The organism is Geodermatophilus sp. SYSU D00965, assembly GCF_054050075.1.
Genome location: NZ_JBJGYQ010000015.1, coordinates 56,511 through 113,914 on the forward strand (window position 1 = coordinate 56,511; position 57,404 = coordinate 113,914).

The following is a 57,404-nucleotide window of genomic DNA, read 5'->3' on the forward strand; positions in this document are numbered from 1 at the left end:
CCCCTGGACGGCGCCACCGGGTGGCTGAACTCGCCGCCGCTGACCACCGAGGGCCTGCGCGGCCGCGTGGTGGCCGTCGACTTCTGGACCTACACCTGCATCAACTGGCTGCGCACCGCGCCGTACGTGCGCGCCTGGGCCGAGGCCTACCGGGACGCCGGCCTGGTGGTGCTCGGGGTCCACACCCCCGAGTTCGGGTTCGAGCACGACGAGGGCAACGTCCGCCGGGCGGTGCGGGACCGGGGCATCACCTACCCGGTCGCGATCGACGACGACTACGCGGTCTGGACGGCGTTCGCCAACATGTACTGGCCCGCGCTCTACGTCGTCGACGCGCAGGGGCGCATCCGCTTCACCCACTTCGGCGAGGGCGCCTACGAGGAGTCGGAGGAAGCCATCCGGCAGCTGCTGGGCGAGGCCGGCGCCGGCGACCGGCTCCCCGCACCGGTCACCGTCGAGGCGGCCGGGGGCATCGAGGCCGCCGCCGACTGGGCCGACCTGGGCTCGGCGGAGAACTACCTCGGTGCCGAGCGCACCGAGGGCTTCGCCTCCCCGGAGCCCGCGGTGGCCGGCGTCCCCCGTCGGTACACCGCCCCCGCGCGGCTGGCCACCGGTTCCTGGGCCCTGGCCGGCGGGTGGACGGTGCAGCCGGACGCCGTCCTGCTGGACGAGGCCGGGGGCCGGCTCGTGGCCCGGTTCTCCGCCCGGGACCTGCACCTGGTCCTCGCCCCGCCGGACGGCGGGGCGCGGTTCGAGGTGCGCCTGGACGGGCGGCCACCGGGACCCGACGCGGGGGAGGACGTCGACGCCGACGGGGCCGGCACGGTGACCGAGCCGCGGCTGTACCAGCTGGTGCGCCAGCGCGGCCCGGTCGTCCCGCGCACGTTCGAGATCGCGTTCTCCGACCCCGGCGTGCGGGCCTTCGCGTTCACGTTCGGCTAGGCCGGCCGGACTCGGATCCGCCTACGGAGAGGAACGGGAGACAGCCATGACCGCAGTCGCACAGGAGACCGGCCGGGCGATCCGCCCGTTCCGGGTGGACGTGCCGGACGAGGCCCTCACCGAACTGCGCAGGCGCGTCGCCGCGACGGTCTGGCCCGATCGGGAGACGGTGCCCGACTCGTCGCAGGGTGTGCCGCTCGCGACGATGCAGGAGCTCGCACGCCACTGGGCGACCGACTACGACTGGCGCCGGTGCGAGGCGCGCCTCAACGCCCTCCCGCAGTTCATCACCGAGATCGACGGCCTGGACATCCACTTCATCCACGTGCGGTCGCAGCACGACGACGCGCTGCCGCTCGTGGTCAACCACGGCTGGCCGGGCTCGGTCATCGAGCAGCTCAAGATCATCGACCTGCTCGTGGATCCCACGGCGCACGGCGCGAGCGCATCGGACGCCTTCTCCGTGGTGGTCCCGTCGATGCCGGGCTACGGCTTCTCGGGCAAGCCGACGAGCACCGGGTGGGGTCCCGAGCGCATGGGGCGTGCCTGGGCGGAGCTGATGCAGCGCCTCGGCTACGAGCGTTACGTCGCCCAGGGCGGCGACTGGGGTGCGTTCGTCGTCGACCAGATGGGGCTGCAGGCGCCGGAGGGGCTGCTCGGCATCCACACCAACATGCCGGCCACCGTCCCGGCCGACGTCGATGCGGCGCTCCAGGCCGGCGCTCCGCCGCCATCCGGGCTCTCCGCCGAGGAGCGGCGCGCCTACGAACAACTGGCCCGCACCTTCACGCAGGTCGAGTACGCCCGGTACATGGCGGCACGGCCGCAGACGCTGTACGGCATCGCGGACTCACCGGTCGGCCTGGCCGCGTGGCTCCTCGACCACAACGACGCCGACGGTCAGCCGGCCGCGGCGGTGGTCGCGGCCCTGGACCGGACGACGAGCACCACGGGCGAGCTCACGAGGGACGAGGTCCTCGACAACACCACGCTCTACTGGCTGACCAACACCGGGGTCTCGGCGTCCCGGCTGTACTGGGAGTACCGGGGCGGCTTCTTCAACGCCAAGGGCGTGCGGATCCCGGTGGCCGTGAGCGTCTTCCCGGGCGAGCAGTACGAGGCTCCGCGCAGCTGGGCCGAGCGCGCCTATCCCGGGCTGATCCACTACAACCGGGTCGACCGGGGCGGGCACTTCGCGGCCTGGGAACAGCCGCAGCTCTTCGCCGAGGAGCTCCGCGCGGGCTTCCGGTCGCTGCGCGGACCCGAGATCCCCCGAGCGCGGGGCTGACCACGGCCGGCCGCCCGTAGGCCTCACAGCGTCGCCGAGGCCTCAGGATCGGGCGCGAGATGCGGCTGTTCCGGAACTGTCGGTAGCCCCACCTACGGTTGCGCTCCCCGCCGCGAGACCGAGGAGCTCCCCGTGGACACTGCCATCCTCATCGCCAGCCTGGTTCTCGCTTGGCCGGTGTGCCTCCTCCTGGCCGGGCTGGTGGCCTGCGCCGGGACGGCTTACGCCTACGGGCTCCCGGCCAGACGCCTGGCCCAGGTGCTCGAGGACGAGCTCGCCGTGGGGGACCGGCCCGGGATCACGCCCCTGAGTCTGGCGAGCAGGGCGCGGCTGGTCCGGCTCGAGGAGCAGAACCGCGAGTTCGACCCCGCCCTGCGTGACCAGCTCGATTCCGCTCTCGCCGTCTTCACCGGCTCCCGGGACACCGACGCGTACCTCGAACGACTCGCCGGCGAGCGCCATCGGCATCAGGAGGCGTTCCTGACCTCGCTCACCGCCACGGCACGCACGGTCGGCACCCTGGACCTGGTCATCGCGGAGTGGCGGATGTGGCTCCTCGCGGGTCGGCTCCGCCTGGCATGGCTCGGGCTCGCGCACGTCGGTCCGCAGATCGCTCGAAACGTCGTCGGTGTCGCCCTCACGGCGACGGCGACGGCTGGTCTGGTCGCCGTGCTGGGCAGCCTCTTCCTCTGGCTGCTGGTTCCCGGGATCGGCTGGTCGGGGCAGCCGTTGCTCCAGTTCGCCGGCGCGGGGGCCGATGTGGGCCTGCTCGTCGGGTTGGTTGCCGCGACCGTCACGGTCTTCCGGCGCTTCTGGCGGACGTTCGAGCGCGGCCTGCCCGCGGACCGACGGCGGGGCGTGCGCTGGGCGCTGGGGCTGGGCCTGCTGCTCTTCCCGGCGAACGGGATCGCGCAGCACCTCGACCTCCTGGGCCAGGGGTCGGCGTGGCTGGGGGAGCACCTCCCCGAACTGCCGGACGGGCAGCTGCCGCCGACGCTGGTGGCGACGGTGGCCTCGGTGGCCCTGGCCGCTGGCGTGCTCCTTCGCGCGTACCGCGCCGGACGCCTGGCGGCCGCACCGGTCCTCCCGGCGTCCCAGCGTCTCGATCTCCTCGCCCTCGCAATCGGGGCGGCCGGCTTCGCGCTGGGCATGGTCATCGTGGCCTGGACGCTGGTCCGGCCGTCGGCACAGGGCGCCAGCGCCGTGCAGCCGCTGATCGCGGTCGTCGTGGGTGGCGGGATGCTGCTCGCCGGCGCGGTCATGCTCGCCGCGCTGGGGATGCGGGAGGTGGAGGAGCATCGTCGAGTGCGGGCCTGGCAGGACGCGGGCCTGGAGGTCGAGCCGATGCCTTCTCCGTGGAAGGTCGGCGCAGCGTGGGCGGTGTTGCTCGTTCTGCTCGTCGTCCTCATCGACGTGCTGGATCCGTGGTCCTCGACCCTCGTCGGCGGGTTGCTCAGCATCCTCCTGGCGCTCGGTGTCATCGGGACGTCGGTGTGGGGAGGGATCTCCGTCCGGCGGGCGCACCGTGAGCGGGCCGAGCGCGACCGGCAACTGGAGGCCGAGTACCGCGCGCTCTGTCTCTCCGAGGAGGCCGACGGCGCTGGAAGGTCGGCGGACGTGGCCTGACACTGAGAGATCCGCGTCCGGGCCAGGAACGGGTCAGCCGAGGCCTCGATGGGACGAGGGTGTCGAGGATCGACCGAGACGCCTCGAGCGCCAGCCGAGATAGCACAGAACAAGGGTGGGGCGGGTGGGGCTCGAACCCACGACCCAGGGATTATGAGTCCCATGCTCTGACCGGCTGAGCTACCGCCCCGGAGCCTCCAGCCTGCCAGACGCCGTCCCGGGCGTGCCCCCGTGGCCGCCCTCCCCGCGGTAGCTGAGGACGGCGGCGCCGGCGGCCCCGAGGACGAGCGCGGCCAGCACCCAGAACGCGGCGGGGTAGCCGCCCAGGACCTCGGCCAGGGCCGTCCCCGCCCACGGCGCCACGGCGGTGGCGAGGGTGATCGGCGCGGCCAGGTACCCCCCGACCGTGCCGTAGCGGGCCGCGCCCCAGCGCTCGGCGACGACGGTGGCCTGCAGCAGCGTTCCCGCGCCGCGCGCGGCACCGGCGAGCACGGAGGCCGTGACCAGCAGGGCCGCGGGTCCGGGCAGCCCGGCGAGCAGGGCGATCGTCCCGGCCGAGGCCAGCACGATGACCACGGCGCGGCCGGCCGGGGAGGTCCGGCGCGCCAGCGGCGCGTACCCGAGCCGGCCGAGGAGCTGTCCGGCGCCCAGCAGGCCGAGGGTGGTGGCCGCCAGGGTGCTGGAGAACCCGCGGCCGGTCAGGAGGGGGATGAGGGTGAGGCTGGCCGCGTAGAGGCCGAACGCGGTGAGCGTCAGCGCCGCGGCCAGCAGCAGGAACCCCGCCGTCCGGACCTCGGGCGGGACCCCGCGGTGGCCCTCCGGGGTGCCCGACCGCGGTCGGGCCCACGCCGCGGGCAGGACGACGGCGTGCAGCGGGACGGTGACGACGGCCAGCACCGCGGCCAGGACCAGGTAGGTCTGCCGCCAGGAGAGGCCGGCGAGCAGCGCGTCGGTCAGCGGCGCGAACACCGTGCTGGACAGCCCGGCCGCCAGGGTCAGGGCGGTGAGCGCCCGCACCCGGTCCTCCCCGTACCAGCGGGCCAGCGCGGTGAACGCGGCCTGGTAGAACACTGCGGCCATCGCGACGCCGGCGACCAGCCACGCCGCCAGGAACCAGCCGTAGCTCGGCGCCAGGGCGATGCCGACCGTCGCGGGCACCGCGAGCAGCGAGCCGGCCGTCATCACCCGGCGGGGCCCGTGCCGGTCGAGCCAGTGGCCCACCGGGATCCCGGCCAGCGCGGAGACCACGAGTCCCCCCGAGAACGCCGCCGACGCCGTCGGCGCCGACCAGCCGGTGTCGGCGGTGATGTCGTGCAGGGCGACCGGGAAGGCGTAGTAGAGGACGCCCCAGCTGGTGATCTCGGTCGCGCACAGCACCACCAGGCCGCGCCGCCGGGCCCGGCGTGTCGGCGGCGTGTCGGAGGATCGTGTGCGGGATCTCACGCCGACGGTCCGCCGCGTCCTCGGGCGCGGGCACGGCGCGCGCTCGCGGTCGGGGGCACGCACCACGTCTACCGGAGTCGGTGCAGGTGGGCGACGGGGTGCCCGCTCCGGCCGGCCGGTAGCGTCCGGGCTCAGCGGAGCGGGGTCGTCCGGGCACGGGCCGTAGCCGGGGGTCACCCTCCCGGGCAAGGAGGCGCGCCGGGGGTGTTACCCGATCGTGACCCCCTGTCGCATCCGTAGTAGCTTTCCCGACGGCCTCGCCGGGCTCAGCTCCTCGGGAACCGAGGGCCTCGGCCAGGCCCCGCCGAACCGCCGCAGGCCCCTCGGGGTCGAGGCGGACCGGGGACCCACCGATCCACTGGGGTGAGTCCTGCCTGCGCTGCGCGCGGGCGGGTAGGGCGCCGTCCGGCCCGAACCCGTCAGCTAACCCGGTAGGCGGCCGCGAGGATGGGAGAACCGTCGCCTTGGCGACCCTGCACCACCGCACCAGCCTGCTCGACCGTGCAACCGCCCCCCGCCGAGGCCGCCGGGCCCTGCTCGTCGCCGCCGCTGCAGCGGGTCTGCTGGCCGGCACTCCGGCCGCGCTCGCCGCGCCCGCCACCCCCGCCTCCTCCGAGCAGGAGGAGCTGACCGCACAGGTGGCCCGCATCGGGGAGCAGGTGCGCGCCGCCGAGGAGCAGCTGCAGCGGATGACCGTGGAGGCCGAGGCCGCGGCGGACGCCGCGCTGGTCGCGCGCGCCCAGCTCACCCAGGCGCAGGCCGAGGCCGAGCGGACCGCCGCCGAGCTCGCCGACGCCCAGGCCGACGTCGTCGGCGCCGAGCAGGCCATCGGTGACCTGGGCCGCCGGGCCTACATGGGCGGCGACACCCGGTACGGCGACATGGAGCTCCTGCTCGACGCGCAGAACCCGACCGAGCTGCTGCAGCAGGCCGCCACGATGGAGGTCATCGGCGACCACCGCGCCGCCCAGCTCCAGGAGTTCCTCGCCGTCCAGCAGCGGGTCGCGGAGGCCGACCGCGCCGCGGGCGAGGCCGTCACCCGGCTCGACGGGGCCGCCCGGGCCGCCGACGAGGCGCAGGCCGCCGCCGACGCCCACCTGGCCGCGGCCCAGGCGGAGTTCGACGCCCGCACCGCGGAGAAGGCCTCCCTGGAGGAGCAGCTGCGGCAGGCGGGGGAGCGGCTGCTCGCCGCCCAGGGTGCCGCGGACCCCGGCGCGGCCTGGGACCAGCGCCAGACGCAGGCGCAGGCGGTGTCCGCCGCGCAGAGCGCCACCGCCATGCCCACCGCCGGCCGGGTCACCTCCTGCTACGGCGCGCGCTGGGGCACCCAGCACCAGGGCATCGACATCGCCGCGCCCATCGGCACCCCGATCCACGTGCCGGAGGACGGCGTCGTGCTCCAGGCCGGCCCGGCCAGCGGGTTCGGGCAGGCGGTGTACGTGCAGCACGGGGACGGCCAGATCACCCTCTACGGCCACGTGAACCGCTTCTTCGTCAGCGCCGGCCAGGTGGTGACCGCAGGCCAGCAGATCGCCGAGGTCGGCAACAAGGGCCAGTCCACCGGCCCGCACCTGCACTTCGAGGTGCACCAGGGCGGGCTCTACGCCAGCCGGGTCAACCCGGTGCCGTGGCTGCACGAGCACGGCATCGCCACCGGCGGCTGCTGACCGGCGGCTGCTGACCGCCGGGCCCCGGTCCGGCTAGCGGCGGCCCCGCAACCGGCCGAGGAGCCCGCCCACGCCGCCGAGGGTCTGCGCGGCCAGCTGCAGGATCGGCCCGCCGGGGATGCCCGGAGCGGACTGCACGATGGGCGCCAGCGCCAGCAGCCCGCTGATCTCGTGCACGCGCAGGCGGCGGCGGGCCACCGCGACGACGGGGTTGACCCGGCCGGACGCCGCCTCGAGCAGCAGATCGGCCGGCGCCTCCACCGCCGTCCCCGTCGGCCGGCCGGGCGGCAGCCGCCGGACGGTCCAGCCGTCCTCGTCGGCGGCGAACCGCCAGCCGCCGTCCGGGGTGGCCAGGCCGGCGCCCCCGGTGATCCCGCTCGCCGCCGCCAGCGCGCCGGTCACGTCGGCGAGCGCGGCGAGGCCCGCCTGCAGCACCGGCGCGGGGACCGGTGGCGCCCCCGCGTCGGCCAGGTCGAGGCCGTGCACGGCGAGCTCGTAGGCCTGGCCCAGGACGACGCTGAGCAGCGGCAGCCGGCCGACGACAGCGACCGCCGGGGCGGTGTCGAGCTCGACCGGCTCGTCGGACAGGTAGCGGGCGGTGGCGTCCCGGTTGCGGCGCAGGGCCTCGAGCACCTCCGCGCGGGGAGCGTCGCGGTGCGCGGCGGTCACCCGGGCGTTGGTGGCGTCGACGTCCGGCGGCGTCCCGGCCCCGCCGGCCCGCGCCGAGGCGACCAGGTCGGCCAGCGCGGCGTGGTCGTCCCAGCAGCCGAGGTGCACGCACACCTCGTGCACCCGCCACCCGGGCAGCCGGGTCGGCCGGTGGAGGTCGACGGCCGAGGCCTGGTCGAGGAAGGCGTCCCACGCGCCGAGCACCATCGCGGCGACCTCGTCCCGCCCGGCGTCGGCCATGCCCCGGTGTCGTCCGCTGCTCTGCTGTCGCACCATGCGGCGCCCCTACCCCGGCCGGGCGCCGGCGAGGCGTGGACGGTGGGCTTGTCCGGCGGACGCCGGCCGCGCAGCCTGGACCCATGACACGCAGCGGCACGACGCGGGGGACCGTCATCCGCTGGGACGACGCCCGCCGGGCCGGCCTCGTCGAGGCGCCCGACCTGCCGGGCGGGTGCTGGGTGGACGCCGCGGTCGTCGAGGGCCCCTCGGAGGGGACCCTGCGGGCGGGCCAGGTGGTCGACGTGGACTGGACAGAGCCGGGCGCCGAGGGCCTGCCGTTCCGCGCCACGCGGGTGGTCCCGCGGGAGGACCTCCAGGCCACGCTCGGTGCTTGACGGCAGCGTCGCTCCCCGTGTCCGCAGGCCCCTGATCGCTACGCTGGGTGATCAACGTTCCCCGAGCGGAGGCTGGTTGGGGATCCACTTGTGGGTCTGCGGGGGAGATCCTGTGGATGGCGTGTGGGTGGAGGGGCGGTGCTGGACGCCGGTCCCACCGGCGTGGTATGGCCCGCTGACCAGCACATAGAGGCTCAGGCGGTGACCATCCGTCACATGTGACTCATTGGTCCCGCCCGCACTGGCGCGATCGGGTGACCATCGTGCAAACTGTTCCCGGGACCCCTGGTCCACAACCGTCGAACACAGCCTGTCACCGAATCGATCGTCCGTTGGGGAAGACGAGACCGATCGAGTCGATGGAGGTGCCCCGTGCAGCGACGGTCTACCCAGGGTGTCGTCTTCGTGCACGCGTGCCCGAAGGCGCTCTGCCAGCACGTCGAGTGGGCGCTCGAACGCGTCGTCGGCGCGCCGGTCTCCCTGTCGTGGGCCGACCAGCCCGCGGCACACGGTTCCTACCGTGCCGAGGTCGCCTGGACCGGCGCCCCCGGGACGGGGGCGAAGCTGGTGGCTGCGCTGCGCGCGTGGCCCATGCTGCGCTTCGAGGTGACCGAGGAAGCCAGCCACGGCAACGACGGCGAGCGCATGTCGTACGTGCCCGGGCACGGCGTCTTCCGGGCACCCACGAGCGCCAACGGTGACCTCATCGTCACCGAGCAGCAGCTGCGCCACCTGGCCGCCACGGCGACGTCCATCGAGGCGTTCCGGCACGGTGTCGACGAGCTCCTCGGTGCGGCCTGGGACGCCGACCTCGAGGTCTACCGGCACGCCGGCGACGGCAGCCCCATCACCTGGCTCCACCAGGTCGTCTGAAAGGACCCCGCTGCCCCCCGCCGCTCGCAAGCTCGCGGCGGGACCCTGCAGCGGGGCCACATCACGATCCGACTACGACGAGCTGAGGGCTCCGGCCCTGCCGTCGTAGGCTCGGGACCGGTCGTCCGGACGTCGTCGGGGAAGCGGCGTCCGGACGATCTGCGTCTGCGACCGGGTCCTCCTGCTACAGCGGGATGTTGCCGTGCGCGCCGCGCCCGGCCGGCGCCGACGCCAGCGCCTCGATCAGCCGGCCCCTGGTCCGCGACGGCTCGACCACCTCGTCGACGACGCCGATCTGCAGCGCCCGGTTCACCCCGCCGGCGATCCGCTCGTGCTCGGCCGCCAGCTGCGCGTGCAGCGCCTCCCGCTCGGCCGGCGGGACGGCCGCCAGCTTCTTCCGGTGCAGGATGCCCACGGCCGCCTTGGCGCCCATCACGGCGACCTCGGCCCCGGGCCAGGCGAGCACCGCCGTCGCGCCCAGCGAGCGGGCGTTCATCGCGATGTAGGCGCCGCCGTAGGACTTGCGGGTCACCAGCGTCACCCGGGGCACCACCGCCTCGGCGAAGGCGTGCAGCAGCTTGGCGCCGCGCCGCACCACGCCGTCCCACTCCTGGCCGACGCCGGGCAGGTAGCCCGGGACGTCCACGAGGACCACCAGGGGGACGCCGAAGGCGTCGCACATCCGCACGAAGCGGGCCGCCTTCTCGGCCGACGCGGAGTCCAGGCAGCCGCCCAGGCGCAGCGGGTTGTTGGCGACGACCCCGACCGTCCGCCCGGCCAGCCGGCCCAGGGTGGTCACGATGTTCGGCGCCCACCGCGGGTGCAGCTCGAGGCCGGGGCCGTCGAGCACCGCGGCGACCAGCGGCTTGACGTCGTAGGCGCGCTGCGGCTGCTCGGGCAGCAGCGCCCGCAGGTCGACCTCGGGCTCCCCGGCGGCCGGGGCGAAGGAGCCTTGCGCGGCCAGCAGGTCGACCGCCTCGCGGGCGGTGTCCAGCGCCGCCTGCTCGGACCCGGTCACCACGTGGACGACGCCGCTGCGCCGGCCGTGGGTGTCCGGGCCGCCCAGCTGCTCCTGGTCGACCTCCTCGCCGGTCACCGAGCGGACGACGTCGGGCCCGGTGACGAACACCCGGCCGGCGGGCGCCATGATCACCAGGTCGGTCAGCGCCGGCCCGTAGGCGGCGCCACCGGCCGCGGGGCCGAGCACCACCGAGATCTGCGGGACCCGCCCGGAGGCCCGCACCATCGCCTCGAAGACCTCGCCGACCGCGTGCAGCGCCGTCACGCCCTCGGCCAGCCGGGCGCCGCCGGAGTGCCAGATCCCCACGACCGGCACCCGCTCCCGCAGGGCGGTGTCGATGGCGTCGACGATGTGCCGGCAGCCGTCGAGCCCCATCGCGCCGCCCATGACCGTGGCGTCGGTGCAGTAGGCGACCGCCGGGGTGCCCGACACCGTGCCGCGGGCGGCCACGACGCCGGAGGTGTCGCGGGGCAGCAGCAGGGTCATCGAGCCGGCGTCGAAGAACCGCTGGAGCCGGTCCTCCGGGTCGCGGGGGTCCACGGCGGTCGGGGCGGGGGCGGGGGACAGGGTGGTCACGGGATCTCCGGGCCTCTCCGGGTCGGGCGTGCCTGGGCAGGCGTCATCGCGGGACCGGCACACAGGCGGTGCCGGCCCCGTCAGGCGAGGGGGTCCTTCGTCAGGCGGTGGTGAACACCACGGCGATGTTGTGCCCGCCGAAGCCGAAGGAGTCGTTGACGGCGGCGGACAGCTGGGCGCGCCGCGGCTCGCGGCGCACGATGTCGAGGGCCTGGACGGCGGCGTCGTCGTCCGGGTCGTCGAGGTTGGCCGTCGCCGGCACGACCTGCTCGCGCAGGGCGAGGATCGTGAAGACCGACTCCAGCGCCCCGGCCGCGCCGAGCAGGTGCCCGGTCTGGCTCTTGGTGGCGGTGACCAGCACGTGCTCGCCGATCGCGCTGCGGATCGCGGCGGCCTCGGCGGTGTCGCCCACCGGCGTGGAGGTGGCGTGCGCGTTGACGTGGCCGATGTCGGCGGGGGTGAGCCCGGCGTCCCGGATGGCGGCGGCGATCGCGCGGCCGGCGCCCTCGCCCTCGGGGTGCGGGGCGACCAGGTCGTACCCGTCCGCCGTCGCGCCGGCGCCGGCCAGCCGGGCGTGGACGCGGGCGCCCCGCGCCTCGGCGTTGTCGGCCCGTTCCAGCACCAGCGCGGCCGCGCCCTCGCCGAGGACGAAGCCGTCGCGGGCCTTGTCGAAGGGCCGGGAGGCGCGCTCGGGCTCGTCGTTGCGAGTGCTCATGGCCCGCATCGCGGCGAACCCGGCCATCGGCAGCGGGTGGACGACGGCCTCGGCGCCGCCGACGAGGACGACGTCGGCGCGGTCGAAGCGGATGAGGTCCAGGCCCCAGCGGATCGCCTCGGCGCCCGAGGCGCAGGCGCTGACCGGGGCGTGCACGCCGCCCTTGGCGCCCACGGCCAGGCCGACCGCCGCCGCCGGGCCGTTGGGCATGAGCATCGGGATGGTGAAGGGCGAGACCCGCTTGGGCCCCTTCTCCTCCAGGACGTCGTCCTGGCCGAGCAGGGTGAGCGCACCGCCGATGCCGGTGCCGAACACGACGGCGACCCGCTCGGGGGCGACGCCGGCGTCGGCGGCACCCGATTCGCGCCAGGCCTCCTCGGCGGCGACCACCGCGACCTGCTGGCTGCGGTCCAGCCGGCGGGCGCGCACCCGGTCGATCTGCTCGGCGGGATCGGTGGCCAGGGTCGCGGCCAGCTGGGCCGGGAACTGCTTGACCCAGTCGTCGTCGAGGCGACGAACCCCCGACCGCCCGGCCAGCAGTGCCTCCCAGGTGGTCGCGACGTCGCCTCCGAGCGGCGTGGTGGCGCCGAGACCGGTGACGACGACGTCGCCGACAGACGTGCTCATGACGGGTTCCTCCTGGGACGTGCGGCCGGGGGTCGGGGGCGGCCCCCCTGCAGCTGCCCGCTGGGAGCGGGCAAGCGGTGGGGGCGGGGGTACTTCTGTCAGCCCCGGTTCTTCTGGATGTAGCTCATGGCGTCGCCGACGGTCTTGATGTTGCCGAGCTCGTCGTCGGGGATGGCGACGCCGAACTTGTCCTCGACCGCGGTGGCGATCTCGACCATCGACAAGGAGTCGACGTCGAGGTCCTCGGTGAAGGACTTCTCCGGCGTGGCGTCGGCCGGTGCGACCCCGGCGACCTCCTCCAGGATCTCGGCCAGACCGGTCTGGATGTCCTCGCTCACTCGCAAGGTCCTCTCTCTCGGGTGGGCGGGGGGTCCCGCCGTCGGGCCCCTGTGGCCCGAGGGTCTGTAGTGCCCGTCAGGGCAGGCGGAACACCTGACCGGCGAAGGTGAGCCCGGCGCCGTAGCCGAGCACCAGGGTCAGGTCCCCGCTCTTGGCCTCACCGGACTCCAGCAGCGCGGTCAGCGCCAGCGGGATGGAGGCGGCGGAGGTGTTGCCGGCCTGCACGATGTCGCGGGCGACGACGGTGCGCTCGCCGAACCCGAGCCGCTTGGTCATCGACTCGACGATGCGCAGGTTGGCCTGGTGCGGGGCGAAGACGTCGATGTCCTCCGGGCCGACGCCGGCGGCGGCCATCGCCTCGACCAGCGTCTCGGTCAGGCGGGTGGTCGCCCACCGGTACACGGCCTGGCCGGCCATGGTCATCGTGGAGCTGCCGGCGGCGATCTCGATGGCGTTGTGCTGGTCGCCGTCGCTGCCCCAGACCACCGGGCCGACCGCCGGCTCGTCCGACGGGCCGAGCACCGCCGCGCCGGCGCCGTCGGCGAAGATCACCGCGGTCGACCGGTCGGTGAGGTCGGTGACGTCGGTGAGGCGCTCGGCCCCGACGACGAGCGCGTGCCGCGCCGACCCGGTGCGGATGGCGTCGGAGGCGACCCCGAGCGCGTAGCAGAAGCCGGCGCACCCGGCGTTGAGGTCGAACGACCCCGGCCGCGGGATGCCCAGCCGGTAGGCGACCTGCGGGCCGATGCCCGGGATCGGCGCGCGCAGGCTGGCGCTGGCGACGATCACCAGGTCGACCTGGTCGGGGGACAGCCCGCTGGCGGCCAGCGCCTTGCCCCCGGCCGCGACGGCCATCTCGACGAGCGACTCGTCCTCCGAGGCCCAGCGGCGCTCGGCGATGCCGACGCGGGTGCGGATCCACTCGTCGTTGGTGTCCATCACCTGGGCGAGCTCGTCGTTGGTCACCCGCCGGCGCGGGCGGTAGGCACCCAGGCCCAGCAGCCGGGCGCCGGGCGCGCCCTCGCGAAGCGTGATGGTCACTCCGACACCTCCGGGTAGAGACGGGCGATCGGGTCGCCTGCGTCGACCAGGTCTCCCTCGTGCACGAGCCACTCGGCGAGTACCCCGTCGTACCCGGCTGAGACGTTGACCTCTTCGCGGCGGCTGCGGATGCGGCCCAGCGGGGTGCCGGCCGGCAGCCGGGTGCCCTCCGCGACGTCGGCGGGGCTGACCGTGCCGCGCACCGGGGAGACGACGACCCGCCAGTCCGGCAGGTGCACGGCCTCGGCCCGGCCGCGCTCGGCCTCGATCAGCTCGCGGGCGCGGTCGAGGTCGGCCGGGCCGCTGACCGCCAGGACGTCGATGCCCGCGCCCTTCCACTCCCGCTTGGCCAGCCCGGCCAGCGCCCCGGCCGGCGGCAGCTCGATCGCGGCGGTGACGCCGAGGTCGCGCAGGGTCGCCAGGCAGGCGTCGAACCGCACCGGGCTGGTGACCTGGCTGACCAGCCGGGACAGCGCCTCGCTGCCGGAGGTCACCGCCGCGCCGTCGGCGTTGGACAGCAGCAGCCGGCTGGGGTCGGCCGGCCGCAGCCCGCCGACCAGGCCCTCGAGCTCGGCGCGGGCGGAGGCCATGTACTCGGTGTGGAAGGCGCCGGCGACCGACAGCGGGACGATCCGCGCCTTGGCCGGCGGGTCGGCCTTGAGGGCGGCCAGCCCGTCGACCGGGCCGGCGGCGACGACCTGGCCGCCGCCGTTCACGTTGGCCGGGACCAGGCCGTGCACGTCCAGCGCCTTGGCGACCTCGTCGGGGTCCCCGCCGAGGACGGCGGACATCCCGGTGGGCGTCTGCGCGCAGGCGGCGGCCATGGCCCGGCCGCGGACGGCGGTCAGCGCGATCGCCGCCTCGACGCTGAGCACCCCGGCCAGGGCCGCGGCGGTCAGCTCCCCGACGCTGTGGCCGGTGATGACGACGTCCCGGCCGGCCTGCGGCGTGTGCGCCACGGGGCCCGGCAGGCCGCCGAGCTCCTGGGCGATGAACAGGCTCATCGCCACCACGAGCGGCTGGGTCACCGCGGTGTCCTTGATCGCCTCCGCGTCGCCGGTCGTGCCCAGCGTGAGGAGGTCGGCGTCGGCGATGGCGCCGGCCCATCGGAAGAAGGACTCGGCGCCGGGCAGCTCGAGCCAGTCGGTGAGCATCCCGGGCTTCTGGGCACCCTGTCCGGGGGCGAGGACGGCCAGCACGTCCCTCACCGTTGCAGACGAGGCCGGGTGACGCGGTGGTGAACGGCACGAAACCACCGGGCTCCTCTTTGGAGGGTTCCTACAACGGAAGCCGGATCCCGGGCGCGTTCTGCGAGAGCCCGTGGTGGGAACCACACTGATCCGGACGGCTCAGTGCCAGAGGGAACGGTCCTCGTCGAGGGCGGCGAGGGCGAGGGCGACCTGCAGCGTCCAGCCCCCGCGGGGGTCGGTGGCCGACATGCCAGTGAGCTCGGTGGCCCGCCGCAGCCGGTACCGGACGGTGTTCGGGTGGACGAAGAGAGCCCGCGCGCTGGCCTCGAGGTTGCCGCCGCTGGCCAGCACCGCCCGGACCGTCTCCAGCACCTCGCCGCCGGCGGTCTGCAGCGGCAGCGCGACCCGCTCCCGCAGGGTGGCCCGCGCCGTGGGGTCGCCGTCCAGGGCGCGCTCGGGGAGCAGCGCGTCCGCGGGGACCGGGCGGGGCGCCCCGGGCCAGGCGCGCGCGGCGCGCAGGCCGGCGAGGGCGGCGGCGGCGGAGTCCCCGGCCCGGCCGAGCGCGTCGACGACCGGCCCGGTGACCACCGGTCCGGGGCCGAACTCGTCGCTGACCCGCTCGGCGACCGCCTCCAGGTCCTCGGTCCCGCCGAGGACGACGACCAGCTGGTCGGCGTGCACCCCGACGAGGACCTCGCTGCGCATCTGCCGTGCGGCCCGGCGGGTGGCGGCGTGCGCGTCCCCGTCCGGCGGGGCGGCTCCCACGACGACGGTGACCGGGCTCATCGCCGCCCAGCCCAGGGCCGAGGCCCGCCCGGACAGCTCCTCGGTGCGCTCGCCGCGGACCAGCGCGTCCACCACGAGCGCCTCGAGCCGCGCATCCCAGGCGCCCCGGCTCTCGGCGAAGGTCGCGTAGACGTGCGCCGTCGCGAAGGCGACCTCCCGGCTGAACTGCAGCACGGCCAGGCGCAGCGCGTCGGCGTCCCCCGGCTCGGCGACGGACTCCACGAAGTCGTCCATCACCTCCACGGTCACCTTGATCAGGTCCACCGTGTGCTTGAGGGGGACGACGCGGGCCAGCTCGCGCGGCGCGGCGCCGAAGACCTCGCCGGTCAGCCGCGGCGGCCGCGTCGGGGTGCGGCACCACTCGACGAGCGAGGCGATGCCGGCCTGCGCCACGAGCATCACCCACGAGCGCTGGTCGGCCGGCATGGTGCGGAACCAGGGGAGGACCTCGTCCATCCGCGCCACGGCGCGGGTGGCCAGGGAGCCGGAGGCACGCTCCAGCCGCCGCAGGGTCGCGGCGGACGGCGGGCGACGGTCGTCCCGGTCGAGCACGGACCCACCTTGTCACGGGGGTCGGACACCCCGGAGGGGCCGGTGGTCACGTCGTCCCCCGGTCGGGGACAGTGGGGACGTGGCGGTGCTCCGGGCGGACAGGGCGGGGACCGCCCGCCGGTGGGCGCTGGCCGCCGTCGGCGGGTGCGTCGCCGTGGTGGGCGCGCTCGGTGCCGGCGTGCTGGTGGGCTTCGCGCCGCAGGTCCGCCTGGACGAGGCGGTCAGCCGGGCGCTCTACGCCGGCGACGACCGCTCGGCGGCCACCGACCTGCTGCTCGAGGTGCTCACCACGCCCGGCGTGGTCTGGTTCCGGGTGCTGGTCTCCCTGCCGCTGCTCTTCTGGCTGGGGGCCCGTCGCGCCTGGTGGACGGCGGCCTTCGTGGTCGTCGCGAACGTGACCGTCAGCCCGCTCACCGTGCTGCTCAAGGACCTCGTCGGCCGGGTGCGGCCGGCGTTCGAGAACGGCGGGCTGCACTACGGCGGCCTGAGCTTCCCCAGCGGGCACTCCTCGGGCATCGCCACGCTCGTGACGGTCGCCGTGCTGCTGGCCTGGCCGCGGCTGGCGGCCCGCGGGCGCCGGTGGGCGGTCGCCGGCGGGGCGGCCCTCGTCGTGCTCGTCGGGCTGACCCGCATGTGGCTCGGGGTGCACTTCCTCTCCGACGTCGTCGGCGGCTGGGCGCTGGGGGTGGCCTGGACCCTCGCGCTCGCCCTGGCCTTCGGCGCGCTGCCCGGCGGCCGCGCCGCCCTGCCGCCCCGGGAGGGGGCGTGAGCCTGGAGTCGCAGGTGCTGCTGGAGCCCGACGACGGCTCGCTGGGGCCGCTGCTGCGGATGGCGCACGACCGGCTGACCGCCGGTGCGGGCTACGGCCGGCACCCGCACCGGGCGGTCGACGTCGTCGCCGTGGTGCTCGAGGGCTCGCTGCGGCACGGCTGGGGGGACGGCGCGGACATGGCCACCGGCGACGTGGCGGTGCTGCGGGCGGGGACCGGCCTGGAGCACGACGAGGTGGCGGGGGACGCCGGGGCCCGGGTGCTGCAGACCTACCTGCGCAGCGCCGCCCCGTCGTCCGCCCCCGCCCACGTCGTCCACCCGGCAGCCGACGGGTGGGTGGACCTCGCCCGCACCGACGCCCGGCTGTGGGTGGGCCGCGCCCCGAACGAGGTGCCGGCCGGGCTGCTCGTCGTCGTCACCCCCGACGGCGTGCGTGCGGAAGGGCAGGACGGGGGAGCGGTCGACGGGCCGGGCACCGCCCTGGTGTGGCAGCTGGACGCCTCCCGCCCGGCCTGGGCCTCGTAGGAGCACCGCCTCGGGCAGAGTGGGGGCATGCCGTCCTCCGCGCCCGAGTTGCTCGCCGCGGCCCGTGCCGACGCCGACCGCACCGTCGACCTGCGCCGTCGGCTGCACCGCCACCCCGAGATCGGGCTGCACCTGCCGACCACGCAGGCCGCCGTGCTGGCCGAGCTCGCGGAGCTGCCCGTGGAGGTGACGGTCGGGAAGACGACGAGCTCGGCGGTCGCCGTCCTGCGGGGGGCACGCCCGGGGCCGTCGTACCTGCTGCGCGCCGACATGGACGCCCTCCCCGTCCACGAGGACACCGGCCTGCCGTTCGCCTCCGAGGTGCCCGGGGCGATGCACGCCTGCGGCCACGACCTGCACGTCGCGATGCTCCTGGGCGCCGCCCGGCTGCTGGCCGAGCGCCGCGACGAGCTGGCCGGCCAGGTCGTGCTCATGCTGCAGCCGGGGGAGGAGGGCTTCCACGGGGCGCGGTACATGCTCGAGGAGGGGCTGCTGGACGCCGTCCCCGAGGCCCCGGTGTCCGGCGCGTTCGCGCTGCACGTGTTCGCCACCCAGCCCAGCGGCGTCGTCAGTGTGCGCCCGGGGCCGATGATGGCCGCCGCCGACCACTGGCTGGTGACCGTCCGCGGCCGCGGCGGCCACGCGTCGATGCCGCACGCGGCGGCCGACCCGGTGCCGGTCGCGGCGGAGATCGTGCTGGCGCTGCAGGCGGCGGTGACCCGGCGGGCGCCGGTCTTCGACCCGGCGGTGCTGACCGTGGCCCACCTGTCGGCCGGGTCGACCGACAACGTCATCCCCGACACGGCGTTCCTGGAGGGGACCATCCGCACGCTGTCGGGGGAGCGGCGGGCGGACATGGTGGCGTCGGTGCGCCGGGTGGCCGAGCACGTGGCCGCCGCGCACGAGATGACCGTGGACTTCGAGCACCGCCGCGGTTACCCGGTGACGGTGAACGACGCCGCGGTGGCCGAGCGGGTGGGGGCGACGTCGGCGGCGCTGCTCGGCGCCGACCGCAGCGTGCTCGCCCGGGAGCCGCTCATGGGCGCGGAGGACTTCGCCTACGTGCTGGAGCGGGTGCCCGGCGCGATGGCCTTCCTCGGCGCCTGCCCGCCGGGGGAGGACCCGGCCACGGTCGCGGGCAACCACTCCAACCTCGTCGTGTTCGACGAGGACGTGCTGCCCGACGGCGCCGCCCTCTACGCCGCGATGGCGCTGGAGGCCCTCCCCGCCTGATCGGAGTGCCACGGCGCGGAGAACGCGCCCCTGCTACTCCGCTGCGACCAGGGCGGCCACGTCGGCGGCGCAGCCCCAGGAGAGGGTGACCCCCGAGCCGCCGTGCCCGTAGCAGGCGACCACCGGGCGGCCCTCCACCTCGATCCGCTCGAGCCGCACGGTGGGCCGGCCCGGCCGCAGCCCGACGGCGCGGGAGAGCACCGGCGCGTCGGCCAGCGCGGGGACCAGCGCCCGCGCCCGCGCCAGCAGCGCCGCCTCGACGTCGGGGTCCGGGTCGGTGCCGGTGGCCCCCTCCACCGCGGTGCCGCCGCACACGACGTCCGACCCGCGCGGGATCACGTAGGTGAGGCCGGCGGGGTCGTCCTCGTCCAGCACCCAGCCGGGCAGCCCCGGGTCGGCCAGCCGGACCACCTGCCCCTGCACCGGCGTCAGGGTGTCGTCGCCGACCAGCTCGCCGGAGGCCAGGCCGGCGGCCAGGACGACGACCTCCCCGGGGACGTCGGCCAGCCGCTGCACCCGGCCCGGGACGACGTTTACCCCCGCCGCCCGGCAGGCGCCGACCAGCCAGGGCAGGTAGCGGCCCATGTCGGCCACCGGCAGGGTGCAGCGGGTGCCGCCGGTCGCTCCCGGCGGCAGCTCCTCGGGGCGGGCCGGCCGGTGCCCCGGCACGGCCGGTGCCCACCACAGGTCCGGCTCCGGGGTGCGGTGCACCACCGTCCCGGGCCGCACCGCGACACCGGTCGCCGGGTCTTCGGCGAGCCGGGTGAGGACCGCCAGCGTCGCCGCGCCCCAGCGCAGCACGGCGTCCGCCGGGGCGGCCCGGTAGGGGAACCACAGGGCCGCGGCCAGCGCCGAGGTGGTCGCCTCCGGCGGGTCCGCGGTGTGCACCCGCACCCGGGAGCCGGCGCGGGCCAGCTCCAGGGCGCAGGTCAACCCCACCACCCCGCCGCCGACGACGGCCACGGACGGGCCGTCGTCAGCGAGGGGCAGGACCTGGACCCCCTTGCAGGGTCCCGCCGCGAGCGTGCGAGTGGCGGGGGGCAAGGAGGTCCTTCCTCACGTGGCCGGGCTGGGGTCGGACCGCTCCTCCTCCGGCGCGGCCTGCACGTCCCGGACCTGGTACTTCTCCACCGCCTGCCGGACGACGTCGCGGTCGACCTCGCCGCGCTTGGCCAGCTCGCCGAGGGTGCGGACGACGATCGACTCGGCGTCCACGTGGAAGTGCCGCCGCAGCGCCGGGCGGGTGTCGGACAGGCCGAACCCGTCGGTGCCCAGCGTCGCCATCCCGCCGGGCACGTACGGCGCGATCAGGTCGGGCACCGCCCGCATCCAGTCCGACACCGCCACGACCGGCCCCGGGGCGTCCTGCAGCTGCTGCGTGACGTAGGGGACCTGCGGCTCCTCCTCCGGGTGCAGGAGGTTGTGCTCGTCGGCCTCGTCGGCCTGCCGGCGCAGCTCGGTCCAGGAGGTCACCGACCACACGTCGGCCGAGACACCCCAGTCGTTCGCCAGCAGCTCCTGCGCCCGCAGCGCCCACGGCACCGCGACGCCGGAGGCGAGCACCTGCGCCTTGGGGCCGTCGCCCTGCCCGGGGGCGTACCGGTACATGCCCGCGAGCAGGCCCGCCACGTCCAGGCCCTCCGGCTCGGCCGGCTGGCTGTAGGGCTCGTTGTAGACGGTCAGGTAGTAGATGACGTCGGGGCTGCGCGAGCCACCCAGCGGGGCGCCCGGGTCCTCGCCGTACATCCGGGCCAGGGCGTCCTTGGTGATGTGCCCGACCTCGTAGCCGAACGCCGGGTCGTAGGTGACGACGGCGGGGTTGGTGTGCGCCAGCAGGATCGAGTGGCCGTCCTCGTGCTGGAGGCCCTCGCCGTTGAGCGTCGTCCGGCCGGCGGTGGCGCCGAGCAGGAACCCGCGGGTCATCTGGTCGGCGGCGGCCCAGAAGGCGTCGCCGGTCCGCTGGAACCCGAACATCGAGTAGAAGATGTAGATCGGGATCATCGGCTCGCCGTGGGTGGCGTAGGACGTCCCGACGGCGGTGAACGACGCCGCGGAGCCGGCCTCGTTGATGCCCTCGTGCAGGATCTGGCCCTGCTCGGACTCCTTGTACGCCAGCATCAGCTCGCGGTCGACCGCGGTGTAGCGCTGCCCGTGCGGCGAGTAGATCTTCTGCGTCGGGAACAGCGAGTCCATGCCGAAGGTGCGCGCCTCGTCGGGGATGACCGGCACGAACCGCGGGCCCAGCTCCTTGTCCTTGAGCAGCTCCTTGAGCAGGCGGACGAACGCCATCGTCGTCGCCACCTCCTGCTTGCCCGAGCCGCGGCGCAGGACCTCGAACGCCTTCTCCTCCGGCGCCTTGAGCGTCTTGAACTCCGACCGGCGCCGCGGGACCGCCCCGCCCAGGGTCCGGCGCCGCTCGAGCATGTACTGCATCTCGTCGGAGTCCGGCGCGGGCTTGTAGTACGGCGGCAGGGTCTTGTCGAGCGCCTCGTCGGGGATGGGCAGGTAGAGCCGGTCGCGGAAGGCGGCGAGGTCCTCCGCGGTCAGCTTCTTCATCTGGTGGGTGGAGTTGCGGCCCTCGAAGTGGCTGCCCAGCGTCCAGCCCTTGATGGTCTTGGCGAGGATGACCGTCGGCTGCCCCTTGTGCTCCACCGCGGCCTTGTAGGCGGCGTAGAGCTTGCGGTAGTCGTGCCCGCCGCGGGAGAGCGCCCAGATCTCCTTGTCGCTCATGCTCTCGACGAGCTTGCGGGTGCGCGGGTCACGGCCGAAGAAGTGCTCGCGCACGAAGGCGCCGTCCTCGGCCTTGTACGTCTGGTAGTCCCCGTCCGGGGTGACGTTCATGAGGTTGACCAGCGCGCCGTCGCGGTCGGCGGCCAGCAGCGGGTCCCACTCCCGGCCCCAGATCACCTTGATGACGTTCCAGCCGGCGCCCCGGAAGAACGACTCGAGCTCCTGGATGACCTTGCCGTTGCCGCGCACCGGACCGTCGAGCCGCTGCAGGTTGCAGTTGATGACGAAGGTGAGGTTGTCCAGCTCCTCGCGGGCGGCCAGGCCGATGGCGCCCAGCGACTCCGGCTCGTCCATCTCGCCGTCGCCGAGGAAGGCCCACACGTGCTGGTCTGAGGTGTCCTTGACGCCCCGCGAGTGCAGGTAGCGGTTGAACCGCGCCTGGTAGATCGCGTTGATCGGGCCCAGGCCCATCGAGACGGTGGGGAACTCCCAGAAGTCCGACATCAGCCGCGGGTGCGGGTAGCTCGACAGCCCGCCGCCGGGGTGGCTGACCTCCTGGCGGAACCCGTCCATCTGCTGCTCGGACAGCCGGCCCTCGAGGAAGGCGCGGGCGTAGATGCCGGGGGAGGCGTGCCCCTGGAACCAGATCTGGTCGCCGCCGCCGGGGTGGTCCTTGCCGCGGAAGAAGTGGTTGAAGCCGACCTCGTACAGGGAGGCCGACGACGCGTAGGAGGAGATGTGGCCGCCGACGGCGATCCCCGGCCGCTGGGCGCGGTGCACCATGATCGCGGCGTTCCAGCGGATGTACGCGCGGATGCGCCGCTCCACGTGCTCGTCGCCGGGGAACCACGGCTCGCGCTCGGGCGGGATCGTGTTGATGTAGTCGGTGCTGCGGAGGGACGGGACGCCGACCTGCTGCTCGCGGCTGCGCTCGAGCATGCGGAGCATCAGGTAGCGGGCTCGCCCTCGGCCGCCGTTCTCGATGGCCGCGTCCAGCGACTCCAGCCACTCCTGGGTCTCGTCGGGATCGATGTCGACCAGCTGGCTGGGCAGCCCGTTGGTGATGACCGCTCGGGCCTGGCTGGCATCGCGGGCGGGGTCGCCGTCCGGCTGCTGCGGTGCGCTCATGCGCACATCGTCTCTCTTCGCTTCCCTCCACGTCACGCGGAGGCTCACATGTCGGGACGGCGGGTCGGAACGACGCCGTCCTTCGAGCGCTTGCACCTGACCAGGCATGCCCTACGCTTCCGCCATCGCCGGCCGGGTACACCGGGCGGTCGAGCGCCCCAAGCACCAGGGGCAGGGAGACCGGAACGGACGGAAGGGGTGACATGACCAGGCTGCGGGGACCGTTCCCGCCGGTCGTGTCCGCCGCCCGCCGTCTCCCCGTGCGCACCAGGACTTCCCCAGGAACCCACCGCCGGACAGGGCACGATCGTGCGCACCGGCCACCAGCCCCGAAACCGATGGAGGAACAGCAGGGATGAGCGTCGACTCGGGCAGCGCCAGCATGGCGGCCCGGCTGGGCATCAAGCCGGGCATGGTCGTGCAGGAGCTCGGCTGGGACGAGGACGCCGACGAGGACCTGCGGGACTCCATCGTCGAGGTGTCCGGCGGCGAGATGGTCGACGAGGACACCGACGAGGTGGCCGACGTCGTCCTGCTGTGGTGGCGCGAGGACGACGGCGACCTGTTCGACGCCCTCACCGACGCGCTGGCCTCCCTCGCCGACGACGGCGTGGTGTGGCTGCTGGTCCCCAAGTCGGGGCGGCCAGGGCACGTGGAGCCCAGCGACGTCACCGAGGTCGCGCCCACCGCCGGGCTGACCCAGACCAGCAGCGTCTCCGCGGCCAAGGACTGGTCGGGGATCCGCCTGGTCACCCCGAAGACCGCCCGCTCCCGCCGCTGAAGGAGGACCCCTCGCCCCCCCACCACTCGCAGGCTCGCGCCGGGGCCCTGCGAGGGGGCCGTTCCAGCCCGTCACCACGTGGGGCACGATCGGGTCCATGAGCCTCACCGTCGGCGACGTCGCGCCCGAGTTCAGCCTCCCCGACCAGGACAAGCAGGTCGTCTCCCTCGCCGAGCTGCGGGGCACCCCCGTCCTGCTGGTCTTCTACCCCTTCGCCTTCTCCGGCATCTGCACCGGCGAGCTGTGCCAGCTTCGCGACGAGCTGGCCACCTACACCGACGCCGGCGTGCGGGTGCTGGCGATCAGCACCGACCCGGTCTTCAGCCTCAAGGCGTTCAAGGCGCAGGAGGGCTTCGACTTCCCGCTGCTGTCGGACTTCTGGCCGCACGGTGCGGTGGCGCAGGCCTACGGCGTCTTCAACGAGAAGGCCGGCATGGCGGTGCGCGGCACGTTCCTCGTCGACGCCGAGGGCACGATCGCCTTCGCCGAGGTCAACCAGCCCGGCGACGCCCGCGCGCAGCAGGGGTGGAAGGACGCGGTGGCGGAGCTCGCCGCCTAGTCCGACGGGGTGGGGTGGCCGGACGCGCCGGCTGCTCCGCCCCGTCCCGGCGCCCGGGGCCACATACCCTGGGTGAGCGGGGCGCGTAGCTCAGCGGGAGAGCTCTCGCCTTACAAGCGAGCGGTCGCAGGTTCGATCCCTGCCGCGCCCACCCCCGTGCCCGGCTCAGGGTCGATGGTCCCTGGGCCGCTCCTTCGGGTACTCCCTAGTGTCGCTGGACGCGCCCGCGGTCGCCCACCCGGGGAGGTCCCCGTGGCCGACGAGTTGCTCAACATGCCCACCTGGGTGGTCTTCGTCCTGCTGGTGGTCGTCCTGCCCGCCGTCGTGCTGCTCATGCAGTGGGGGATCCGCCGCCGGTGGCCGGCTCTGGCGGAGGGCGACCACAACGAGGTGGTCGGGTTCATCATCGCGGTCGTCGGCGTCATCTACGCCGTGCTGCTCGCGTTCGTGGTGATCGTCGCCTGGGAGAACTTCACCTCGGCGGAGCGGATCGTGGGGCAGGAGGCCAGCGCCCTGCGCGGCATCTACCGGCAGAGCCTCGCCTTCCCCCCGGGGACGCAGGAGGAACTCGGCGCCCTGGTCCGGCAGTACGCGGACGGGGTCATCGAGCTGGAGTGGCCGCAGATGGGCGAGGGGGAACCGGGGGACCCGCGGCTGGGTGACGTCCTGGACGGGATGACGAGCGCGATCGCCGCGGCGCCCGCGGCCACGCCGGCCCAGCAGGAGTTCGTCGGGGCCGAGGCCGAGCGGCTGGCCGAGCTGGTGAGCCTGCGCAGCCAGCGGCTCGACTACGTGGACCGCACCATCCCCGCGGTGCTGTGGATCGCGCTGATCGTCGGCGCGGTCGTGACCATCGGCTTCGCCCTGCTCTTCGGCCTCCGGCGGGCGGCGCTGCACGCCCTGATGCTCGCCAGCCTGTCGGCCCTCGTCGGCGTCCTGCTGTTCGTGGCGGTCGAGATGGACCACCCGTTCTCCGGCGGCGTCAAGATCGCCCCCGAGCCGTTCGAGCGGGTGCTGGTGGACTTCGACCCCTGACCGGCCGGGGGGTCAGGCGGCCGCGGCGCGCCGCGGGGACGAGGGGACGTCGGGGCGCGGGAAGGCCGGGCGCAGGAACAGCGGTGCCCGGAACGGCCGCCAGCCGCCCTCCGGCTGCGCCAACCGGTCGGCGATCGCCCAGATCGCCGCCGGGTGGTGGCCCAGACCGAGATGGCTGGCCAGGACGGCGATGTTCTCGCAGCGCTCGCCGGGGGTGTCCAGGCAGGTCTGCCAGTGCACGATCCCGTCGAAGTGCGAGTAGATCGACGTGGCCGGCACCGTCAGCGGGCTGTCGTCGGACTCCAGCGGCAGGGTCCGGTGCTCGACGTGCAGGTGCGAGTACCGGTCGAAGGCCCGCGACGCCCGGCTCTGGCTGTGCCGGGCGAGACGGAACGGGGTGCCCAGGGTAATCACCTGCCGGACCGAGTCCGGCGTCCGGCGGGCCAGGTCGCGGGCGAAGATGCCGCCCAGGCTCCAGCCCACGAGGCTCACCGGGCGGCCGTGGCGGTCGCTGAGGTCGTCGAGCCGGTCGCGCATCCCCTCGACGCAGGCCGCGGTGGGGCCGATGTTGCGCCCCAGCCGCCAGCCGTGCACGCGGTAGCCGAGGTGGCGCAGCACCGAGCGCAGGGCGCGGGTCGAGGTGTCGTCGGCGAGCAGGCCCGGCAGGACCAGCACCGGGTGCCCGTCCCCCTTCGGCAGCCGCTGCATCAGCGGGCGGGCGGCGAGGAACAGCCCGAAGTCGGCCGCACCGCGTGCCGGCTCGGTGAGGTAGAGCGGCAGAGCCGGGCCGTCACCCCGGAACCGTTCCCCCTGCGGTCGCGACACGTCGTCCTCCTCGCCGTCGTGGCCCTCCTGGGCCCTGCTGCTCGGTACCACTCTGCGAGGGCGGTCACACCTGACTGTTGCGACGCGCTGGACGAGCGGCCGGTGGCTGTGGCCCTCGTCACAGGAAACGCACAGGCCCCACGCGTCGTGCCCGCGGGTCGCGTGGCGGCCCGGGCGTGCTCGGGAGAGCGTGGAGCGCGGTCCGAGCCGGCGGGAGGGGTGTCGTGGGAACCGAGGACGACGGACTGCGCGGGCGCAGCCGCACCGTGGACCTCGACGGTCCGGTGCACTGCGTCGACTACGCCGGGAACGACGCCGGCCCGACCGTCGTCCTGGTGCACGGCCTGGGCGGCTCGCACCTGAACTGGGACCTGTTCGCCCCGCTGCTCACCCCGCACGCCCGGGTGCACGCGCTGGACCTGCCCGGCTTCGGGCGCAGCGAGCCCGGGCACCGGGTGGCCTCGGTGCGGGCCAACGTGGCCGTCCTCGACCGGTTCGTCCGCGAGGTCGTGGGTGGCCCGGTGGTGCTCGTCGGCAACTCGATGGGCGGGATGATCTCGATCCTCGAGGCGGCGCGGTCGCCGGCGAAGGTCTCCGGGCTGGTGCTGGTCGACCCCGCGGTCCCCGGGCCGCGCGGCCGCCCCGACCCGCGGACCGTGCGCACGTTCCTCGCCTACGCGCTGCCCGGCGTGGGGGAGCGGTACCTGGCCGCCCAGCGCCGCCAGCGCGGGGCGCGGGGGTCGGTCCTGGACATGCTGGAGCTCTGCGGCGTCGACCCGGCCGCCGTGCCGCCGCAGCTGATCGAGCGCTCGGTGGAGCTGGTCGACCAGCGGCAGGACGTCGCCGGCATGGACCGGGCCTTCCTCACCGCGGCCCGGTCGCTGCTCCTGCTGCTGGCCGACCCGCGCCTGCTGCGCCGGGCGATGGCGGGCATCGAGGTGCCGGTGCTGCTCGTGCACGGGGACCGCGACCGGCTGGTGCCGGTCAGCGCGGCGCGGGACGTCGCCCGCCGGCACCCGCGGTGGCAGTACCTGGAGATGGCCGACGTCGGGCACGTGCCGCAGCTGCAGTGCCCCGAGCAGCTGGCCGAGCACGTCCTCGACTGGCTGCCGGCCGTCGTCCGCAGCCGGTGACTCAGGCCAGCGTGGCCCGCAGCGCCTCCAGCCCGGTGTAGCGGGGCCGCCAGTCCAGCAGCTCCTTGGCGCGGGAGGTGTCCATGATCGCCGGGCGGCTGGCCGCCTCCACCCACTCGGCGGCCGGCGGCAGGAACGGCAGCCGGGTCACCGCCCGGGCGGCCAGCTCGGCGGGACCGGCCGGCACCGGGATGGGCAGCCCGCCGAACTCCCGGACGACGTCGACGGTGGTCAGGACGCCGTCCCCGGCGACGTTGTAGGCCCCGGGCGGGCCGGCCGCGACGACGCACTGCAGCAGGGCGCTGCCGACGTCGTCCTCGTGGACGACCTGCAGGGGGAACTCGGGCGCGAGCACCGGCACCGGGACCGGCAGCCGCCGCGGCCGGGCGAACAGTCGGCGGCCCAGCGGCGCGAGCGGGCCGGGGAGCACGTCCTTGGCGCCCACGGCGTTGGGCCCCAGCACCACCGACGGGCGCAGCAGGTACAGCCCGAGGTCCGGCGTGGCGGCGGCCTCGGCGGTGAGCAGGTGCTCGAGCTCGGCCTTCTCCTGGGCGTAGAACAGCCGGGCCGCTGGGCGCACCGGCCAGTCCTCGGGGATCCGCTCGGGGTTGTCCCGGTGCCACCCGTAGGCGGCGACCGACGAGGCGTACACGAACCGGCGCGCGCCAACGGCCGCCGCGGCGCGGAAGGCGTTGAGGGTGCCGTCGACGTTGATCGCCCGGGTGGTCCGCCGGGAGGCGTTGCCCGTGACGAGGAAGGCCAGGTGGACGACGACGTCGGCGCCGTCGAGGGCCTCGCGCAGCGCGCCGAGGTCCCGGACGTCGCCGCGCCGGTAGGTCAGCTTCGTCCAGCCGCGCTCGGCCGGGTCGAACGGACGGCGCGCGATGCCGACCACCCGGCCGATCCGGTCGTCGGCCTCCAGCAGCGGCACCAGACCCGCGCCGAAGGTGCCGGTGGGACCGGTGACGGCGACGGTCAGGTCTGTCTCGCGGGCGGCCACGCCGACCGGCTACCCGACCCGCCGACGCGCCAACCCGCTCAGCCCGCGGCGGCGCTCCTCCCGGCGGCGACGAGCTCGTCCACGCCGCGCCGGATGCCCCCGGCCAGGACGTCGACGTCGGGGAAGGCGTCGAAGTCGGCGTTGATGCCGAAGGTCATCGTGTCCAGGTAGCTGAAGATGCCGATCGAGACGCGGGTGCCGCCGGCGATCGGCACGTAAGCGTGCGCGGAGCACATCCGCCGGCCGAGCACGTAGAGCGGGATCCGCGGCCCGGGCACGTTGGTGGTCACCGCCTGGTACCACGTCGAGGACGCCGCCACGCCGGCGCGCACGCCCAGGGCCAGGAGCGTGGGGGCCACGAAGTCGCCCATCGCGATGATCGAGCGGGCGTCGACGGCCGACATGAGCCGCTTGTGCTCGTCCATCTGCCGCCGGACCGACGCCAGCCGCGCCATCGGGTCGGGCTCGGCCACGGGCAGGTCGACGAACACCGGGGCCACCCGGTTGCCCAGCGTGCCCCGCTCACCGGCCTGGCGGACCGACACCGGCACCATCGAGCGGACGACCAGCCCCTCGGCGAGGGCCCCGCGCCGCTCCAGCAGGTCGCGGAAGCCGCGGGTGATCGCGGTCAGGACGAGGTCGTTGACCGTGCCGCCCAGCGCCCGGCGCGCGCCCTTGAGCTCCTCGAGCTGCGCCTGGGTCCAGGCCCAGCGGCGGTGCGGGCCGATGGGGCCGTTGAGCGAGCGCGCGGTGCGGGTGGTGACCTGCCGGGCGACGGTCGGCACGTTGGCGGCCAGCGAGCGGCCGGACCTCAGCGCCCCCTTGGTCGCCGTGCGGACCCCGCCGAGCCGGGGCAGCCGGGAGAGCTCGCGCAGCGGGTGGGTGACGGCGTCCTGGACGGCGCCGGCCACCACCTCGACGGTCGACGGGGAGCGCTGCGGCGTCCAGTCCGCCGGCTCCGGGTGGGCGGCGTCCGGGGACAGGTCGAAGACCAGCTGCATCAGGTCGGTGCCGGCGATGCCGTCGACCATGCAGTGGTGCACCTTGGAGATCAGGGCCCAGCGGCCCTCGGCCAGCCCCTCGACGAGGTAGAGCTCCCACAGCGGCTTGGCCAGGTCGAGCCGCTGGCCGAGGACCCGGCCGGCCAGGTTGCGCAGCTGCTCGTCGCCGCCCGGCTGCGGCACGGCGGTGTGCCGCACGTGGTAGAGGATCTGGAAGTGCGGGTCGTCGACCCACAGCGGGCGACCCAGGTCCATCGGCACCCGGCGGACCCGCTGCCGGTAGCGCGGCACCAGCGGCAGCTTGGCCAGCAGCAGCCGGACGACGTCCCCGTAGGACGGCGCCGGCCCCTCGAACACCGCGACCGCCCCCACGTGCAGCGGGGTGTTCTCGCTCTCCGCGAAGTAGAAACCGGCGTCGGTCGGGCTCAAGCGGTCCACGGTCAGCTCCTCGGTGCGAGACGGACGGCGACAGCCGACCACGCGGTCGCGAGCGCGTCCACCGGACCTCACCCTGCCCGGCGGTGCTCCAGGCCGGACTCCACCCGCTCGAGCAGCTGCAGGAACGCCGCGTCGACGACCTCTCGGCGGGTGAGGTTCACGCTGTGGCCCGCGCCGGGGACGACGACCAGCTCGGCCGAGGCGCCGATGCCGGCGGCCAGCCGGTGCCCGTGGTCGACGGGGGTGAGCCGGTCGTGGGTCGCCGCGACGACGGTGACCGGGACCCGGCCCAGCACGGGCAGCGCCGCGGACTCGTCGTGCTCGAGGAAGGTCGCGTAGAAGGCCATCGTGACCGGCAGCGGCGTCTCCTCCAGCAGCTCCTGGACCATCCGCACCTGCGTCGGGTCGGCGTCGTCCCGGCCGAACAGGTAGCGGCGGGTGTACCAGCGGCCGATCGCCGTCCCGCGCCGGCGGAACCGCTCCAGCAGCGGCGCGAGCGCCTGCAGCAGGCGCAGGTAGGCGGGCAGCAGGCCGAGCCGGCGCAGGAGGCGGACGCCGAGGCCCACCAGGCCGGTGCGCACCAGCCCGCCGGCGGAGGTGGCGAGCAGGAAGACGCCCACCACCCGGTCGCCGAACAGCTCCGGGCGCTGCCGTGCCAGGGCCAGGATGCTCATCCCGCCCATCGAGTGCCCGGCCAGCACCACCGGACCGGCGGGGACGACGGCGTCGAGCACCTGGCCGAGGTCGCGGCCGGTGCGGTCGATCGTCGCCCGGGTCAGCGGCGTCCACCCGGACCGGCCGTGGCCGCGCTGGTCCCACAGCACCAGGCGGGCCCGGGAGCGCAGGGTCGCCCGCTGCAGGGCCCACTCGGCCAGCCGGGCGGTGAACCCGTGGCTGAGGACGACGGTCAGCGGGCTCGCCGCCTCCCCGTCCACCTCGACGTGCAGGTCGACGCCGTCGTCGGTGCGGACGGTGCGCGACCCGGGCGGAGGCGGGCCGGGTGGCTGAGGGGTGGCGGTCACCGGGTCATCGTCCGCTGGTCAGTCCTCGTCGGCCCGCGGGCGGCCGGGGGCGGCGTCGCGGACCAGCCGGCGGGCGGCGTCCACCTCGCGGGCGACCGGGGCGAGCACCCCGTCGGCGTGGATCTCGGCGTCGTCCGGGGGCCGGTGCGCGCGGATGTCGGCCTCCAGCTCGCGGATCGCCCGGCGCAGGACGGCGACCTGCGCGAGGTCGGGCGCGGGCTCGCCGTGCCGGGTGGCGATGACGGCCTCGGTGACCGCGTCCGACGTCCGCTCCAGCTGCACGATGACCGGCCAGAACGCCGCCGCGCGGGTGCTGACCGGCGGCGGCTCGGCCAGCCGGCGCTGCAGCTGGGTGTGCAGCTCGGTGAGCGCGCGGTAGCTCCGCCGCCGGGCCCGGCGGCGCTCGGCGGGGCTGCCGGTGAAGGCCGCCTCCACGAAGGCGTCGAGGGCGAGGGCGGCGGCGCGCAGCGCCTCGTCGAGCGGCGCCCGCCAGGTCTGCGGCCACAGCAGGTAGCCGAAGACCAGCACGATGGCGCAGCCGATCAGGGTGTCGAGCAGGCGCGCGCCGACCAGGCCCGGCCCGCCGGGCAGGGCGAGGTCGAGCAGCAGGATGATCACCGGCGTCTGGAAGACGGAGAACAGGCCGAAGTTGGCGTTGCGCGCCCACGGCAGCAGCGCCGCCGCGGCGGCCATGGCGACCAGCACCCAGGCGTTGCGGGGCAGCACCGCCAGCAGCAGCGAGCCGATGAGGACGCCGAGCAGCGTGCCCGCGCCGCGCTGCACGGCCCGGGTGAAGACCGAGCCGAAGTCGGGCTTGAGCACGATCGCGACGGTCAGCAGCACCCAGTAGGGGCGCTGGATGGGCAGGTACTGGCGGGCGACCTCGGCGATCGTCATGCACAGCGCCAGGCGGACGGCGAACGCCCGGCTGTCGGGGCTGCCCACGGTGCGGTCGACGAGGTCGCGCAGCCGCGTCCGCAGGTCCGGACGGAGCGGGGGCACCGCGGCACCGGCCCGCTCCTCGGGGTCGCCGACGACGTTCCACGCCAGCCGGATCCCGTGGCGCACCGCGCGCCGGGTGGGCTCGCCGGACTCGAGGGGCTCCGGGCGCTGCTCGGGGAGCTCGCGTCCGGGGTCGACGGCGGCGGCGAGGGCGTGGACCGCGGTGATGTCGTGCGGGTCCGCCGGCACCCCGGCGCGGACGGCGGCGACCGTGCCCTCCACCAGCGGTGCCGCCGCGTTGAGCACCCCCGCCAGCTCGGAGAGCTCCTTGCTCCGCCCGGCGGTGTGGCTGCGGCTGCGGATCACCCGGTCGTAGGCGGCGTTGAGCGCGGTGGTGAGGTCGCGGCGGGCCTCCTCGGTGCCCGGCGTCCCGACGGCGGAGAGCAGCTCGCCGATGCGGGTGAAGACGGTGGCGACCGCCGTCCGGTCGGGGTCGGCGGTCTCGGTGGCGTACTGCACCAGCGTGGTCAGCGTCGCCCAGGCCGCGCCGGCGACGAAGAAGCCGACCTCCGCGGCCGCCGGCAGCGGCGTGGTCAGGCCCGAGCCCAGGGCCGTGTAGACCAGCAGCTGGAGTGCGCCGAGGGAGAGCGCCGCGTTGACCGCGCTGATCAGCGCGGCCAGTGCGGACATGACGGCGATGACCAGGACCGGCAGCCAGCCGCCGCCGGAGGCGTACTGCCCGACGACCAGCCCGACGCCGCCGAAGACGGTGGCCGCGGCGGTGCGGCGGAGCCGGTCGCGCAGCGGCCCCGCCTGCGGGGCGAGGCTGCCCGCCAGCGCGCCGGTGGTCGCGAAGACGCCGGCGCCGAGGACCGGTCCCGGCTCGATCCCGCCCTCGACGGCGACGGCCACCGCCAGCGGAGCGGGGATGGTGACGGCGAAGCGGACGACGTCGCGCCAGGGGACCGGGGGAGGCGTGGTCCGCACCAGCTCCTCGAGCCAGGCCGGCGCCCGCAGCCCCCTCTCCGCCACGGCTCCCGAGCTTTCCATCCCGCCAGTTCACCCGCGCCCGCCGGCACTCGGCCCCGCTCCGCCACGGTGCGCTCGACTCCGCCGTTCCGTTACGGCTTGGCCGCGCCCGCCGACAGGGGCAGGCTGGTGGTGTGCCTGGGGAGGCGCCGCTGGTCGCGGCGGCGCGGGGGAGGGCCGCGGAGCACGGCGGCACCACCGCGCTGCCCGTTCCCCTGGCCTCCCTGGTCGGTCGCGCCGCCGACCTGGAGACCGTGGCCGGGCTGCTGCGCCGCGCCCGGCTGGTCACCCTCGTCGGGGCCGGCGGGTGCGGCAAGACCCGCCTGGCGATCGCCGCCGCGCAGCGGGAGCGGCAGCGGGGGACGGCGGTGGCCTGGTGGCCGCTGGACCCGCTGCGGGAACCGGCCCTGGTCGCGCCGTCCCTGGCCACGGCCCTGGGCCTGGCGCACAGCCGGGCCGACACCGCCGCGCTGGCCGGTGCGCTCGGCGACCGGGAGGTCCTGGTGGTGGCCGACAACTGCGAGCACCTGGCCGCTGCGGTCGCCGACCTGGTGCTGGCCCTGCTGCCGGCCTGCCCGGGTGTGCGGGTGCTGGCGACCAGCCGCCAGGCCCTGGAGGTCGCGGGGGAGCACGTGTGGGAGGTCCCGCCGCTGGGCCTGCCGGCCTCCACGGACAGCGACGCGGTCCGTGCCGCCCCGGCGGTGCAGCTGTTCCAGGAGCGGGCGGCCGCGTCCGGCGCGGCGCTGTCCGCCGAGGACCTCCCGGTCGTCGGGCGGCTGGTCCGCCGCCTCGACGGGATGCCGCTGGCCGTGGAGCTGGCCGCGGCCCGCACCGCGGTCATGGCGCCGGCCGAGCTCGACGAGCAGCTCGACGACGCGTTCCGCCTGCTCGTCGACGTCCGGCTCGGCGTCCCGCCGCGGCAGCGGACCCTGCACGCGACCCTGGCCTGGAGCCACGACCTGCTGGGGCCGGCCGAGCGCACGCTGTTCCGGCGGCTGGCGGTCTTCGCCGGCCCGTTCGACCGGGAGGCCGCCACCGCCGTCGCCGGCGACCTGGGGGCCGGTCCGGACGACGGCGTCCCCGCCGTGCTGGAGCGGCTGGTGCGCCGGCACCTGGTCCGGGTGCAGCCCGACGCGGGACGGCGCAGCCACCGGCTGCTCGAGCCGGTGCGCCAGTTCGCCGCCGCGCGGCTGGCCGAGTCCGGCGAGGCCGAGGAGGTGGCCTGGCGGCACGCCCGGCACCACCTGACCCTCGTCCGGCGGGTGGCCGCGGCGCTGCCCGGGCCCAACGGCGCCGGGGTGCAGCAGCGGACCCTCGACCACTTCGACTCGCGCAGCCCCGACCTGCGCGCCGCCCTGACCTGGGCGCGGCACACCCCCGGTCAGGCCGAGCTGCTGGTGGACCTGGTGGTGCCGCAGTGGTGGGTCTGGTGGCGCCTGGGCCGTTTCGCCGAGGGGCTCACCTGGCTCCGGGCGGCGCTCGACACCGGCGCCGGCCGGCCGGTCGAGCGCGCCGAGCTGCTGCACGGCCTGGGGTGGCTGGCCCGCCACCAGGACGCGCCGGAGGAGGCCCGGGCCGCGCTCACCGAGGCGCTGCGGCTCTACGACAAGCTCGGCAACGACACCGGCGCCTCCTTCGTGCTGCACCGGCTGGCCGCGCTGCGGCTCGACGCCGCCGTGCTCGCCGGGCCGCAGGCGCTGGCGGACGGCCGGGCGCTGGTCGAGGCCAGCGAGGCGCGGGCCCGGGCCGCCGGTGACGTCTGGGCGCTGGGCGCGGCGAGGTACTGGCACGGGTTGTTCGCGCTGACCGAGGGGGACGTCGACACCGCCACCCGGCTGCTCGTGGAGGCGCGCGGGGCGTTCGTGGTCGGCGGCGACCAGTGGGCCGTCGGGCGGACGACGGGGATGTCGGCGCTGGCCCTGATCCGGGCCGGACGCCTCCGGGACGCCGCCACGGTGCTGCGCGAGGCCGAGCGGACCGGCGCCGAGGTGCGCGATCGCTGGGGGCTGGCGCGCTGGGCGCTGCACGACGCCGAGTGGCACCTGCGGGACGGCGACCCGCGGGAGGCGGCCCGCGCGTGCGCGCGGTCGGCGGCCGGCTTCGCCGAGCTCGGCGACGGGCTGCGCGTCGTCGAGGTCGCCCGGGTCTGCGCCGACGCGCTCACCGCGCAGGGCCGCGCCGCCGAGGCCCTCCAGCTGCGGGCGACCGCTGACGCCGCCGCGGCGCGCCCCGGCTCGGGCGGTGCCCGGCTGGCCGACCAGGTCGCCGAGCTGGCCGCGACGCGCGCGCCACCGGAGGTCCTGACCGAGCCGCTGTCCGCCCGCGAGCTGGAGGTGCTCCGGCTGGTCGCGCAGGGCCGCACCGACGCGGAGGTGGCCCGGGCGCTGTTCCTCAGCGTGCGCACCGTGGGCGGCCACCTCGGCTCGGCCTACCGCAAGCTCGGTGTCCGGTCGCGGACGGCGGCCGTCCGGCGGCTCGCCGAGCTCGGGCTGGCGGCGGACGGGTAGTCGGTCGGGTAGTCCTACGCATCTGCCCGGCCGCTCCCGTCACGACGCTGGTGCGCGAGCGGCCGCCCGAGGGGAGGCGGCCCGACCGGAGGTGGTCATGTCCCTTCCTCACCCGGGCCGGCTGGACACCGCCGTCGTCATCGGGGCCGGGCTGGCGGGACTGCTGACGGCCCGGGTCCTGTCCGAGCACGTCGACCGGGTGGTGGTCCTCGACCACGACACGCTGCCCGAGGAGGCCGTCCCGCGGGGTGGGGCGCCGCAGTCGGCGCACGCGCACGCACTGCTGTCCCGTGGCCGGGCGGCCCTGGAGGACCTGTACCCCGGGCTGACCGCCGACCTGGTGGCGCGGGGAGCCGTCGTCGGGGACCCGCAGGCGGACTCCCGGTGGGTCAACGACGGCTACACGATGGCGTCCGGCCCCTCCGGGCTGATCGGGATCCTGCTCAGCCGGCCGCTCCTGGAGCGGGAGGTGCGCCGCCGGACCCTCGCCGACCCCCGCATCCAGCTGTACCAGCGGGTCGACGTCCGGACGCTGCTCCACGACGCCGACGGCCGGGTGCTCGGGGTCGCGGCGGTCGACTGGGACGGCGCCGGGCAGCGGATCCGGCACTGGGAGGCCGACCTCGTCGTCGACGCCAGCGGACGCACGTCGCGGACGCCGGAGTGGCTGGCCGCGCTCGGCTTCGAGCCCCCCGCGGAGGAGCGGGTGGAGGTCGACCTCGCGTACTCGACCCGGCACTACCGGCGCGAGCCCGGGCACCTGGACGGCGCCGTCGGGGCGCTCGTGTCCGCCTCGCCGGACTGCCCGCGGGGCGGCGGGCTGCTCGCGCAGGAGGGCGACCGGTGGATCTGCACCGTCGCCGGCTTCTTCGGGGACCGGCCGCCGGTCGACCCCGAGGGCTTCGAGGCCTACGCCGGGACGCTGCTCTCACCGCTGCTGCACGAGGTCGTCAGGTCCGCGGTGCCGCTGGACGACCCTCGGCGCTTCCGGTTCCCCGCCTCGGTGCGGCGGCGGTACGAGCGGCTGACGCGCGTGCCGCTGGGCCTGCTGGTCGTCGGGGACGCGATCTGCAGCTTCGACCCCGTGTACGGCCAGGGGATGACCGTGGCCGCCGTGGAGGCGCTCGCGCTCCGGGAGCTGCTCGCCGGAGGCCTGGACCGGCCCGGCCTCGCGGCGCAGTTCTGGCAGGTGGCGGCCACGACGATCGACAACCCGTGGCACATCGCCGTCGGCGGGGACATGCGGCTGCCCGGTTACCGCGGCCCGGTCGACCGGCGGACCCGGGTGGTCAACGCCTACCTGGCGAAGGTGCACCGTGCGGCCTCGTCCGACCCCGTGGTGGGGACGGCGTTCATGCGGGTGGCCCAGATGGAGGCGCCGCCGTCGAGCCTGATGACACCGGGGGTGATGGCGCACGTGCTGCGCGGGTCGCGGCGCGCCGTGTCGGGCTTAGAGGAGCTCGGGCTCCCCGCGTGAGGGAGGAGCTCGAGCTCCCCGCGTGAGGGCGGTGCCGCCGAGGCGACACGTCGGCAGGTCGACGTGTCGCCTCGGCGACTCCTCGCGCTGCGGTCCCTCCACCGTTGGCCGGGCTGGGTGATCGGTTCTCCGCCCGCGCTCTGGAGACTGGTCGAGCTCCGCGTCCGCCGGCTCCCGAGCCGGCGACGCGCGTTGTCTCCACGGGCGAGCGCAGCAGGGGCGGGTGCGCCGGCGGCATCCTGGAGATCGGTCGAGCTCGGGTCCGCTGGCTCGCGGTTCCGAGTTCTTCCCCGTTTTCCCTGCTCAGGGGCCCGAAACTGTCGTACCCCCGGCCTAGGTTGAGGGCGTGTTCGGTGGCAGCGGGTTCGGGGTGGGGCTGACGGTGGCCCCGCTGGAGCTGCCGGCCGGCGTGCCGGTGGACCCGGTGCCGGTGCAGTTGTCCGACGCGTTGCCGGTGCACGCCCGCAGCCCGGAGGAGAAGGCCGCCGAGCTGCAGCGCCTCCAGCAGCTCAAGGCGATGCTGGCCGCCTACGAGCTGGACCTGATCGCCGGATTGGCCGCCGACCGGCCCGACACGCACGACCGGCGGCCCGGCCGGCCCGGTGCTGCCGCGGACGCGCAGCGGGGGCCGGGGCAGCCGGCGGGTGTGTCGGAGTTCTTCGCCGACGAGTTGGCGTTGGTGCTCAACACCTCCCGCGCGGCGGCCACCGGCCTGATCGACCAGGCGGCGGCGTTGAGCGGAACGTTGCCGGGGACGCGGGCGGCGCTGGCGGAGGGGCGGCTGGACTGGCCGCGGGCCCGGGCGATCGCCGCCGAGCTGGGGTGGAAGGCGCGGGCCACCGATCCGCGCATCCTCGAAGAGGTGGAGGCCGCGGTGCTGCCCCGGGCCGGGGAGCTGTCGATCCGCCGGCTCAAGGCGCTGGTGGCCGCCGAGCTGACCGCCCGCGACGCCGCGGCCGCCGACCGGCGCCGCACGGACGCGCAGCGGGGGGCGAACGTGGTGGTGCGCCCGGTCGGGGATGGCATGTCGGAGCTGGTGGCCAAGATGCCGCACGAGCTGGCCACCGCCTGCCGCGCCGCCGTCGACGGCCTGGCGCGGGCGGCCAAGACCGCCGGCGAGGAGCGGCCACTCGGGATGCTGCGGGTGGGTGCGCTGGCCGATCTGGTGCTGCGCCCGTGGGAGGCCGGGCGGGAGCCGGTGACCGCGCAGCTGACCGTCACCGCCCCCCTCGACGCCCTCACCCCCGCCCGCTTCCTCGCCGACGGCGGCCCGGTGCCGGCGGCGTGGGCGCGGCCGGGCGCGGTGGCGGCGCCGACCGGTGAGGTCGACGGGCAGCCGATCACCGCCGCTCACCTGCGCGCACTGCTCGCCCAGTTGGACGCGGTCTGCCCCGGCGGGCTGCAGGCGCCGGCCGGCGGCACGCTGACCGTGGCGCTCACCGACGCCGCCGGCGGGCTGCTGGCCACCACCACCCGCGCCGAGATCGAACGGTTGGCCCGCCGCGGCTGCCCCACCCACCCCACCGGCGACTGCGCGTGCCCGCTGCTGGGCCGGCCCCCGGCGACCGACGGCTACGCGCCCACCGCCGCCCAGCGCCGCTGGCTGCAGGCCCGCGACCGCACCTGCCGCCACCCCGGTTGTGCCAACAAGGCCGGCTGGGCGGATCTGGACCACGTCACCCCGTACGGCTGCGGCGGACGCACCGCCTGCGAGAACCTGTGCTGCCTGTGCCGGCGCCACCACCGGCTCAAGACCTTCGCCTGCGGCTGGACCTACGCCCTGACCCCCGACGGCGCCCTCACCGTCACCACCCCCAGCGCCGTCACCCGCACCAGCCGGCCACCGGGCACCGACCGGCCAGCACTACCCCTCACCGGACCCCGCGTCCTCGCCCAACCCCCACCCCAGCCACCGGCGTCCGACCCCGCCGAGGACCCACCACCCTTCTAGGGCCTGCCCTCCGGCCCCCGCGTGCCCTGACTGCTCACCGTGGGAAGCCGCGGGTCGGCTGACCGCTTCACGCGGTCGGCCCCGCGGTACGTACCTGCTGGGCCTCGTGCCGGCGCAGCTTGGCGAGCATGTCGCCGAAGAGCAGCCGGACGTCGACGTCGGTGTAGACGCGGCGCTCGGCTCCGCCCTGTCCGGCCGAGGTGTCCGTGTGGGTGCTGGACTCGTCGCTCAAGGCCGTGACGAGCACCGGCGGGCTGTCCCCGAGAGGCCAGACGCCGCCGAGCTGCACCCACTCCGGCAGCGGCAGCTGGACGAACCGATCCCACAGCCACCGGCCGACCCGGCCGCTACCGGCGAGGTCGTGTTCCAGCTCGGCGACCGAGTAGGCGCACCGGCGGTAGGTCTCCAGCGGGAACTGCCAGATGGGCAGCTCCGGCCGGCCGAACACCAGGTCGGCGGCCTTCGGGTCGGTGTCCCGGTTGTACTCGAACGCCTCGGGCGCCAGCGCACCGCCGACCCACACCAGGGTCAGCCGTGAGGCGATGTCGGGCGCCTGCTCCAGCGCCGCGGCGACGTTGGTCAACGGGCCGGCGCAGACCAGGAAGAGGGGCAGGTCGTGGTCGCGCCGCGCCTCGGCGATGATTGCCGCAGACGCAGCCGAGGCCGAGCCACCGACCTCGAACGCCGCTTCCGCACCGACGTGCACCGGCGGCCTCGCCCGACCGTCGATGAGGTCGATCAGCTCCTGCGCCAGTCCTGCACCGCGCCGTGCGGTCGCCTCCAGCTCACCGAACACGGGGTTGAGGAAGGAACTGGTGATCGCGACGACCCGGTTGGTCGGCGACAGCAGGTGGTGGGCCAGCGCCACGAGCCCGTCGGGATCGCCGGCCCAGTCGTTGTCGACGACGACCCTGCACTGCTCGGCCAGCCGCAGCTGTCCTCCGTGGGCCATCGGCGTCCTCCTGCGGCGTGGGGGCGTGGGCACGGCCCGCACAGGATGGCCGGGACGGCGCCGTTCCCCCTACGCCCGTGCCAATGACCGGCAGGGCCGTCGCCCCACGCCGTCGCCCCACGCCGTCGCCCCACGTCGTCGCCCCACCGCGGGCCCCGACCGCGCCGACCTAGGCTGCGGCGGGTGACCGTGACCCTGGGGGAGGTCGTCGCCGCGCTCGAGGCGCGGTACGACCCCGCGCTGGCCGAGGACTGGGACGCCGTCGGGCTGGTCTGCGGTGATCCGGACGAGCCCGTGGAACGAGTCCTGTTCGCCGTCGACCCGGTGGCGGCCGTCGTCGACGAGGTGGTGCAGACCGGCGCCCAGCTGCTGGTCACCCACCACCCGCTGTTCCTGGGCGCCGTCCACGGGGTGCCGGCGAGCGACCCCAAGGGCCGGCTCGTGCACCGGCTGATCCGGGCCGGCGCCGGCCTCTTCGCGGCCCACACCAACGCCGACCGGGCACCCGACCACGGCGTCAACGACGCGCTGGCCGACGTCGTCGGGCTCACCGGCGCCGTCCCGCTGGAGCCGACGGCGGCCGACCCGCGCGCCGGCCTCGGCCGCGTCGGGCGGCTCCGCGAGCCGACGACCCTGCGCGCGTTCGCCGCCCGCGTCGCCGCCGTCCTGCCGGGCACCGCGGGGGGTGTCCGCGCCGCCGGCGACCCCGACCGGCGCATCGAGACCGTCGCGGTCTGCGGCGGCAGCGGGGGCTCGCTGCTCCCCGCCGCGGCGGCCGCCGGCGCCGACGTCCTCCTGACCAGCGACCTGCGGCACCACCCGGTCTCCGAGGCGCTCGAGAACAGCGGCCCGGCCCTGTGTGACGTGGCACACTTCGCCTCCGAGTGGCCCTGGCTGCCGGTCGCGGCGGACGTGCTGAACCGCGACCTGTCCGGGCGGGTGGAGGTGGCCGTCTCCCGGCGCCGCACCGACCCCTGGACGTGGCACGCCGCGGGCGACGGGGACCCGGCCGCGGCCGCGGCCGCGGCCGGCTGAGGCCCGAGGGGCGCTGCGAGCCCTCGGGGGAGGGGGTCGCGATGACCAGCACACCCACACCGCCCCCGGACGCCGGGGGACCGGGAGGCATCCCGCGTCGCAGCGACCGCAGCCCGTGGAACTGGTTGCTGCTCGTCCCGATCGTGCTGCCGCTGATCGTGCCGCTCTACAACCGCGTCGATCCGACCCTCTTCGGCTGGCCCTTCTTCTACTGGGCCCAGCTGGCGTTCGTCGCCGTGGGCGTCCTGACCACCGTCGCCGTCTACCGGGCGACCCGGCGGAGCAGGACCGAGCGGGACGCCGCCCGCGAGGCCCTCGCCCGGGACCGGGAGCGCTGAGCCGTGGACGGGGTCAACGTCGTCGAGCTGGTCATCGTCATCGTCGTCTTCCTCGTCGTCACGGTGATGGGGTTCGTCGCCGCCCGGTGGCGGCGCGCCGAGAGCCTCATGCACCTCGACGAGTGGGGGCTGGGCGGTCGCAGCTTCGGCACCTGGGTCACCTGGTTCCTGCTCGGCGGTGACCTCTACACCGCCTACACCTTCGTCGCGGTCCCGGCGCTGATGTTCGGCGCGGGCGCGGCCGGCTTCTTCGCCGTCCCCTACACGGTCGTGATCTACCCGCTGGTCTTCCTGGTGATCATCAGGCTGTGGTCGGTCAGCCACGTGCGCGGCTTCGTGACGCCGGCCGACTTCGTCCGCAGCCGGTTCGACTCCCCGACGATGGCGCTGCTCGTGGCCATCACCGGGATCGTCGCGACGATGCCCTACATCGCGCTGCAGCTGGTCGGTATCGAGGCCGTGCTCAAGGCGATGGGCGTGGAGGGCGAGCTGCCGCTGATCGTCGCCTTCGTCATCCTGGCGCTCTACACGTACAACTCCGGGCTGCGGGCCCCGGCCCTGATCGCGTTCGTCAAGGACACGCTGATCTACCTGACGATCATCGTCGCGGTGATCGTCATCCCCGTGCGGCTCGGCGGCTGGGAGGCGATCTTCGGCGCTGCCGAGGAGAAGTTCGCCGGCACGTCCGGCGTGCTGCTGCCGGCGTCCGGCCAGCTCGGGTACGCCACCCTGGCGCTGGGCTCGGCGCTCGCGCTGTTCCTCTACCCGCACTGCATCACCGGCGTGCTCGCCGCCAGCAGCCGCGACGTGCTCAAGCGGAACATGAGCGCGCTGCCCGCCTACAGCCTGGCGCTGGGCCTGATCGCGCTGCTGGGCTACATGGCCATCGCCGCGGGGGTGCAGCCGATCGGCGGGGACGGCAACACCGTCGTCCCGGTGCTGTTCCAGCAGATGTTCCCCAGCTGGTTCGCCGGCATCGCCTTCGCCGCGGTCGGCGTCGGCGCGCTGGTCCCGGCCGCGATCATGTCGATCGCCGCGGCGAACCTGTTCACCCGCAACATCTACAAGGAGTACCTGAAGAAGGACGCCACCCCGCGCCAGGAGGCCCAGGTCGCCAAGGTGGCCTCGCTGGTGGTCAAGGTCGGCGCGGTGGCGGCGATCCTCTTCATCGACCCGCAGTTCTCCATCGACCTGCAGCTCATCGGCGGCGTGATCATCCTGCAGACGCTGCCCGCGGTGGCGCTGGGGCTGTACACGCGCTGGCTGCACCGCGGCGGGCTGGTCGCCGGCTGGACGGCCGGCATGGCCGCGGGCCTGCTGATGCTCTACAACATCCCGCGGCTGGGCCCCGACGGCTCCGTCGTCCGGGAGCACTTCGGCGGCTCGTCGTTCCCGCTGGCGAAGCTGGGCCTGGACACCACCTGGAGCGTCTACGCCGGCATCCTCGCGCTGCTGGCCAACCTCGTCGTGGCCGTGGCGGTCACCCTGGCGCTGCGGGCGGCGAAGGTGGACGACGGCGTCGACGGGACGGCGGAGACCGACTACACCGCCGAGCGGGAGGACCCGACCTTCCGGGACCTGCCCGACCCGCTGGCGTCGGCCCCGCCCGCGGCGCCGGGGGAGCGGCCCGCGCGCAGCCGGTAGTTTGGCCGGGTGAAGGCCGACCACTTCGACCAGCAGAAGCTGCTGGCCCTGGCCGCCGAGGACGTCGCGCTGTCCCAGCTGGCCCACCGCAAGCGCACGCTGCCCGAGCTGGCCACGGTGGAGTCCGCGGCCGAGGCCGAGCGCGGGTACGCCGAGGCGGTCGTGCGCGCCGAGACCGAGGTGCGCGACCTGCAGCGGCAGGTCAAGCGGCTCGAGGACGACGTCGAGACCGTGCGGAACCGGGCGGCCAGGGACCAGAAGATGCTGGACTCGGGCTCGGTCGCGGCCAAGCAGATGACCGATCTCCAGCACGAGCTGCAGTCGCTGGCGCGGCGCCAGTCCGACCTGGAGGACACCGAGCTGGAGCTCATGGAGCAGCTCGAGACCGCCGAGGGCACCCTGCGGGAGGCTCAGGAGGGCAAGGACCAGGCGCAGGCCGAGCGGGAACGTGCCGAGCAGCTGCGCGACGATGCCCTGGCCGACATCGCCGACGCGACGGCGCAGCACGAGAAGGCCCGCCAGGAGGCCGCCGCCGCAGTCCCGGGCGACCTGCTCGCGCTCTACGAGCGGATCCGCAGGCAGACCGGCGGGACCGGTGCGGCGATGCTCAAGGCCCGCCAGTGCCAGGGCTGCCGGATCGAGCTCTTCGGCAAGGAACTCGCCGCCGTCCGCAACGCCGACCCCCACGAGGTCGTGCGCTGCGAGAACTGCGGCCGGATCCTCGTGCGGACGGCGGAGAGCGGGCTGTGACGACGAGACGCCGGTTCGTCGTCGAGGCCGACGGCGGATCGCGGGGGAACCCCGGCCCGGCCGGCTACGGCGCCCTGGTGCGCGACGCGGGTACCGGCAAGGTGCTCGCCGAGCGGGCCGAGTCCGTCGGCCGGGCGACCAACAACGTCGCCGAGTACGGCGGCCTGGTCGCCGGGCTGCAGGCCGCCCTGGACCTCGACCCGGGCGCCGAGGTCGAGGTCCGCATGGACTCCAAGCTGGTCGTCGAGCAGATGTCGGGTCGCTGGAAGGTCAAGCACCCCGACATGCAGAAGCTCGCCCTGCAGGCCCAGCAGATCGCCCGCCAGCTGGGCGGGGTCCGCTACACGTGGGTGCCGCGGGCGCAGAACGCCGCGGCCGACGCGCTGGCCAACAGCGCCATGGACGGCCGGCCGGTCCGCCGCGACCTCGCCGCCGAGCCGACCACGGCCGAGGACGACGTCCAGCCGGTCGCCGAGCCGGCGCCGGTCACCACGACGGTGACCCACCTGTTGCGGCACGGGCGCACCGAGCACACCCCGGAACGTCGGTACAGCGGCCGCAACGACCTGCCGCTGTCGGCGACCGGCCGGGCGGAGGCGCAGGCGGCCGCCAAGCGGGCCGAGGAGCTGGGCATCGAGGTCGTCGTGTCCTCGCCGCTGCGCCGCGCCCGGGAGACCGCCGAGGTCGTCGCCGGCGTCCTCGGGCTGGACGTGCAGTACGACGACGACCTGGTGGAGCTGGACTTCGGCCGGCTCGAGGGGCTGACCGCCGACGAGGCCCGCCGGGCGCACCCGCTGGCCACCCGCCGCTTCGCCGAGGGCGTCACCGTCGCCGCGCCCGGCGGGGAGTCGGTCGCCGACGTCGCCCAGCGGGTGGGCCGCGCCCGGGCGCGCATCCTGCGCGAGCACGCCGGGCGGACGGTGCTGGTCGTCAGCCACGTGACGCCGATCAAGCTGATGCTGGCCGCCGGGCTCGACGTGCCCGACGACGTCGTCCACCGGGTGTTCCTCGAGGCGGCGTCGTTCTGCACGGTGGCGTGGAGCTCGGACGGGCGCTCCTCGGTGCGGCTGGTCAACGACACCGGCCACCTGCGCTAGCGGGTCGGGAAGGCAGGTTGCGGGGAGGGCGTTGCACGGGGTGCCCCGCGCCACAGCCGGCCCGCGCCGCAGGGGATCATGTGGGCCGCCCGCCCGACCCGAGGAGATCCGTGACCGCGACCATCGCGCCCGCCACCGCTGCCGTCACTGGCGACGAGCGCACCCTGTCGCCCGCCGAGTACGAGGCCTGGGCCGCCGAGGTGCGGCAGCTGGCCGAGGAGCGCGGCGCGGTCATCCTGGCGCACAACTACCAGGTGCCCGAGATCCAGGACGTCGCGCACTTCACCGGCGACTCGCTGTACCTCTCCCGGGTCGCGGCGCAGACCGACGCCCGCGAGATCGTCTTCTGCGGCGTCCACTTCATGGCCGAGACGGCGAAGATCCTCTCGCCGGACAAGACGGTGCTGCTGCCCGACCACGCCGCGGGCTGCTCCCTGGCCGACTCGATCACCGCCGAGCAGCTGCGCGACTGGAAGGCCCAGCACCCGGGCGCCGTCGTCGTCAGCTACGTCAACACCACCGCCGCGGTGAAGGCCGAGACCGACATCTGCTGCACGTCGTCCAACGCCGCCGACGTGGTCCGGTCCATCCCGGCGGACCGGGAGATCCTGTTCTGCCCCGACCAGTTCCTCGGCGCGCACGTCAAGCGGGTGACCGGCCGCGAGAACATCTCGATCTGGGCGGGGGAGTGCCACGTGCACGCCGGGATCAGCCCGTCCGACGTCCGCGCGCAGGTCGCCGCCCACCCGGACGCCGAGATCCTCGTGCACCCCGAGTGCGGCTGCACGACGTCGGTGCTCGACCTGGTCAGCCACGGCGACCTGCCCGCCGACCGCACCCGGGTGCTGTCCACCGGGGGCATGGTCGAGGAGGCGGCGCGGACGCAGTCCCGCGAGGTGCTGGTCGCGACCGAGGTCGGCATCCTGCACCAGCTCCGGGCGCTCAACGCCGGCACGCAGTTCATCCCGATGAACGCCCGCGCCGCCTGCCGCTACATGAAGATGATCACGCCGGGGAAGCTGCTGCAGACGCTGCGCACCGGCGAGGGGGCCGTCGACGTCGACCCCGAGACCGCCGCCCGCGCCCGCCGCGCGGTCGAGGCGATGATCTCGATCGGCGAGCCCGGCCGCGGCGGCGAGTAGGAGGACCGCCGTCGGTTTCCGCGGAAACCGACGGCGTTCAGTTCCGGACGGCGGTGGAGAGGTCGGCGACGATCGCCTTGAAGGTGCGGGTGTCCACCTCGTCGTCGACGGTGACGCGCACGATGTCGGAGACCTGCTGCTCGGAGGTGGGCCGGACGGCGGCCACGCGGGCGGCGGCGACCAGGTGCAGCTGCTGCGCCCGGGCGGCGGCGTTCGGGACCGGGGGAAGTCGGTTCTCGCGCATGGGCCGACGGTAGGCAGCCGCGGCCGCCGGGCCGGGCAGCGCGGACGCGTGTCCCGCACCGGGTGGACCCGTCCGTCACACCCGTCCAGGGCGTCAGACCTGTAACGCAGCCCACAGGGCGGTGGTGGCGGCCAGCAGGGTGAGCGGCACCGTCGCCAGCCCCACCAGGCTGAACCGGGCGCCCGACGGCGCCGCACCGCCCAGCGCCCGCCGCCACAGCAGGTTGGCCAGCGACCCGGCGTAGGTCAGGTTGGGGCCGACGTTCACCCCGATGAGCACCGCCAGGGCGGTCCCCGGCCCGGCCGCCGCGGCCACCGGCAGCAGGGCCAGGGTCGCCGGCAGGTTGTTGAGCAGGTTGGCGCCGACCGCGGCCACCCCGGCTACCGCCAGCAGCGCGGGCAGGCCCTCGCCGCGGGGCAGCACCGCCGCCACGACGTCCTCCAGGCCGCTGCGCCGCACGGCGAGGACGACCACCGTCAGGCCCACCACGAACAGCGCGAACGGCAGGTCGGCCGCGCGCACCAGCTCCGCGACGGTGCTGGTGCGCGCGGCCAGCCGCCGGGCGGCCAGGACGGCGACCCCGGCGGCGGCCGGCCAGGCGGGGGAGAGGCCGAGCGGGGAGACCGCGGCGAACCCGGCGACGGTCAGCGCCACCCCGGCGAGCGCCACGACCGGGACGGGGGGCACCGCGGCCGGGACGGCGTCCCCGGCGGTGGCCAGGTCGGCCCGGAACAGCCGGCGCAGCAGCAGGTACTCCACGGCCACGGCGGCCAGCCACGGGGCCAGCATCAGCCCGGTGAAGTGCAGGAAGGTCAGCCCGGTCGCGGCGAACGCCAGCAGGTTGGTCAGGTTGGACACCGGCAGCAGCAGCGACGCGGAGTTGGCCAGGTGGCCGGTCGCGTACGCGTGCGGCCGGGCCCGGACGCCCAGCCGAGCGGCGGTGGCCAGCACCACGGGGACGAGCAGCACGGCCGTGGCGTCCAGGCTGAGCACCGCGGTCACCGCCGCCGCCAGCAGCACCACCCGGGTCAGGAGCCGCTCGGGCGAGGTCCCGGAGCGGCGGGCCGTGACCGCGCCGGCCCAGGTGAACAGGCCCTCCCGGTCGGCGAGGTGCGCCAGCACCAGGATCAGCACGAGGAACCCGACGGTCGGCGCGACCTCGCGCACGGCCCGCGCGGCGTCGGGCAGGCCCACGGCGCCCACCCCGAGCAGGAAGCCCGCCCCCGGGACCGCCACCGCCGCGGGCGGCAGCCGACGGCCCCCGGTCACGGCGGCCACCAGGGTGGCGACGAGGACGACGCCGGAGACGGTGAGGGCGAGCGGGTCCACGCGGGGTCAGGCCGGCGGGTCGAGGACGGCGGCGGCCACGAGCGGCGAGCCTACGACGGCAGCAGCGCCGTCTCCCGCGCAGCGGCGCCCGCCCGGTCCAGCCAGCGCTCGAGCTCGGCGGCCGGCAGCGGGGCGGAGTGCAGGTAGCCCTGGCTCTCGTCGCAGCCCAGCGCGGCCAGGTGGGCCAGCGTGGCGGGGTGCTCCACGCCCTCGGCGACCACCCGCAGGCCCAGCCGGTGGGCGAGGGCGACCGTGCTGGCCACGATGGCCTCGGTGCGGGCGTCGGTGAGCAGGTCGGCGGTGAAGGAGCGGTCGAGCTTGAGCTCGGCGACGGGCAGGTCGCGCAGGTAGGACAGCGACGAGTAGCCGGTGCCGAAGTCGTCGATGCTGACGGTGACGCCGAGGTCGGCGAGCCGGCCGACGACGGCCAGGCTGCGCTCGGGGTCGCTGAGCAGCACCGTCTCGGTGACCTCGAGGACCAGCTGGTCGGGCCGCAGGTCCGCGCCGTCCAGGAGGCAGGCGACCCGCTGGGGCAGGTCGGTGTCGAGCAGGTTGCTGGCCGACAGGTTGACCGACACCCGCAGGTCCCGCCCGCTGCGCCGCCACGCCGCCGCCTGGTCGACCGCCAGCCGCAGCACCTCGTCGGTGACCGACCGCATGAGGCCGTGGACCTCGGCCTGCGGGAGGAACTCCGCCGGGCCGAGCAGGCCGCGGACCGGGTGCGCCCAGCGCACCAGGGCCTCGACGCCGAGCGTCGTGCCGGTCGCGACGTCGACCTGCGGCTGGTGGTGCAGCACCAGCTGGCCGGCTGCCAGGCCGGCGCGCAGCTCCTCGACCAGGGCCAGGTGACCGCTGGCGGCGCCGTGCCGAGCGTCGTCGAAGACCGCCGACGCACCCCCGGAGCGCTTCGCCGAGTACATCGCCGCGTCGGCCTGCCTGAGCAGGAGCTCGGTGGCGGCGTCCGCGTCGTCGACCCGGCCGGGGCGGACGGCCAGGCCGATGCTGGCTGCGACGTGCACGGCCATGCCGCCGAGGTCGAACGGCTGCGCGAACCGGTCGGCCAGTCGCCGGCCCAGGGCTGCGGCGGCCTCCTCCGGGTCGGCGCCAGGGTCCACGACGGCGACGACGGCGAACTCGTCGCCGCCGAGCCGACCCAGCAGGTCGCCGGCCCGCAGCAGTGGCTCCAGCCGGGCGGCGACGAGGCGGAGCAACGCGTCCCCGGCCGAGTGCCCGAGGCAGTCGTTGACCTCCTTGAACTTGTCCAGGTCCAGCAGCGCGAAGGTGAGTGGGAGGCCCTCGTGGCACACCTCGTCCACCCGTCGGATCACCCCCCGCCGGTTGGCGAGGCCGGTGAGCTCGTCGGTCAGGGCCTCCCGGCGGCTGGCCGCCAGCTGGGCGAGCTCGCGCACGTTGGTGATCAGCCGCAGGCTCGACCCGATGGCGGCCAGCGCGGCGTAAGAGGTGGCTGCCCCGTGGGTGCCCGTGATCGTCCCGGCGACGAGCACCCCCGTCGAGACCACGATGACCACGAACGCACTGATCGTCGATGCGGTCGGGTCGGGGGGCTGCGGCTCGGCGCGACGGGGACGCAGGACGGCGGCCGCGCCCAGCAACACCGCACCCAGCGGCTGTACCGCGGTGAGCCAGGTCACGGGCGTCCCGGCGGCGACCACGGTGGCCAAGCTGCTCGCGAGCGGGACCGCGAAGGAACCCGCGACCAGCCAGGTGCGCGGGTCCCTGCCCATGGCGGCGAGGCCGACGACCGACAGCGTCTTCACGAGCAGGACGACGGCGGTCGCCATCTGCGCCAGCAGAGCCTGGGTCTGCCACCACGGCAGCTGGAGCAGGGGGCTGTCGGTGGCGACGGCGACGGTGTTCGCCAGTGCCATGGTCGCGAGCACCGCACAGGTGCCGTTGATGACGTCGTTGGAGTCGGCGAAGCCGGTGGGGGAGCGGTTCCAGCGGGCCAGACCGCCGTAGACGAACGGGAAGGCCACCAGCGGCGCCCAGGAGACCGGGAGGGCGGCGGCTCCGCGGGTCGCCGGGACCATGGCCAGGAGCGCTGTGACGGCCACGGCCGTGGTGAAGACCAGCGCCGACAGCGCCACCCGGTCCCAGACCGCTCGCTCCTGGAGCGTCCTCCGAGCCCGCTGGACCAGGAGCGCGCACAGCCCGGCGTGCAGCGCGAGCGCCGGCAGGAGGGTGGCCGGGGCGAACGGGTCCGCTGCTGGGAGGAGCACCACGCTGGCGGCCCCGGCCCCTGCGAGCAGGACCACGACGGCCAGGGCCCAGCGCGGCGTGCCCGGCAGCAGCTGAGGCGACACGGGAACGGGCATGCCTTCGTCATCGGACGACAACGGTGCAGGGTGGACGACGTTCACCCCTCGGGGGCAGGTGCTCAGAGGCGGGTGAAGAGGTAGGCGGAGACGGCGACGCCGAAGAGCACGATGAACACGCGCAACGGCGTGGCGGGGATCCGCGTGGCGATGCGGGCGCCCAGGAAGCCCCCGAGCAGGCTCGCGGGGGCGGCGACGGCGACCACGAGCCAGGCGACCGGCCCGAACAGGCCGAACACCGCGAGGGTGACGGTGGCGGTGACCGCCGACAGCGCCGACTTCAGCGCGTTGGCCAGCTTCAGCCGGTGCAGCCCGACGCCGAGGACGCCGACGAGGATCACGCCGAGCGCGCCGCCGAAGTAGCCGCCGTAGACGGTGGCCAGGAACAGCGCGACGTAGAGCCAGACCGGGTCCCGGCGCGGACCCTCTTCCTCGGCCTTGCGCAGCCGCCGGGTCAGCAGCGGCTGGACCGCCAGCAGCAGGCTGGCCAGGAGCACCAGCACCGGGACGACGACGTCGAAAGCCGCGGTCGGCGTGGTGAGCAGCAGCACGCTGCCGGCGGTGCCGCCGAGCAGGGCCACGGTGCCGAAGCGGAGCAGCCGGCCGCGCTGACCGGCGTACTCCCGGCGGAAGCCGAGCACGCCGCCGAGGTAGCCGGGCCACTGGGCGATGGAGTTGGTGACGTTGGCGGCGACCGTCCCCAGGCCGAGCGCGACGAGGGTGGGGAAGAGGATCAGCGAACCGCCGCCGGCGATCGAGTTGACCGCACCTGCGAGGAACGCGACCCCCGCGGCGATGGCCAGGTCGACGGCGGACACGGACGGCGAGCCTACGGCGCCCCGGTTGGTTGCGCTGCGCACCACACGGGCACCCTGGGCCGGTGCGCAAGTGGCTGCCGCTGGTCGCGATCTGCACCGGCACCTTCATCCTGCTGATCGACGTGACCATCGTGAACGTCGCGCTCCCCGAGATGGCCCGGGACCTGTCGACGTCGTTCGACCAGCTCCAGTGGGTGGTCGACGTCTACGCGCTGGCACTGGCGTCGCTGGTGCTGGGGGCCGGCTCGGTGGCCGACCTCTACGGGCGGCGGCGGGTGTTCCTGGCCGGGCTGGTCGTCTTCGCGCTGGCCTCGCTGGCCTGCGGGCTGGCGCCGAGCGCGGGCTGGCTGATCGCGGCGCGGGGCGTGCAGGGGATCGGCGGGGCGGCGATGTTCGCGACCACGATCGCGCTGATCAACACCAGCTACGAGGGCCGGGACCGGGGCACGGCGTTCGGCGTGTGGGGCGCCGTCGTCGGGGCGGCGGCGGCGCTGGGGCCGATCCTCGGCGGTGCGCTCACCGAGCTGTCGTGGCGGTGGATCTTCTACGTGAACCTGCCGGTGTGCGTGCTGGCGGTGGTCCTCACGCTGACGGCGGTGGAGGAGTCCCGGCAGGCGTCGGCGCCGCGGCCGGACGTCGCCGGGATCGCCCTGTTCACCGTCGGCGCCGGCGGGGTGGTCTACGGCCTGGTGGAGGCCGCGGCGGACGGCTGGGGCCGGCCGGCGGCGTGGGCGCCGGTCGCCGCGGGGCTCGTCGTCCTGGCGGTCTGGGTGGTGGTGGAGCTGCGTCGGCCCGCACCGATGCTCGACGTCCGGCTGTTCCGGTCGCGGTCGTTCACCGGGATCATGGCCGGCGGGCTGCTGCTCAACGCGGCGGCGTTCTCCGAGCTGATCTACGCCTCGCTGTGGCTGCAGTCGATCGAGGGGATGACCCCGCTGCGCGCCGGGCTGGTGTTCATCCCGCTGTCGTTCATGAGCTTCGCGGTCGCCGCCGGCGCCGGCCGCGTCCTGCAGACCCGCCCCCCGCACCTCGTGCTCGGGACGGGGCTGGCACTGGTCGGCGCCGGCGCGCTGCTGCTCGCCCTGGTCGACGCGGGGTCCACCTGGACGGTGCTGGTCGCGGGCCTGGCCGTCATGGGCACCGGCGTGGGGATGGCCAACCCGACGCTGGCCTCCGCGGCGCTGGCCGCGGTGCCCCGCGACCGCAGCGGCATGGCCTCCGGCGCGGTCAACACCGCCCGGCAGCTGGGCCTGGCCCTCGGGGTGTCGGTCCTCGGGCTGGTGTTCACGGCAGGCGCCTCCGGCGTGCTGCGGGACGGCGGCGCGCCCGACCCGGCCGGGACGGCGTCGGCGCTGTCCGCGGGCCAGGCGCCGGCGGTCCTCCAGGGTGCCGACCCGGCCGCCCGGCCGGCGCTGGCCGACCTGCTGTCGGCCGCCTACACCGACGGGCTGCGGGGCGCGTTCCTCGCCTGCGGCGTGGCCGGGCTCCTCGGCGGGGCGCTGGTGCTCTGGCTGGTCCGCGCGGAGGCGCCCGGCGCGCCTCGGCGGCCGGCCCCGGAGGCGGCCCGGGACGCGGCCCCGGCACGATGAGGCGATGACCGACCTCGTCCTCGTCCACGGAGCCTGGCACGGCGCCTGGTGCTGGCGCCGGGTGCTGCCCGCGCTGCACGCCGCTGGGCACCACGTCGTCCCGGTGACGCTGTCGGGGCTGGGCGAGCGGGCGCACCAGCTGTCGCCGTCGATCACCCTCGGGACGCACGTCGAGGACGTGGTCACCGCCGTGCGGGCCGCCGAGTGCCGGGGGGCGGTGCTGGTCGGGCACAGCTACGGCGGGATGGTGGTCACCGGCGCGGCCGACCGGCTGGGGGAGGAGGTCGACCGGCTGGTCTACGTCGACGGCGTCGTCCCGACCCCCGGGGAGTGCTGGTCGACGCCCAACCCGCCGGAGGTGCGGGAGGAGCGGCGGGCGGTCATCCGGGAGACCGGGGTGATCCCGCCGCCGCCCGCGTCGGCGTTCGGGCTGACCGGTGCCGACGCCGCGTGGGTGGAGCGGCGGCAGACCCCGCAGCCCGGCGGCGTCTACGACGACCCGCTGCCCTTCGACGGCGGGCGCTGGGCGGCCCGGCCGCGCACGTACGTCGACTGCAGCGTCCCGGCGCTGCCGAGCATCGAGCCCTCCCGGGTGCGGGCGCGCACGCAGCCGGGCTGGGAGGTGGTCGAGCTGGCCACCGGGCACGACCCGATGGTGAGCGCCCCCGACGACCTGGCCGCGGTGCTGCTGGACGTCGCCGGGCGATGACTCCCGGGCGATGACCCCCGGGCGATGACTTCCCCGTGCCGGGCGGGTCTGCCCTGTCATGGCACGCATCGTCGTCACCCAGAACACCACGCTCGACGGCGTCGTCGAGGCCCTCGACGGGTGGTTCGACCCGCAGGGCGAGACCGAGGACACCTCCGACGTCCTGGCCGTGGTGCGGGAGCACATGGCGCGTCAGACCGGGTTCCTCGTCGGGCGGCGGACCTTCGAGGTCATGCGCGCCTTCTGGCCGGCGCAGACCGACGACCGGACCGGGATCACCCGGCACCTGGACGAGGTCCGCAAGTTCGTCGTCTCCCGCACGCTGGGTGACCCGGGCTGGGCGAACAGCCAGGTGTTGGCCGGCGACCCGGTCGAGGAGGTGCGGGCGCTGCGCGCGACGGCGGACGGCGAGATCGGCGTGACCGGCAGCATCACGCTCTGCCACGCGATCATCGCCGCCGACCTGGTCGACGAGTACCGGCTGTTCGTCTTCCCGCGGGTGCTCGGGCGCGGCCGCCGGCTGTTCCCCGACGGGGTGGACGTGCGGCTGCAGCGGGTCGCAGCCCGGGAGTTCCGCTCCGGGACCACCCTGCTCACCTACCGGCCGGTGCGCGGCTGACCCTCCCCGGACGCCGTCATCCCGGAGCACACTGCCCGCCATGGCCTCCCTGCCGATGCCCGACGACTGGCAGCGCGCCCTCGTCGTGGCCGCCCACCCCGACGACATCGAGTACGGCGTGGCGGCCGCGGTCGCGGTCTGGACCGCGGCCGGCAAGGAGGTGCACTACCTCCTGGCCACCCGCGGGGAGGCCGGCATCGCCGGGATGACACCGGCCGAGGCCGGGCCGCTGCGCGAGGAGGAGGAGCGCCGGTCGGCGGCGGTCGTCGGGGTGTCCGAGGTGGAGTTCCTCGGGCACCGGGACGGCGTGCTGGAGACGGGGCTGCCGCTGCGCCGCGACCTGGCCGCGGCGATCCGCCGGCACCGGCCCGAGCTCGTGGTGACCATGCACGGCGGGGACACCTGGACCCCGCCGGGGGTCACGCCGGGCGCCCTGAACTCGCCGGACCACCGGGCGCTGTCCCGCAGCGTGCTGGACGCGGTGGCCGACGCCGCCAACGAGTGGATCTTCCCCGACCTGACCGAGCCACGGTGGACCGGCGTCCAGTACATCGCCGTCCAGACGGTGGGGGAGGAGCCGCCGCACGTGGTCGACGTGAGCACCGGGGTGGAGAAGGCGGTGGCCTCGCTCAGCGAGCACCGCCGCTACCTGGAGGTGCTGTCGGACGAGCCGGTCGACGAGCAGGCACGTCGACAGATCGACATGGCGACCCTCACCGAGGAGGGCGAGCGGCGGGTCGGGTTCCGGCTCTACTGGGGCTGAGCACGAGGTCGCCTAGACTGGGCGGACGACGGACGAGTCGGCTGGGCGGTCGCGTCGGCGGGGGCAACCCCGTCGCCGAGGAACGTCCGGGCTCCACAGGGCAGGGTGGTCGTTAACAGCGACCCGGGGTGACCCGCGGGACAGTGCCACAGAGAACAGACCGCCAGCGGTTCGCCGCTGGTAAGGGTGAAACGGCGGTGTAAGAGACCACCGCACACCGGGTGACCGGTGTGGCTCGGTAAACCCCACCCGGAGCAAGGTCGAGAGGGACGGCGGCGACGTCGTCCTGCGCAGGCGTTCGAGGGCTGCCCGCCCGATGCCTGCGGGTGGACCGCTCGAGCCTGCCGGCAACGGCAGGCCTAGATGGATGACCGCCCATCGGGAGGCCGCGAGGCCCCCGTGGACAGAACCCGGCGTACAGGCCGACTCGTCCGTCGCCCGCCGCTGACCTGGACGTGTGCGTCAGCGGGGCGCTGTGGCCCGAGCCGATGACTTCTCCCCGCCGTGCCGGTCTGTACGCCGAACACCGACTCACGGGAGGCGCACGCCGTGCGGAAACTGACCTTCGCCATGAACCTGTCCCTGGACGGCTACATCGCCGCGCCCGGCGACGACCTCGGGTGGAGCGTGCCGAGCGACGAGCTGTTCCAGTGGTGGTCCGACCGGGTGGGGGCGACCGGCCTGGCGCTGTACGGGCGCAAGCTGTGGGAGGCGATGAGTTCCCACTGGCCCACCGCCGACCAGCAGCCCGGCGCCACACCGGCGGAGATCGAGTACGCCCGCCGCTGGCAGGACATGCCGAAGGTGGTGTTCTCCTCCACGATCAGCTCGGTCGACGGGAACACCCGCCTGGTCACCGGCGACGCGGTCGCCGAGATCACCCGGCTCAAGGCCGAGGACGGCGGCCCCATGGACATCGGCGGCGCCACCCTCGCCGCAGCGGCGATGCGGGCCGGGCTGATCGACGAGTACGTGCTGGCCACCGCACCGGTCCTGGTGGGCAGCGGCACGCCCTTCTTCACGGCCCTGGACAACTGGGTGGACCTGACCCTGGTGGAGACCCGGACGTTCCCCGAGGGCGTGGTGCTGACCAGGTACGAGACCAGGCGCTGAGTGCCCGCCCCGGATCGGCACCCCTCTGACGCGCTTCCCCGACCGGCCGTGCCCAGGGGAGGCCGGCGGGACCGATGAGCTCCGCCGCGTCCGCCGGTCCCAGCTCCCGGACCGAGTCGTGGACCAGGAGGACGCATGCGGGAGATCGTCGTGCAGATGATGCTGTCGCTGGACGGCTACTTCGAGGGGCCCGACCACGACCTGAGCTGGCACCTCGTCGACGAAGAGCTGCACGCGCACTTCAACGAGCAGCTCGCGACCATGAGCGCGTTCATCGAGGGCCGGGTCAGCTACGAGCTCATGGAGGCGGTCTGGCCGACCGCCGACCAGGACCCGGACAACCCGCCGGTCATGCGTGAGTTCGCCGGCATCTGGCGGGCGGTGCCGAAGATCGTGTTCTCCCGCACGCTGCACGAGGTCGGCCCGAACGCCTCCCTGCGGGCAGAGGTGGACCCCGACGAGATCCGCGCGCTGAAGCAGCAGCCCGGCGGGGACATGACGCTCGGCGGGGCCGACCTGGTCGAGACCTTCCGCCGGCTGGACCTGGTCGACGAGTACCGGCTCTACGTCAACCCGGTCGTCGTCGGCCGCGGTCGACGGTTGTTCGAGACCGCCGACACCCGGACCGACCTCGACCTGGTGGAGAACCGGCGGTTCGGCAACGGTGTCGTCCTGCTGCGCTACGCCGTCCGACGGCCCTAGGCGTCGATCAGGGCAGACGAACCACCACGTTCCCCGGCGAACGGGCCGGCTCGTCCGTCGCCTGCGCCTCCACCGGGCGCCGGGGCCGGGACTGCTGTGGCCTCCGGGAGAGCTGTGGCGCCTGAGGCAGGTGGTGTCCGCGGGCGCACCCCGGCGCCGGTCCCCGACGTTGACCGCAGTGTGATGGCCGCGACATCGACGGCTCCTCGCGCCTTCCCGAGGGCCCGGGGTGGCGCGGCGAGGCGCGGTCGTCTCCCAACTGGCGCTGCCCCGTGGCCATCGGTGGGGCAGCCGATGCGGAGGTGCGATGCGTCAGCCGAGCCCGGACACCCTTCCACGCCCGCGTGACCTGTCCGACCGCAGCGATCCGGCGGTGCTCTACGTCCGCTCCTACCTGCTCATCCGGACAGCGGTCGGGCTGATCGGCATCCTGCTCCCCCTCGTCCTGATCGCCGGGGAGAGCTGGGTCCGGGGCGACGGGCTGCACGTCGGCAGCTCGCTGAGCTCCTACTACCACACGTCGATGCAGGACGTGTTCGTCGGGGCTCTGTGCATCATCGCCGTCCTGCTGGCGACCTATCTCGCGGGACGACCGTGGACGTGGGACTTCTGGCTGAGCCTGCTCGCGGGGCTGGCCCTGCTCGGCGTGGTGTTCTTCCCGATCGGGCAGCCGGGCTCCCCTGCGGGAGCGCCCAGGTGCGGCAGCACGCCGACCCCGTCGGGCTGCTCGCCGATGGAGCAGTTGCTCGGCGAGGTCCGGACGGAACACGTGCACCTGATCGCTGCGGGCGGGTGCTTCCTGCTGCTGGCTGCTCTCTCGTTCCTCTTCGCCCGCCGGGAGCGGATCCACGGCGGCAGCCTCACGGCGACGTGCCTCCACGGCCTGTGTGGCGGGGTGGTCCTGCTGGGCATCGCCGCGGCAGCACTCGGCAACCACCTGGAGCTCGACCTCGGGCCGCTTCCGCTGCTCTTCGCGTCGGAGACCGCCGCCACCTGGGCCTTCGGGGCGTCCTGGCTGCTCGCCGGCCGGGACCTCTGGCTGCGGCTCCTCCGGCCGCGGCGCGGCGCCCACGGCGCCCACCGAGCCGATCCGCGCAGGAGTGTGGCGCAGCCTCTGCAGCTCGTGGACGACCGTCCGGTGGTCGTGCAGCCGGGTCCTGGTTGCCCTCCAGGCGTGCAGTGGGCCGCCTCCTCGCCTCCCCACGGCCTCCGTCCGGACACCGAGCACCACCCCTGGACCGAGCGGTGGTTCCACGGCGGCTCTCACGTCGCCGTCCCACGCCCGGTCTCCGATCCGGGCGCGGGATCCGCGGCGGGAACGACCCCCGGCGCCTGCCTCCCGCGGCCGCGGGGCGGTTCGTGGCATCACCACGACCTCCGGGGGGCCGGGAGCACGGACCGCCCGATCGAGGGCTACGGCGTCCAGCCGGTCGCAGCAGCCTCGCCGTCCGAGCAGTACGAGCGCGAGGCGCCGGCCGAGCGACGGGACGTGGCCGAGGTCGCGCGGCTCGCGACGCTGCTGGCCGCGTCCTGCCCCGACGGGGACCGCATCCTGCCCAGGCTCGAGCGCTGGGTCGACGTCGTCGGGCTCGGCGCGCACTCGGCGTCATCCGAGCCGTGGGACGACGTGCCGGGGCAACCGATGTGGTACGTCGGCCAGTACATGTGGTCGTGGAGTTTCTCCACGCCGTGGGATGGGGCCGGTCGGACCATCTCGGCCAACCTGACGACGTTCATCGATGCGGATGGTGTGCCGGTTGCTCCGGCACGACCGGGTGCCGAGTTCCGAGGCTCGTACCGACCACTGGCCGAGGCGCTGCGCAAACGGGTGGAGGAGCGCTCCGCCCGCACGTCCGTCACCGCTCTGCCGGGTGTCCGGGAGCCTGCGCGGGAGCGGCACGCGGCGACGAGTTCCGCCCTGGTGGCGACCGAGCCCGGCGCCTCCGACCCCCACATCTCTGCTCACGTGGAACAGGTACTCGGCCTTCGCCTCGACGTGCTGCGGCTCACCGCCGAACTCGACCAGACCCGCGAAGCGCTGCAGCGCCTGCTGTACTTGTACGACGAGCCCCTCGGCAACGGAGAAGACCGCGCGTGAGCCACTTCTCGCGGTGACCCGCGTGGCTGGACGAGTTCGGGTCACGGGCAGGCGGATCGTCAGCGAGCCG

General features: G+C 75.3%; 50 protein-coding genes, 2 tRNA genes, 1 other RNA gene and 1 riboswitch (2 of these 54 cut by a window edge). Of the genes, 31 read left to right on the plus strand and 22 right to left on the minus strand.

What is annotated here, in order from left to right:
• The 3 genes from ACI789_RS15365 to ACI789_RS15375 form a co-directional block, all read left to right on the plus strand.
• Nucleotides 1-942, plus strand: partial view of a thioredoxin family protein gene (locus ACI789_RS15365; RefSeq protein ID WP_457010247.1) — the 3' portion only. The gene continues 96 nt to the left of window position 1, outside the view; 942 of the gene's 1,038 nt are visible here — the last part of the coding sequence; the start codon falls outside the window, past its left edge; it ends in the stop codon at nt 940-942.
• A 46-nt stretch (nt 943-988) separates the two neighbouring features.
• On the plus strand, nt 989-2,230 hold the full coding sequence (locus tag ACI789_RS15370; RefSeq protein ID WP_457010248.1) for an epoxide hydrolase family protein: 1,242 nt from the start codon (nt 989-991) through the stop codon (nt 2,228-2,230).
• A gap of 132 nt (nt 2,231-2,362) precedes the next feature.
• Nucleotides 2,363-3,856: a hypothetical protein gene (locus ACI789_RS15375; protein ID WP_457010249.1), complete on the plus strand. Its 1,494-nt coding sequence runs from the start codon at nt 2,363-2,365 to the stop codon at nt 3,854-3,856.
• A gap of 116 nt (nt 3,857-3,972) precedes the next feature.
• Here ACI789_RS15375 and ACI789_RS15380 read toward each other — a convergent pair.
• Together ACI789_RS15380 and ACI789_RS15385 are read right to left on the minus strand one after the other, a co-directional pair.
• A tRNA-Ile gene (locus ACI789_RS15380) sits at nt 3,973-4,046 on the minus strand.
• On the minus strand, nt 4,037-5,299 hold the full coding sequence (locus ACI789_RS15385) for an MFS transporter (RefSeq protein WP_457010250.1): 1,263 nt from the start codon (nt 5,297-5,299) through the stop codon (nt 4,037-4,039). The genes ACI789_RS15380 and ACI789_RS15385 overlap by 10 nt, the downstream gene beginning before the upstream one ends.
• 338 nt (nt 5,300-5,637) lie before the next feature.
• Nucleotides 5,638-5,732, plus strand: a riboswitch (cyclic di-AMP (ydaO/yuaA leader).
• 31 nt (nt 5,733-5,763) lie between these two features.
• Here ACI789_RS15385 and ACI789_RS15390 point away from each other — a divergent pair.
• Nucleotides 5,764-6,966 (plus strand): peptidoglycan DD-metalloendopeptidase family protein, encoded by a 1,203-nt coding sequence (locus ACI789_RS15390; protein WP_457010251.1) that lies wholly within the window; start codon nt 5,764-5,766, stop codon nt 6,964-6,966.
• Between the two features lie 33 nt (nt 6,967-6,999).
• Here the strand turns inward: ACI789_RS15390 and ACI789_RS15395 are convergent, their stop codons facing one another.
• Nucleotides 7,000-7,911: a maleylpyruvate isomerase N-terminal domain-containing protein gene (locus ACI789_RS15395; protein ID WP_457010252.1), complete on the minus strand. Its 912-nt coding sequence runs from the start codon at nt 7,909-7,911 to the stop codon at nt 7,000-7,002.
• Nucleotides 7,912-7,994: 83 nt separating this feature from the next.
• On the opposite strand from ACI789_RS15395, the gene ACI789_RS15400 reads away from it, so the two are divergent.
• The gene (locus ACI789_RS15400) at nt 7,995-8,249 is read left to right on the plus strand and encodes a hypothetical protein (RefSeq protein WP_457010253.1); all 255 of its coding nucleotides are present in this window, start codon (nt 7,995-7,997) and stop codon (nt 8,247-8,249) included.
• A gap of 372 nt (nt 8,250-8,621) precedes the next feature.
• Nucleotides 8,622-9,122 (plus strand): DUF3145 domain-containing protein, encoded by a 501-nt coding sequence (locus ACI789_RS15405; RefSeq protein ID WP_456912120.1) that lies wholly within the window; start codon nt 8,622-8,624, stop codon nt 9,120-9,122.
• A gap of 184 nt (nt 9,123-9,306) precedes the next feature.
• On the opposite strand, the gene ACI789_RS15410 is transcribed toward ACI789_RS15405, so the two are convergent.
• The 6 genes from ACI789_RS15410 to ACI789_RS15435 all read right to left on the minus strand — a co-directional run bounded on the left by ACI789_RS15410 (nt 9,307) and on the right by ACI789_RS15435 (nt 15,969).
• Nucleotides 9,307-10,719, minus strand: coding sequence for an acyl-CoA carboxylase subunit beta (locus ACI789_RS15410; protein WP_457010254.1), 1,413 nt, complete (start codon nt 10,717-10,719; stop codon nt 9,307-9,309).
• 100 nt (nt 10,720-10,819) lie between these two features.
• Nucleotides 10,820-12,061 (minus strand): beta-ketoacyl-[acyl-carrier-protein] synthase family protein, encoded by a 1,242-nt coding sequence (locus tag ACI789_RS15415; protein ID WP_457010255.1) that lies wholly within the window; start codon nt 12,059-12,061, stop codon nt 10,820-10,822.
• A gap of 98 nt (nt 12,062-12,159) precedes the next feature.
• Nucleotides 12,160-12,399, minus strand: coding sequence for an acyl carrier protein (locus ACI789_RS15420; protein ID WP_456920199.1), 240 nt, complete (start codon nt 12,397-12,399; stop codon nt 12,160-12,162).
• Nucleotides 12,400-12,475: 76 nt separating this feature from the next.
• Nucleotides 12,476-13,441, minus strand: a complete 966-nt coding sequence (locus tag ACI789_RS15425; RefSeq protein ID WP_457010256.1) for a beta-ketoacyl-ACP synthase III — start codon at nt 13,439-13,441, stop codon at nt 12,476-12,478.
• Nucleotides 13,438-14,649: an acyltransferase domain-containing protein gene (locus ACI789_RS15430; protein WP_457010257.1), complete on the minus strand. Its 1,212-nt coding sequence runs from the start codon at nt 14,647-14,649 to the stop codon at nt 13,438-13,440. Before ACI789_RS15430 ends, ACI789_RS15425 begins: the two co-directional genes overlap by 4 nt.
• Nucleotides 14,650-14,790: 141 nt before the next feature.
• On the minus strand, nt 14,791-15,969 hold the full coding sequence (locus tag ACI789_RS15435; protein WP_457010258.1) for a PucR family transcriptional regulator: 1,179 nt from the start codon (nt 15,967-15,969) through the stop codon (nt 14,791-14,793).
• Nucleotides 15,970-16,048: 79 nt separating this feature from the next.
• Here ACI789_RS15435 and ACI789_RS15440 point away from each other — a divergent pair, with 79 nt between their 5' ends.
• Genes ACI789_RS15440 through ACI789_RS15450 form a run of 3 tightly spaced genes read left to right on the plus strand, consistent with a single transcriptional unit; the run spans nt 16,049 to nt 18,498 of the window.
• Nucleotides 16,049-16,738, plus strand: coding sequence for a phosphatase PAP2 family protein (locus ACI789_RS15440; protein WP_457010259.1), 690 nt, complete (start codon nt 16,049-16,051; stop codon nt 16,736-16,738).
• Nucleotides 16,735-17,265, plus strand: a complete 531-nt coding sequence (locus tag ACI789_RS15445) for a pirin family protein (protein WP_457010260.1) — start codon at nt 16,735-16,737, stop codon at nt 17,263-17,265. The genes ACI789_RS15440 and ACI789_RS15445 overlap by 4 nt, the downstream gene beginning before the upstream one ends.
• 27 nt (nt 17,266-17,292) lie before the next feature.
• A complete protein-coding gene (locus ACI789_RS15450; RefSeq protein ID WP_457010261.1) occupies nt 17,293-18,498 on the plus strand; it encodes a M20 metallopeptidase family protein in 1,206 nt (401 codons plus the stop codon).
• A 33-nt stretch (nt 18,499-18,531) separates the two neighbouring features.
• Here ACI789_RS15450 and ACI789_RS15455 read toward each other — a convergent pair whose 3' ends face one another.
• Nucleotides 18,532-19,461, minus strand: coding sequence for an FAD-dependent oxidoreductase (locus tag ACI789_RS15455; RefSeq protein WP_457010262.1), 930 nt, complete (start codon nt 19,459-19,461; stop codon nt 18,532-18,534).
• 93 nt (nt 19,462-19,554) lie between these two features.
• Nucleotides 19,555-22,356: a pyruvate dehydrogenase (acetyl-transferring), homodimeric type gene (aceE, locus tag ACI789_RS15460; RefSeq protein ID WP_457010263.1), complete on the minus strand. Its 2,802-nt coding sequence runs from the start codon at nt 22,354-22,356 to the stop codon at nt 19,555-19,557.
• A gap of 355 nt (nt 22,357-22,711) precedes the next feature.
• Here aceE and ACI789_RS15465 point away from each other — a divergent pair, with 355 nt between their 5' ends.
• From ACI789_RS15465 to ACI789_RS15480, 4 genes are all read left to right on the plus strand, one after another.
• Nucleotides 22,712-23,137 (plus strand): DUF3052 domain-containing protein, encoded by a 426-nt coding sequence (locus ACI789_RS15465; protein WP_456912902.1) that lies wholly within the window; start codon nt 22,712-22,714, stop codon nt 23,135-23,137.
• 97 nt (nt 23,138-23,234) lie between these two features.
• Nucleotides 23,235-23,696: a peroxiredoxin gene (locus ACI789_RS15470; protein ID WP_457010264.1), complete on the plus strand. Its 462-nt coding sequence runs from the start codon at nt 23,235-23,237 to the stop codon at nt 23,694-23,696.
• A gap of 79 nt (nt 23,697-23,775) precedes the next feature.
• Nucleotides 23,776-23,847, plus strand: a tRNA-Val gene (locus ACI789_RS15475).
• Nucleotides 23,848-23,948: 101 nt separating this feature from the next.
• On the plus strand, nt 23,949-24,731 hold the full coding sequence (locus ACI789_RS15480; RefSeq protein WP_457010265.1) for a bestrophin-like domain: 783 nt from the start codon (nt 23,949-23,951) through the stop codon (nt 24,729-24,731).
• Nucleotides 24,732-24,743: 12 nt separating this feature from the next.
• On the opposite strand, the gene ACI789_RS15485 is transcribed toward ACI789_RS15480, so the two are convergent.
• Complete coding sequence (locus ACI789_RS15485) at nt 24,744-25,556, minus strand: esterase/lipase family protein (RefSeq protein WP_457010266.1); 813 nt, start codon at nt 25,554-25,556, stop codon at nt 24,744-24,746.
• Nucleotides 25,557-25,780: 224 nt separating this feature from the next.
• Here ACI789_RS15485 and ACI789_RS15490 point away from each other — a divergent pair, with 224 nt between their 5' ends.
• Nucleotides 25,781-26,689 carry an alpha/beta fold hydrolase gene (locus tag ACI789_RS15490; protein WP_457010267.1) on the plus strand — a complete coding sequence of 303 codons (909 nt, stop codon included), beginning with the start codon at nt 25,781-25,783 and terminating at the stop codon, nt 26,687-26,689.
• 1 nt (nt 26,690) lies between these two features.
• On the opposite strand, the gene ACI789_RS15495 is transcribed toward ACI789_RS15490, so the two are convergent.
• The 4 genes from ACI789_RS15495 to ACI789_RS15510 all read right to left on the minus strand — a co-directional run bounded on the left by ACI789_RS15495 (nt 26,691) and on the right by ACI789_RS15510 (nt 32,142).
• Nucleotides 26,691-27,689, minus strand: a complete 999-nt coding sequence (locus ACI789_RS15495; protein WP_457010268.1) for an NAD-dependent epimerase/dehydratase family protein — start codon at nt 27,687-27,689, stop codon at nt 26,691-26,693.
• A gap of 38 nt (nt 27,690-27,727) precedes the next feature.
• Nucleotides 27,728-29,128, minus strand: coding sequence for a WS/DGAT/MGAT family O-acyltransferase (locus ACI789_RS15500; protein WP_457010269.1), 1,401 nt, complete (start codon nt 29,126-29,128; stop codon nt 27,728-27,730).
• 68 nt (nt 29,129-29,196) lie between these two features.
• Nucleotides 29,197-30,150: an alpha/beta fold hydrolase gene (locus ACI789_RS15505; RefSeq protein WP_457010270.1), complete on the minus strand. Its 954-nt coding sequence runs from the start codon at nt 30,148-30,150 to the stop codon at nt 29,197-29,199.
• An 18-nt stretch (nt 30,151-30,168) separates the two neighbouring features.
• Complete coding sequence (locus ACI789_RS15510) at nt 30,169-32,142, minus strand: FUSC family protein (protein WP_457010271.1); 1,974 nt, start codon at nt 32,140-32,142, stop codon at nt 30,169-30,171.
• Nucleotides 32,143-32,255: 113 nt separating this feature from the next.
• On the opposite strand from ACI789_RS15510, the gene ACI789_RS15515 reads away from it, so the two are divergent.
• The 3 genes from ACI789_RS15515 to ACI789_RS15525 all read left to right on the plus strand — a co-directional run bounded on the left by ACI789_RS15515 (nt 32,256) and on the right by ACI789_RS15525 (nt 38,056).
• The gene (locus ACI789_RS15515; protein ID WP_457010272.1) at nt 32,256-34,628 is read left to right on the plus strand and encodes an ATP-binding protein; all 2,373 of its coding nucleotides are present in this window, start codon (nt 32,256-32,258) and stop codon (nt 34,626-34,628) included.
• A gap of 97 nt (nt 34,629-34,725) precedes the next feature.
• Nucleotides 34,726-36,105: an NAD(P)/FAD-dependent oxidoreductase gene (locus ACI789_RS15520; protein ID WP_457010273.1), complete on the plus strand. Its 1,380-nt coding sequence runs from the start codon at nt 34,726-34,728 to the stop codon at nt 36,103-36,105.
• 346 nt (nt 36,106-36,451) lie between these two features.
• Nucleotides 36,452-38,056 (plus strand): DUF222 domain-containing protein, encoded by a 1,605-nt coding sequence (locus ACI789_RS15525; RefSeq protein ID WP_457010274.1) that lies wholly within the window; start codon nt 36,452-36,454, stop codon nt 38,054-38,056.
• A 67-nt stretch (nt 38,057-38,123) separates the two neighbouring features.
• Here the strand turns inward: ACI789_RS15525 and ACI789_RS15530 are convergent, their stop codons facing one another.
• A complete protein-coding gene (locus ACI789_RS15530; RefSeq protein ID WP_457010275.1) occupies nt 38,124-39,008 on the minus strand; it encodes a nucleoside hydrolase in 885 nt (294 codons plus the stop codon).
• Nucleotides 39,009-39,191: 183 nt separating this feature from the next.
• Between ACI789_RS15530 and ACI789_RS15535 the strand changes: the two genes are divergently transcribed.
• The 6 genes from ACI789_RS15535 (at nt 39,192) to nadA (ending at nt 45,014) form a co-directional block, all read left to right on the plus strand.
• Nucleotides 39,192-40,043 (plus strand): Nif3-like dinuclear metal center hexameric protein, encoded by an 852-nt coding sequence (locus ACI789_RS15535; RefSeq protein ID WP_457010276.1) that lies wholly within the window; start codon nt 39,192-39,194, stop codon nt 40,041-40,043.
• 41 nt (nt 40,044-40,084) lie between these two features.
• Complete coding sequence (locus tag ACI789_RS15540) at nt 40,085-40,381, plus strand: DUF3311 domain-containing protein (protein ID WP_456920178.1); 297 nt, start codon at nt 40,085-40,087, stop codon at nt 40,379-40,381.
• A 3-nt stretch (nt 40,382-40,384) separates the two neighbouring features.
• Nucleotides 40,385-42,025 carry a monocarboxylate uptake permease MctP gene (mctP, locus tag ACI789_RS15545; RefSeq protein ID WP_457010277.1) on the plus strand — a complete coding sequence of 547 codons (1,641 nt, stop codon included), beginning with the start codon at nt 40,385-40,387 and terminating at the stop codon, nt 42,023-42,025.
• Nucleotides 42,026-42,034: 9 nt separating this feature from the next.
• Nucleotides 42,035-42,775 carry a zinc ribbon domain-containing protein gene (locus ACI789_RS15550; protein WP_457010278.1) on the plus strand — a complete coding sequence of 247 codons (741 nt, stop codon included), beginning with the start codon at nt 42,035-42,037 and terminating at the stop codon, nt 42,773-42,775.
• Nucleotides 42,772-43,872 (plus strand): bifunctional RNase H/acid phosphatase, encoded by a 1,101-nt coding sequence (locus tag ACI789_RS15555; protein WP_457010279.1) that lies wholly within the window; start codon nt 42,772-42,774, stop codon nt 43,870-43,872. Before ACI789_RS15550 ends, ACI789_RS15555 begins: the two co-directional genes overlap by 4 nt.
• 110 nt (nt 43,873-43,982) lie before the next feature.
• A complete protein-coding gene (nadA, locus tag ACI789_RS15560; RefSeq protein ID WP_456920174.1) occupies nt 43,983-45,014 on the plus strand; it encodes a quinolinate synthase NadA in 1,032 nt (343 codons plus the stop codon).
• A 37-nt stretch (nt 45,015-45,051) separates the two neighbouring features.
• Here nadA and ACI789_RS15565 read toward each other — a convergent pair whose 3' ends face one another.
• The 4 genes from ACI789_RS15565 to ACI789_RS15580 form a co-directional block, all read right to left on the minus strand.
• Nucleotides 45,052-45,258 carry a hypothetical protein gene (locus ACI789_RS15565; protein WP_457010280.1) on the minus strand — a complete coding sequence of 69 codons (207 nt, stop codon included), beginning with the start codon at nt 45,256-45,258 and terminating at the stop codon, nt 45,052-45,054.
• Nucleotides 45,259-45,351: 93 nt separating this feature from the next.
• Nucleotides 45,352-46,587 (minus strand): SLC13 family permease, encoded by a 1,236-nt coding sequence (locus ACI789_RS15570; RefSeq protein WP_457010281.1) that lies wholly within the window; start codon nt 46,585-46,587, stop codon nt 45,352-45,354.
• A 50-nt stretch (nt 46,588-46,637) separates the two neighbouring features.
• Nucleotides 46,638-48,923: a putative bifunctional diguanylate cyclase/phosphodiesterase gene (locus ACI789_RS15575; RefSeq protein WP_457010282.1), complete on the minus strand. Its 2,286-nt coding sequence runs from the start codon at nt 48,921-48,923 to the stop codon at nt 46,638-46,640.
• Nucleotides 48,924-48,985: 62 nt separating this feature from the next.
• Nucleotides 48,986-49,741, minus strand: a complete 756-nt coding sequence (locus ACI789_RS15580) for a sulfite exporter TauE/SafE family protein (RefSeq protein ID WP_457010283.1) — start codon at nt 49,739-49,741, stop codon at nt 48,986-48,988.
• A gap of 62 nt (nt 49,742-49,803) precedes the next feature.
• Here ACI789_RS15580 and ACI789_RS15585 point away from each other — a divergent pair, with 62 nt between their 5' ends.
• The 8 genes from ACI789_RS15585 (at nt 49,804) to ACI789_RS15620 (ending at nt 57,334) form a co-directional block, all read left to right on the plus strand.
• Nucleotides 49,804-51,330 carry an MFS transporter gene (locus tag ACI789_RS15585; protein WP_457010284.1) on the plus strand — a complete coding sequence of 509 codons (1,527 nt, stop codon included), beginning with the start codon at nt 49,804-49,806 and terminating at the stop codon, nt 51,328-51,330.
• Between the two features lie 4 nt (nt 51,331-51,334).
• Complete coding sequence (locus tag ACI789_RS15590; RefSeq protein WP_457010285.1) at nt 51,335-52,039, plus strand: alpha/beta fold hydrolase; 705 nt, start codon at nt 51,335-51,337, stop codon at nt 52,037-52,039.
• Nucleotides 52,040-52,097: 58 nt separating this feature from the next.
• Complete coding sequence (locus ACI789_RS15595; RefSeq protein ID WP_457010286.1) at nt 52,098-52,658, plus strand: dihydrofolate reductase family protein; 561 nt, start codon at nt 52,098-52,100, stop codon at nt 52,656-52,658.
• Between the two features lie 40 nt (nt 52,659-52,698).
• Complete coding sequence (locus ACI789_RS15600; RefSeq protein ID WP_457010287.1) at nt 52,699-53,421, plus strand: PIG-L deacetylase family protein; 723 nt, start codon at nt 52,699-52,701, stop codon at nt 53,419-53,421.
• A 33-nt stretch (nt 53,422-53,454) separates the two neighbouring features.
• An RNA gene (rnpB, locus tag ACI789_RS15605) (RNase P RNA component class A) lies at nt 53,455-53,855 on the plus strand.
• A gap of 115 nt (nt 53,856-53,970) precedes the next feature.
• On the plus strand, nt 53,971-54,534 hold the full coding sequence (locus ACI789_RS15610) for a dihydrofolate reductase family protein (protein WP_457010288.1): 564 nt from the start codon (nt 53,971-53,973) through the stop codon (nt 54,532-54,534).
• Between the two features lie 135 nt (nt 54,535-54,669).
• Nucleotides 54,670-55,236: a dihydrofolate reductase family protein gene (locus ACI789_RS15615; protein ID WP_457010289.1), complete on the plus strand. Its 567-nt coding sequence runs from the start codon at nt 54,670-54,672 to the stop codon at nt 55,234-55,236.
• A gap of 307 nt (nt 55,237-55,543) precedes the next feature.
• Entirely contained in the window at nt 55,544-57,334 is a 1,791-nt protein-coding gene (locus tag ACI789_RS15620) for a hypothetical protein (protein ID WP_457010290.1), read from the plus strand.
• A gap of 59 nt (nt 57,335-57,393) precedes the next feature.
• Here ACI789_RS15620 and ACI789_RS15625 read toward each other — a convergent pair whose 3' ends face one another.
• A protein-coding gene (locus ACI789_RS15625) for a RidA family protein (protein WP_457010291.1) crosses the window boundary here: on the minus strand, nt 57,394-57,404 show its 3' end. It continues 385 nt past the right edge of the window; 11 of the gene's 396 nt are visible here — the last part of the coding sequence; the start codon falls outside the window, past its right edge; its stop codon occupies nt 57,394-57,396.

Excerpts from the sequence above, each read along its gene's own strand:
- ACI789_RS15370 (WP_457010248.1), top strand. The coding sequence starts at position 989 with ATGACCGCAGTCGCACAGGAGACCGGCCGGGCGATCCGCCCGTTCCGG.
- ACI789_RS15395 (WP_457010252.1), bottom strand. The coding sequence starts at position 7,911 with ATGGTGCGACAGCAGAGCAGCGGACGACACCGGGGCATGGCCGACGCC.
- ACI789_RS15400 (WP_457010253.1), top strand. The coding sequence starts at position 7,995 with ATGACACGCAGCGGCACGACGCGGGGGACCGTCATCCGCTGGGACGAC.
- ACI789_RS15415 (WP_457010255.1), bottom strand. The coding sequence starts at position 12,061 with ATGAGCACGTCTGTCGGCGACGTCGTCGTCACCGGTCTCGGCGCCACC.
- ACI789_RS15450 (WP_457010261.1), top strand. The coding sequence starts at position 17,293 with ATGCCGTCCTCCGCGCCCGAGTTGCTCGCCGCGGCCCGTGCCGACGCC.
- aceE (WP_457010263.1), bottom strand. The coding sequence starts at position 22,356 with ATGAGCGCACCGCAGCAGCCGGACGGCGACCCCGCCCGCGATGCCAGC.
- ACI789_RS15465 (WP_456912902.1), top strand. The coding sequence starts at position 22,712 with ATGAGCGTCGACTCGGGCAGCGCCAGCATGGCGGCCCGGCTGGGCATC.
- ACI789_RS15470 (WP_457010264.1), top strand. The coding sequence starts at position 23,235 with ATGAGCCTCACCGTCGGCGACGTCGCGCCCGAGTTCAGCCTCCCCGAC.
- ACI789_RS15510 (WP_457010271.1), bottom strand. The coding sequence starts at position 32,142 with ATGGAAAGCTCGGGAGCCGTGGCGGAGAGGGGGCTGCGGGCGCCGGCC.
- ACI789_RS15520 (WP_457010273.1), top strand. The coding sequence starts at position 34,726 with ATGTCCCTTCCTCACCCGGGCCGGCTGGACACCGCCGTCGTCATCGGG.
- ACI789_RS15530 (WP_457010275.1), bottom strand. The coding sequence starts at position 39,008 with ATGGCCCACGGAGGACAGCTGCGGCTGGCCGAGCAGTGCAGGGTCGTC.
- ACI789_RS15540 (WP_456920178.1), top strand. The coding sequence starts at position 40,085 with ATGACCAGCACACCCACACCGCCCCCGGACGCCGGGGGACCGGGAGGC.
- ACI789_RS15565 (WP_457010280.1), bottom strand. The coding sequence starts at position 45,258 with ATGCGCGAGAACCGACTTCCCCCGGTCCCGAACGCCGCCGCCCGGGCG.
- ACI789_RS15575 (WP_457010282.1), bottom strand. The coding sequence starts at position 48,923 with ATGCCCGTTCCCGTGTCGCCTCAGCTGCTGCCGGGCACGCCGCGCTGG.
- ACI789_RS15590 (WP_457010285.1), top strand. The coding sequence starts at position 51,335 with ATGACCGACCTCGTCCTCGTCCACGGAGCCTGGCACGGCGCCTGGTGC.
- ACI789_RS15595 (WP_457010286.1), top strand. The coding sequence starts at position 52,098 with ATGGCACGCATCGTCGTCACCCAGAACACCACGCTCGACGGCGTCGTC.
- ACI789_RS15600 (WP_457010287.1), top strand. The coding sequence starts at position 52,699 with ATGGCCTCCCTGCCGATGCCCGACGACTGGCAGCGCGCCCTCGTCGTG.
- ACI789_RS15615 (WP_457010289.1), top strand. The coding sequence starts at position 54,670 with ATGCGGGAGATCGTCGTGCAGATGATGCTGTCGCTGGACGGCTACTTC.
- ACI789_RS15620 (WP_457010290.1), top strand. The coding sequence starts at position 55,544 with ATGCGTCAGCCGAGCCCGGACACCCTTCCACGCCCGCGTGACCTGTCC.